The sequence below is a fragment of the Gimesia chilikensis genome (assembly GCF_007744075.1).
GTDB classification, from domain to species: domain Bacteria; phylum Planctomycetota; class Planctomycetia; order Planctomycetales; family Planctomycetaceae; genus Gimesia; species Gimesia chilikensis_A.
The window spans coordinates 1,589,385-1,647,055 of record NZ_CP036266.1; the positions used below are offsets into that span (position 1 = coordinate 1,589,385).

Consider the following 57,671-nt stretch of genomic DNA (forward strand, 5'->3'; position numbering starts at 1 on the left):
ATGGCTGGTTTGCCCAGCTTGCTGGTGGTCAAATGCCGCACGCCGACCAGGCCAATCTCTTCCTGCACCATCCAGACGAAGGTGAGAGGAGGGTGGGGCAGATCCTGTTCGAGGATGGTGATCAGGGCATTGAGAATCACACTGCAGCCCCCGCGGTCGTCAGCTCCCAGAGCAGTGAGCGGGCTCTTTGAATGGATCAGCTTCCCTTTTTTGACCGGTTCCGCTCCGACACAGAGAGGGACTGTGTCCATGTGGGCCATCAGGAGCCGCCGCGGTCCTTTCACCGTACCGGGCAGTTTGACGATCATGTTCCCACATTCACCACCAATGCTGCTCTTCTTATGGGCGGTGTCGAAGGTGATCTGTTTCTCGGGGAGACCGGCGGCGATGAGTCTGCGCTGGATTTCGGCGGCGATCTGGCCTTCCTCTCCACTTTTTCCGGGGATGGCCATCAGCTCGGTGACAAGTTGTAATGCCCTCTTGTCATTGACTTTAGGTGTAGTGTTTTTGGGTTGGCTCATGGGGCTCTCGTCCAGATCGAAGATGAAATGGTCGTCTTCTAAAGCGTCAGAAACGAACCAAAGGATGATGCAAGGTACGTACTCGGCTCTGTTTTTTCAATGCGGAGCCGTCGTCGTTTTCGCGTGCAGAGTGGCTCTGAGAGACTCATATTGCTGTATTTACCGATGAAACTTAGAATCCCGCCTTCTTGATTCGCCGAAATTCCGTAACGGGGCACGGACGCCTCGGACAGAATCTTAGCAGCGGTATTCTGATAATTGAAAATGATTCGTTCACGCCTGCGCTGGCTCAAGCATTTAACGCTGGCACTGCTGACTCTCGTCCTCCTTGCGGTCGGGAGTGAGGTCGCGTTACGTATCGAGGAATACCGGCAGCAGGAGAGTGTCAGCAGTTATGACGCCGACGGTTTTCTGATTCCCTCAGATGTCAGCTATCACCGCATCCGTCCCCTGCAGCAGGTCACGCGGAAGCATCCGGATACCGAAGAGGTCGTCCAGTTTTCGATCAACAGCATGGGATTGCGGGGCAAAGAATATGCGATTCCCAAGCCGACAGGCGTGTACCGGATCCTCTGTCTTGGTGGAGAGACCGTCCTGGCCCCTGAAATGGCAGACGAGGATACGTTCTGCGTCAGGCTGGAACAACTGCTGCAGAAACAGACTCAGCTCAAGGTGGAAGTGATCAATGCAGGCGTGCCTGATGCCTGTCCGCTGATGTCTTATCTGCACCTGCGGCATTCGCTGTCAGGGCTGCAGCCGGATCTGATCCTGTTTAATTTTGATATGTCCGATGTTGCCAACGATCACGCATTACGCCGCTTCACGCAGATCGGTGACACGGGTGTGCCGCTCTGTGCGATGCATCCGCTGTTTGAAGAGATGAATGCTCCCGAGAAGCTGGAAAGCCATTTCCTGGTCTACCGGTATCTGCTGAGATGGTTAGGAGATTACTGGGTTCAGAACCAGCCTGCGGGACTGGATCGTGATATTGATACTCCCCAGGGGACTTTTCTCTGGCTGGAAGATCATCCGCCCGACTGGTCCGTGTATGTGCGTCAGACGCTGGAGCCGATACAGAATATTCAGCAGATCTCACAGGGAACCTACTCTCGGTTCATTCTGGCGACTTATCCCAAGCCCTGGCAGGTTTCCGAGTCTGCGATGAGTGGAAAAAACGCGCGGGCCGCGGTGGGAGTCCGTGACGGGGTGAAGTACGGCAGCCGGTTTCCCTTTGAACTGCTGGAGACGTACTCCAAGCAGTTGAATGTGCCCTATTGTGATACTTCGCCTGTATTTCAGGCGATTCAGAACCCGGATCGTTATTTTCTGGAGAACGTACCCCAGTTTTCGCGTGAGGGGCATGCGTTGTATGCCCGCGAGCTGGCACTTTATATTTTAAAGGAGATCCCCGGCATCTGGTCTGATCCGGTTCCTTCGCCTTCTGAGCAGGCGCCACAACAGGCGCTGGCTCCGCTGCGCTGAGAAAAGCGGTGAGAAAGATGAATAAACGGACTATAACAACTATCGTGATTGTAGAGGCAGTTCCAGAGCCGTCTGATTCATCATCAGGCTATCTGGGGACAAAGAGACAGCGGCAGGTTTGAGGGGCTTCCCTCAACCCGATGCAGAATGGCAAATTCTTTGATTTTCAAAGGGTTTAAGACAAAACTACGACCTACCTTTTACTTATGTGAAGTCCGCTTCACAGGGCAGCAGGTAGCGAAAAATATTCATCGGTCGATGCAATGCGGAAATTTGATCTGCAGAGGTCTCTGAGCCTTTACTGCGGGACCGGTTTTGAAATTGATTGAGGAAAGATTTTCATGAGTTCATACGAGACCGCATGCCGTTACTTCGACCAGGCTTCCCGTCAGGTGGGGCTTTCGCGGAACATGCAGGAGCTGCTCAGGACGCCGGAGCGCGAGGTCAAGGTAGAAGTTGCGATCGAACGCGACAACGGAGAAATTGCCACTTACATCGGTTACCGGGTGCAGCACGACAGCTCCCGCGGGCCCATGAAAGGGGGACTGCGTTTTCACCCCGAAGTGAACGGTGATGAAGTGCTGGCACTGGCGTCCCTGATGACCTGGAAGACCGCGCTGGTCAACATTCCATACGGAGGAGCCAAAGGGGGCATCTCCGTCGATGTGTCCAAGCTGTCCCAGGGAGAACTGGAGCGGGTGACCCGCAAGTTTATCGACAAGATCTACGATGTGATCGGTCCCCTTAAGGATATTCCGGCCCCGGACATGGGAACCAACGCCCAGGTGATGGCCTGGATTATGAACCAGTATGAAAAGTATTGTGGCTTCAACCCGGCCTGTGTGACCGGTAAACCACTGGAACTCCATGGCGCAGATGGACGTGAAGAGGCGACGGGCCGCGGTGTGGCGATGATCACGCGGCAGACGCTGGATCATATGAAAATCGATCTGGCCGGTGCGACGGTGGCGATTCAGGGATTCGGCAACGTAGGGAGTTTTGCCGCACAATTTCTGGATGAGTTCGGAGCCAAGATTGTCGCAGTTTCCGATGCCAGCGGGGGGATTTACTGTGCAGATGGCATCAACATCCCCAAGCTGATGGAGTACTGTAAAGATACCAAAGCCGTGCGCGGGTTTCCGGAGACGGAAGCGATTTCGAACGATGAAGTTCTGGCTTCCAATGTGACCGTGCTGATTCCGGCAGCCCTCGGGGGCGTGCTGACGAAAGAGAACGCCAAAGAGGTCCGGGCGCGGTGCATCATTGAAGCCGCTAACAACCCGACTGACCCGGATGCGGATGAAATTTTCTCGAAAAATGAGATCGTGGTGGTGCCCGATATTCTAGCCAATGCCGGCGGAGTAACCGTCAGTTACTTCGAATGGGTTCAGAACAGACAGCACTTCAGCTGGGAAAAAGCTCGCGTTCGTTCCGAGTTAGACCGTATTATGGATGACAGCTTTGAGCTTGTCTGGAAGATTGCCACTGATAAAAAAGTCTCACTCCGCATTGCCGCCTATATTCTGGGCATAGGTCGTGTGGGGCGGGCCACCGTGATGGGAGGCATCTGATCGCGGTTTTTAAAGGGATCACAGCCATGATCTGGCAGTGATCAAAAGCTAACTTAATTTTACACCAGGCGCTATAGAAGAGGTGATATAAATGGTTTCCACAGAGCAGCTGATCAATGACTGCGTGTTGTTTCAGTCAGTTACGCCGGAGGAAATGGACGAATTGCTCGACCAGGCTGAGACAGAGGATTTTCCGGAAGGGGTCCGCATTCTGGATGAAGGCAATTCGACACGTTATCTCTGGATCATTCAGCGCGGTACCTGCGAGGTTCGCAAGCAGCTTTCCAACGGAGATGAACAGACATTGACCGAGTTGGGGCCCCTGTCCATTTTTGGTGAAATGTCCTTTTTCAAACCGGCTCCGCATTCGGCGAGTGTGGTGGCGACTTCCGATGTGTCCATCGTGCGGATTCCCTGGAACAACTTCGATCAACTGCTGAAAGCGGGAGTCAGCGGGGCGCAGAAAGTCGTTTATAATACCGTGCGAATCATGTCTGACCGTCTGAGGACCATGGATAAATGGTCAGCAGAAATGGTTGAAAGCTGTGGTACCAAGACCAAGAATGCGGAATGGCACGAGTTTCGTTCCAAGCTGTATTCCGACTGGCAATTCTGAACACAGATCTCTCCGGGAACTCAAATTCTTCCGGAGAGTGTTTAAAATAGATAAAATTAGAAGGTTATCAGCGCGAAAAGTGATCCCGCGTTGACACATTTCCGCTGATTGCTGATACTTCGGAATGCGGAACCCGGTTCGTCTGGACTGCGGTGGGCGATACAGAAGCGCACCGCTCGGGTGAAGTCTGTGTCAATATTTTAGAGAATCCACATTCCACAGCTGTTATCTGTTTCAGATTAACCCGGTGGCAGGGGCCGGTGAATCCCTGCTTAGATCGCTTGAAGCTATGAGTAGTACGACCGAATTAGACCTGGCGCAATACACAGAACAACTGGCTCAGCAGGCCCGCGCTGCGTCGCGTAAACTGGTTTCCGCTAATGGGAACCAGAAAAATGCCTGGCTCCGCCGGATGACCGAACTGATTCGGGAACGGACTCCTGATTTACTGGCTGCGAACGAACGCGATATCGAGCAGGCTCCCGAATATGGTTTGTCGGAAGCGTCGATCGACCGTCTGCGATTGACCGCAGCGCGGCTCGAGGGCATCATCACGGCGCTGGAAGAGATCATGGCTTTACCTAATCCGGTTGGCGAAGTGATTGACAGTAACATGCGTCCCAACGGGCTGCTGGTGACCCGGGTGCGGGTGCCTCTGGGCGTGGTGTTCTTCATTTATGAGTCGCGTCCGAACGTGACCATCGATGCGGCCGCATTATGCGTGAAGAGCGGCAACGCGGTGATCTTACGCGGCGGAAAAGAAGCCTTTCACAGCAATATGGCCTTTTATCAGCTACTGCAGGAAGGGCTCCGCGACGTGGGGCTGCCTGAGCAGGCCGTCCAACTGGTGGAGACCACCGATCGCGAAGCGGTGGGGCATTTTCTGAAGTTGAACAAATACATTGATGTGACCATTCCCCGTGGCGGTAAGGGGCTGATCGAGCGTGTGGCCCGTGATGCCACGATGCCTGTGATCAAGCATTTCGACGGGATCTGCCACGTCTACCTCGATAAGACGGCAGATCCGGAACTGTCAAAGCGGATTACAGTCAACAGTAAGTGTCAACGGCCCGGTGTGTGTAATGCCGCCGAGTGCCTGCTGGTGCACGCTGACGTCGCAGAGACGTTATTGCCCGAAGTCGCGAAAGCGCTGCTGGATGCAGGGGTTGAGCTGCGGTGTTGCCCCCGTTCTCTGGAACTGGTGGGAACCGGGGTGCCTGCGACCGAGGAAGATTATGGCACCGAGTACGGGGCGAAGATCCTGTCGGTTAAGGTCGTTGAGGATATGGATGCTGCGATTGAGCACATTCATCAGTACGGTTCGGGACATACCGAATCCATCATTACGACCGAACTGGCGGCAGCAGAGAAGTTCACGACCGAGGTTGATTCTGCGGCTGTGATCGTGAATGCCAGCACGCGTTTCAATGATGGTGGCGAGTTCGGCCTGGGAGCGGAGATCGGCATCAGTACAGACAAATTTCATGCACGGGGCCCCTGTGGGCTCAACGAATTGACGAGTTATAAATACGTGGCCCACGGAGCAGGGCAGATCAGAGAATAGAGGGGAAACAAGTTTTTGCGACCCGGCCGGTGAGCCTCATATCCCGGCGGGCTGTGAATTACAGGGAGGCCAGGGATGGCAGACGTACTCAGTCAAAATGAAGTGGAATCGTTGTTATCGGCGCTGGATCCATCTGCCGGCTCTTCCGGTGGAGGGAGTCGACCGGCGGCCCGGAATACCGATTTCAATTCCCAGATCAGCATCTACGACTTCAAACGCCCGGAACGCGTCAGTAAAGAGCAGATGCGGGCGTTTCGCGCTTTGCATGAAAGCTTCAGCCGGGAGTTCGGGGCGGCACTCAGCGGGATGCTGCGGTCGATTATTGAAGTCAAACTGATCAGCGTGGACCAGCTGACGTATTCTGAATTCGTCTTCAGTCTGGAAAACCCGACCTGCTTCAACCTGCTCGAATCCGAGACTCTGGACGGGCATATTATTCTGGATATCAGCCCTTCGATTATCTTCCCGATCATCGACCGGCTGCTGGGAGGGGATGGCCACACCCACGGTGCCTACCCCAACCGGGCTCTTACCGAAATCGAAATCCGCCTGGTGTCGCGTATTACCGGCCTGGCGATTGAGGGGATCGAATCTGCCTGGAGTAACCTCTGCGACTGGAAGCTGCGGGTTTCCCAGGTGGAAAGCAATCCTCAGCTGGTTCAGATCGTGCCCCCGAACGAAGTGATCGTGCTGATCTCTTTCGAAGTGACGATGGGGGAGACCCGGGGCATTATCAACCTCTGTATTCCCTTCAATACAATTGAGCCGCTGTCGAACAAGCTGACTTCAGATACCTGGTCGGCTTATAAGAAGAAAACGCCTGACATGCGTCAGCAGTTGAATCTGGAAGCGAGTGTCTCCAAGTCCAAGATCGAGATGAAGGTAGAGCTGGATCACAGTCGGCTGACTGCGGGTGAGGTGATGAATCTGGCGGTCGGTGACGTAATCATGTGTAACAAGGGGAGTGCCCAGAGCCTGACGGTGGAAATTGAAGGGGCGCCGGTCTTCACGGCTTATCCGGGTGTTTATAAGGGGCATAAGGCGATCAGCATTGAAAAAATGCTGGCGGTACCCAAAGATATCATCGAGCAGCGGATCAAGCAGGCGGAAGCAGGCCAGGCCTGACGCGGGTGAATACGCTGGCGATGTGGTCGCATGTTTACATTTTCCTGGTTGAGCCACTGCTGAATGACCTGCAGCGGGAGTCATCGCCCGCGAGATTGAAGGATTCCGAGCGTTCACGTCGACTGGAGAACGCGAGTTTTCGGGAAATCGGTTTTTTTCTCTGCAGGAATACGGAATTTACTCCCGTTTCGGTGGAAAACCAGAGGGGAGGCTGATTATACTGCCCGATCAATCTACAGCGCTACCGTTGTGGTTTCTGTTTTTATGAACAGTATTCTTTGCTGTTGACCGGGTGAAATCTGGTCCGGTAAAGAGATATATAGATAGTGTCATTCAGGACTTACGCTTTGAAACTCTGTTGTGTCAGAGAGCCGGCGAAGGCTGAAGTCATTTACGAAGATTGAAGAACAATGCCCAAGCAAAAGACTCACAAAGGATTGAAGAAGCGTTTTAAGATTACCGCTTCAGGAAAAGCCAAGCACCGCAAAGCATTTCGGGGCCACATTCTGAGCAAGAAGAGCCCCAAGCGGAAAATCGGTCTGCGTAGCGATGGCGTCGTGACCGGAACGGAAGCGAAGCTGATCGTGGAAGCCCTGCGTCCCGGTTCTTAAACCGTTCCCGATTCCCCTGACGACGGCACGCGGGGAAACGATCCTGACAGAATCCAGATTACACATTCAGTTGGAAAGTAATAATGCGAGTTAGCAAAGGTTCAGCTCGACGTCGAGCCAAGAAAAGACTGTTTAAAGAAGCCCGTGGTAATTACGGTGGCCGCAGCAAATTGTTGCGTACCGTAAAAGAAACAATCATTCGGTCTCGTGCTTACGCCTACCGTGACCGTCGGGTTCGCAAACGTGAATTCCGCGCTCTGTGGATTACCCGTATTACCGCTGCCTGTCGTGCACGGGGTACGAACTATTCTCAGTTCATTAATGGTCTGTCCAAAGCGGGCATCACGCTGAACCGGAAGTCTCTCAGCGAGCTGGCGATTTCTCAGCCTCAGATCTTCGATGAGATCGTCAAAGCAGCACAGGCAGCTCTGGCAGCATAATCTGCCTTTTCTGCTGAAATAAGCCAAATTCCAGCCGGATCTGTTTTTAACAGGTCCGGCTGTTTGCGTTGGTACCTGGCTGTGGGGAGAGCGAAAATTGCCATACGCAAAACGGGACGGATCTGGTAAATTCAGTCATCGTTCCCGCCTGTGGGCTTAGACAGGCCTGGGTTTCTCGTTTTGATCCGCAGGGAGGCAGGAGAGTATGACTCACTTAAAGCGAGTATCGTACCGACCGCAGCAGCTCCGAAGATTGCTGCTGGCGTGGATGCTGGGCGTGTCGTGCGTCTGTCTCCTGAATGCCTGCACTGGCGTGCGTCGCGTGGTACCTGCCCCGCTGGTGTTTGAAGAGCAGTCGCAGAAGATCCTGGCGATCGCTCCTTTGGGTACGCCGAAAGCCGAGGCGATTCAAAAGCTGACGGACGCCGGCATCAGTGGAGAATTTGCTTCCAGTCCGTCCATCTATTACTGCGATCTGTGGGAGCAGGAGAACGGCAACCGCTGGCACATGAATGTCGCGTTGCTGTTCAATGAGCAGGGCGAGCTGTATAAGACGCGGCCCGCTCAGGCGGATGTCACCTGGCAGAGTGCGGAAGAGGCGGCTGAGAGTGAGCAGGCTGTCGGACAGGCGACGGAACAGGTGCTCCAGTGAGCCTGAGGCTTCAACTGTCGACCGGGTCGGCGGGTTTTTCCAGCAGCTGAATATGGCCCTTGCAGAACTTGCAGGCGGCGACAGAACCCAGGTACTTGCGGGCGATGCGCAGCTCTTCTTTGCAGTGTGGGCACTTCGTGTAGAACGCGGAAGCGACATGGCTGCGGGATTCGTCCGGGAGCTGGATTGTGGACTGACAGAAGTTGCAGCTGACCTGTTTGCCCAGGTACTTTTTGTGGACCCGGAGTTCTTTGCTACAGTCGGGGCACTGGAAGTAGAAGCCGATCGGAAAGGCGTCAATGCGGACAGCGAGTTCCTTGAGCGGGTGAAAGGCGGGGATCTCGACGGTGTCGTGTTCGAGGTCTTCATTCAGCAGCTCACGGCAGGTCTGGCAGTGAACGAGGTTCGCAGGCATGTCCTCCCCACAGCGTGGACAGGGGCCGCCGGGCCAAGCGGGCATGGTCAGTCCTTCTTTATCAAAATTTCAATTAGAGTCACTGACAGATTTGAGATGGCCCGGTATCTCGTCTGGAGAGTCTGTCAAAAGGAAATGGAACGGGCTTCCAGAGAACGCGGAAGCCCGTCATACCGTTGTAGCTGAATTATAACAGAACCCGTGATTGATATGAATCAGTTTTTTCTAATTCTGTATCCATCACGCCTGTGCTTACTTTTGGGCTTCGAGGCAGTAGAGGTTCTTGAAGGTTCGCAGGAACATGCGTCCGTTGGCGACGACCACGGTAGCGTGGCTCTGATCTCCGAGCTTGATTTTTTCGTAAGCTTTGAAGTTGGGAGAGGCGTCGACCATGGCGACTTCGCCATTTTCGTCGATGCAATACAGGACGCCGTTAATGCAGACGGGGGAGCTGCTGTAGTCGCCAGCGATACGTTCGGTCCAGACGTTCTTCTGGGTGGCGAGATCAACACAGCTGATCACGCCGGCATCGCCCCAGAGGTAGAGGTGTCCTTCATAGACAACGGGGGTCGGCACATAAGGCAGCTTGGTGGACCGTTCGTATTTGATGTGGGTTTCCTTGATGTTTCCTGACCCGGTGGGATCGACGCCGTAGAGCAGCTTGCCGCGACCTCCGCCGCCACAGGTGGCGAAAATGAGTCCTTCGCCGTAGACGGGTGAGGAGACGGTTCGCATCGGAAATTCGCCGGTAGTCCAGTTGACTTTACCGTTTTCCGGGTTGAGGCTGCTGATACCGGTGGCCCCACTGACGCAGATCAGCTGTGGTCCGGTGTTGGGGTGTTCGATGATAATTGGAGTGGCGTAAGAGGTTCTCCGGACGGCCCGGTCGGCTTTCCAGACGATTTCTCCGTTGAGCTTGTTGAAGGCAGTGACCGAGCTGGGCCCCTGCTGATCGTTGGTGGCGATGACCAGGTTCTTGTAGATCATGGGAGAGCTACCGTGACCGTGCTGGCTGGTGAAGGAGCCCAGGTCGCGTTCCCAGATCTTGTTGCCTTTGAAGTCGTAGCAGATGAGCATGTAAGATTCTTCGTCGGCGAATTCGACGTAGACGTGCTCGCCGTCAGTGGCCGGCGTGCTGGAGGCCCAACTGCCTTTGCGGTGCTTGTGGCTCTTTTTCAGTTTGGTTTCCCGCTTCCACTTTTCTTCCCCGGTTTTGGGATCGAGGCAGAACAGGTAGCGTGTTTCGCCTTCACCCAGGGCGGCGGTGACGAACAGGTTGTCTCCCCAGATGGAGGGAGAGGAGTGTCCGAGGCCCGGGAGTTCTTTGTGCCAGGCGTAGTCCTTTTCGGTCCAGCTTTGGGGGAAGCCCTTCTCGCTGGAGAGGCCAGATCCGTCAATCCCCCGGAAACGAGGCCAGTTTTCGGCCTGAATGGAGGAAAACGCCAGCAGGCAGAAGCAGAGGGCTGCTGTGAACTTCAGGGCAGGAGAGAACGCACGGGAAGGCAGTAAATCTTTCATGGGAGATTCTCTATATGCGGAATTACAGGCAGGATGTTATTGAGATTTCACAGGATTAGCTTGACGAATTTTATGTTCTGGTGCAAGTTAATTGAATATAATATTTGATAGGGCTATCGTAAGTAAACAGGGCGTACGGGTTTCGGCAATGTTTGCGAAACGCATGCCTGTCAGTTCTTTCATGAGGCATCAGGTGCACGGGCCGGAGGTCTGTGTGTTCTTTCCTGCGTAATTATCTATGCATAATTCTGAAAAACAAAATTCCAAGACTGCCTCAACGGTGGCCTACCTGATCGTGCAGGAAGTGGACGAACGGGGCAAGGTCTACCGTCTGGTGGACCGCCAGGTGACGACCATCGGGCGTGCTCCGACCAATCGAATCGTACTGGACGACGAAGTCTGCAGCCGCAGCCACTGTGAGATCTTCTACAGCGATGGTGGCTGGTACATTCGCGATCTGGGCAGCCGTAACGGCACATTGGTGCAGGGCCTCGCGATTTCGCAGGACCATCGACTGCAGGAAGGGGATGTGGTTGAGATCGGTGACAGCGAGGCGATCTTCACCTTCGATGTCTCGCGATTCTCTGCGCGTCCGACTTCGGACGGTTCGAGTGCGGTGATCGACAGCGAGACGATGGGAGTCGGGCAGCAGTCGAGTTGGGATGAGCTGAATATGCCCGAGATTGTTCAGCGCAAAAGCCACACCCGGTTTCACACGCCGCCCCCCGCGTCACAGATCGATCGAGATCGTGCCAGCCGGGAACTGGGGCGTCTGTATCGACTGGCCCTGGAGATGGGGAATGCCCAGTCCGAACAGGAGCTGTGCCAGATCGTGCTGAACGGCCTGTTTGAAGGAACGAGTGCCGACATTGGTGCGATTCTGAACCTCGATCCGAGTAAAAGCCTGCCCCGCAAGCCGGAAAATCTGAGGGTGATCGCCTTTCAGTCCGTGGATGAGCTGCCTTATCGAAAGCCGTCCGACTACCTTTCCAAGATGGTCTTCGACGAGGGGGATGCGCTGCTGGCGCACAACATCGCCGACGACAGCAAGCTCTCGACACGCGACAGCCTGGGGAAGATTCATGCCCAGAGCGTGATCTGTGCTCCGCTGCGTAACAAGAACGGAGTGTCGGGGCTGATCCACCTCTATTCGACCAACCCGGATAATCCACTGGATTCAGAGGATCTGGAATTCACGCTGGCGCTCGCCGATCAGCTGGCGGTATCACTGCAGAACCTGAGTGAGAAACTGCAGCTCTCAGACGGTCTGGCTCGGATGGAGGGGGAGAACAAGGCACTCCGCGAACAGCTGGAACTGGAGAGCGAGCTGGTGGGGCAGAGCCCGAGCATGGTGGCGTTGAAGGAACAGATTCTCCGCATCGCCCCGACGGATGCGAGCGTATTGATCCGGGGGGAGAGTGGGGTCGGGAAAGAACTGGTGGCCCGGGCGATCCACTTCAACAGTCATCGGAAGAAGCAGCCGTTCGTCTGTATGAACTGTGCGGCGTTAAGTGAGGGGCTGCTGGAGAGCGAACTGTTCGGCCACGAGAAAGGGGCCTTCACCGGTGCGACGAGTCAGAAGCCCGGGAAATTCGAACAGGCGCACCGCGGGTCGCTGTTTCTGGATGAAGTCGGGGAGATGTCCCTGGCGGTCCAGGCGAAGTTTCTGCGCGTGCTGGAAGGACACTCCTTCGAGCGGGTCGGGGGGAGTGCCTCGATTGACGTGGATGTCCGTGTCGTGGCGGCGACGAACCGCGATATGGAGAAGGCGGTTGCCAAGGGGACGTTTCGGCAGGACCTGTATTTCCGGCTGCATGTGGTAGAGGTGAGTGTTGATCCGTTGCGGGTGCGTGCGGATGATATTCTGTTGCTGGCGAACTACTTCCTGAACCGGTTCGTGACTAAAACGGGGCGACCAATACGCGGGTTCACTGACCAGGCCGAGGCTCTGCTGGAATCGTATCACTGGCCGGGCAATGTCCGCGAACTGCAGAATACGATCGAGCGGGCTTTTATCCTGTGTACGAGTGATGTGGTGGATGCGGAGGACATTCAGCTCTCCGCGGTGGGGATGGAGAGTGATCCTCAAAGTGTGCTGCCGGCTGTGCACAGAGGCTTCCGGGAGATCTCTCTGGAAGAGGTGGAGCAGGAACATATCCTGTCGGTGTTAAATAACACCAACTGGAACAAGTCCCGATCCGCTCAGATCCTCGGTATTGAGCGGTCGACTCTGGATCGTAAGTTGAAGCGATATGGTATCAGCCGGCCCTGAGCGGGCTCTGAGGGGCTCTCAGGTGGGATCTGGTGAGCCAGGGCCCGGTTTTGAGTGATCGAAAAAATCAACATCGATCGGCTGCTGATCGGCAGGAATTGCCAGCGTTGGGAGACTTGGGTCTATGGGCGATTCGATTTCAGAGTAGTTTGCAAAAATGTCAAAAATCTTGTTGACATTTTAGCATAAAAACTCAAGAATTGTCCTGTAAACAGGGGATATCAATTGGGTGTCCTCTCTTGCGGCGCCTAGCTGCAACCTTGAACTTTCGGGATGTTTTTTCAACACCAGAACTAGAAGAGTTTCCCGCCTGATAAAAACTTCCCACACCCTTGGAGGGTGTTGCTTTCAATCTCCCAAATAACGCAATGGAAGCGTACGCTACGAGCGATTGAATTTCTCGGTTTGGTAGAGATGACTGAATTTTATTGTTCCACGTAGAGGGTTTGTCTGCTCATATGGTATGGGCTGAAAGCCTGGGCTTATTAATTGTTGTTGGAGAAAGAAGAAGAGAATGTCGGCATTTTTGATGGGTACAGATGACGTTGAGAATCTTTCATACGAACTTGAAGATGATCAGTCACTGGTCAGCTACGAAGATGGTGATTACCAGGATGAGTTCTCGGAAGATGGCTACGAGCCTAATTTTGATGCTCTGTTTGGTGAAGAAGAGTACCGTCAAATGGGCATCAACCCGGACGAAGCTACTCAGGCCAAACCTGGATCAGAACAGAAAGTTCTGATGCTTGCCGCTCGCTATGCTGCTGGCCTGCCTCTCTGGAATCACAGTGATTGCTATGATCACGGACCAGGGGAAAACCTGCTGCAGGGTCTGCTTGCTTAAAGCGATCGATCTGTTCAGTCAACAGATCGTGATATTTACATAGAAAAGGGCCTTCAGAACTTTCTGAAGGCCCTTTCTCTGCGCCTGGAGGTCGCTCCTGAACCTCTGTGGCTGTAATTTCGTTTCGAAAACATCCGGTATAGATTGCCGGGTTTTTGCAGACAGTCTGAGTTCCTGCTTGGAATTGGATCTTTGGTCTGCTATCATCGACTAGTGAACACTGCTTTCGAGATGGAAGTGTCGTGTTCGCATTCCGTGCTCTCCCTTCGCTACGAAACCCGTGGTGAACCTGCCTGAGAGTCTCCTGCTGAAACGTACCTGCCTGAGAAGACTTACCTGTAAACATCCAACCTGATTTTTCATACCGTAGCTGAACCCGGCTTACGTAACCCGCATTTAAATTTGTGCTGTTCACTCATCCAGAGAGGCTGCAGACCACGGTCTGCTCAGGGTCGCTTTCCCGCTTCTGCCCGGGTGATTGATGTTTGTATTTATTGATTTGAACCTGATTCTGGAGTTACCCATGAGCGCTCGCAAACGAGGATTCACTCTGATCGAACTACTGGTGGTGATTGCCATCATCGCTATTTTGATCGCTTTACTGCTGCCCGCCGTCCAACAGGCGCGGGAAGCCGCCCGTCGCAGTACCTGTAAGAACAATCTGAAGCAGATTGGTGTGGCACTGCATAACTACCTGGAAACACATTCCACATTTCCCCCCGGAATTACCCGGGCACAGGGACATCCCTACGGACCGGTTGAAGGCTGGAACACCGGTAAAGTGCTCTGGTCGGCGTTTATTCTGCCTTTCATGGATCAGGGACCTTTGTATAACAAAATCAACTTTCAGGTTGCCGACCCGGGACGGAATGCGGTGAACGCCGAAGCGCGGAACGCAATTCTGCCCGTTTATCGCTGCCCCAGTGATCCGGGCGGAAAGAATCTGACCAACTCCAGTGCCGGCCCGAGCAACTACACGGGATGTGTCGGCAACAGCCCCCTGGGAGCGGTTTCCGGTGGAGGCAGCTCTTACCAGAACAACGGGACTTCGGTGTTCTTCACCGACAGTAAAACGAAGATCCGGGATATCACCGACGGAACTTCGAACACAATGATGGTCTCCGAACTGCTGGTCGGGTCGGAATACCGGAACTACGGTAACGTCAGTGGTGGTGGCCTGCTGGATGACTGCAGCACCACTGCCAGCACCAACCGTTATCGGGGGGAATCCTGGTTCAAAGGGGATGCCTCCATTCGCTGGGCATACCTGACGGTCTTCCCGCCGAATCATGATCTGGCCTGCCGAACCTTCCAGGAATATGCGAATGCACCCGCTGCCAGTAAGCATGTGGGCGGCGTACATATCCTGCTCTGCGATGGCTCTGTCCGTTTTGTCTCCGACAACATCCACCTGGGGACCTGGCAGAACCTGGGGAATAAGTCGGATGACAATGTGCTGGGCGAATTTTAATTCCAGCCGTCTCCGATCATTCTGATCGAATTGAGTTCAACTTCTGCAACCGGCTTTGTGGTTTCAAAGCCGGTTGCTTCATCTGATTACAGTTACAGGAAATCAAAAATGGATGGGATGCGCCCGACCAGTCTCTGTTTTTTTGCGTTGTTGTTGATGTTGGTGCCGGGATGTAGTGGGAGTTCGGAACTGAAGTTCTCCACTGCCTCGGTGGGAGGAAGCGTCAGCTTCCGGGGAAAACCCCTGGAGACGGGTAAAATCCGTTTCATTCCCGATGGGGAAGTTATTGATGGCAAAGTCGCCGGCAAGGCCGTGTTTGCCGACATCAAGGACGGGAAATACTCTATTCCTGCCGAGAAGGGAGTCACGGTCGGTAAGAATCGTGTCGAGATCAAAAGCTATCGTGGGACCGGCAAGAAAATGGTCAGCTCCGCCGGCGATGGCGAAAAAATTGAGGTCGAAGAACAGTTCATTCCTGCGGACTACAATTCGAAGTCCACACTTTCTGCCCAGATTCAGGAAGGGGAGAATACGGTCGACTTCGAGCTGAAATAACGGCACTTTATTGCTGCTGATTTGACCACGCCCTGTCGGCCTGAGAGAATTCAGGCTGGCAGGGCGTTTTTCATTTCCGGGTCACCTCAAGCAACGGGGCATTGTTGATGTCGCATTTCCTCAGAAACATCTGTTTCCTGGCGATCTGTTGTCTGTTGATGCTGCCTGTCCAGGGGGCGGAGCAGGGAAGCGGGGGACGCGTTGAGCAGGCCCGGACGTTTATCGAGCAATTAGACCGGGGGGAAGCATCCCAGGCCGTCCGGGAATTTGATGCGGTGATGGCCAAAGCACTCTCCGCTGAACGGTTGCAGGCCCTCTGGGGGTCTCTGGAGCAGCAGCATGGACCGTTCCAGAAGATTCAAAGCACACGCGTCGAAATCGAAGCGCCTTACGAGATTGTGCTGGTGAGCTGCCAGTTTGAGAAAAATCGAGTGATGGCGCGGGTTGTCTATGCGCAAAACAACCTGATCAGCGGGCTCTTTTTTAAGCCGGATGGGGAGTATCAAAGACCGGGCTATGTTGATCCCCGGAAATTCACCGAAGAACCACTGGTGATCGGTAAAGGGCTCTGGGAACTGCCGGGAACCCTGTCGCTACCGGTCGGGGAGGGACCCTTTCCAGCGGTAATTCTGGTGCATGGTTCCGGTCCCCAGGACCGTAATGAGACGGTTGGCCCTAATCAGCCGTTCAAGGATCTGGCGCAGGGACTCGCTTCGCGGGGGATTGCGGTGCTTCGCTACGACAAGCGGACTTACCACCATCGCCTGAAAATGGCCCTGCTTTCACAGAGGATTACGGTCAGGGAAGAGACAGTGGAGGATGCGGCCCTTGCCGCCCAGCGGCTTGCCGGGGATCCGCGCATCGATCCTCGGCGCATAGTGGTGCTGGGACACAGCCTGGGCGGCTATCTGCTGCCCCGGATCGCAGCGGAGAGCAGGCCGGTTGCTGGTCTGATCAGCCTGGCTGGATCGGTCAGGCCGCTGGAGGATCTGATTCTCGACCAGACCAGGTACCTGGTCCAGCTGGACGGGGAGGTGACCAGTGAGGAGCAGGCGCAGCTTGATGCCCTGGCGGTCCAGGTGGAGCGAGTCAGGTCGATGGAATTGAGCGAGTCGGTTTCGGCTGTGGATTTACCTCTGGGCGTGCCGGCCAGCTACTGGCTGGACCTGCAGGGGTATCAGCCCGCCCAGGCTGCCAGAACGCTCTCACAGCCCCTGTTGATCCTGCAGGGGGAACGGGACTATCAGGTCACTATGGAAGACTTCAGGCTCTGGAAAGAGGCACTGGCTGAACGGAAAGATGTCCGCCTGCGTTCGTATCCCGGGTTGAACCACCTCCTGATGGCAGGAGAGGGTAAGAGCCTCCCTACGGAGTACCTGGTTCCGGGGCATGTCTCTGAAAAGGTGATCCAGGACATTGCGGATTGGGTAAAAACGCTCAGGCCGTTGTGATAGCCAGGTTACAGGGACGGAGCCCGGTGCTCCTGCCTGAGTCTTGTGCAGTTTTTTGGCAGACGCGAATAAAGGTTGCACACGGAATCTTAATTGAGGGGGTAGCGAAGATGTGGAGCGGGTTAAGATTGGGTTCAAAGTTGAATTAACTAAGTGTATGCCGTTGCTTTGGATATGGCTTTTTTATATTACGGTGGGCATACCGTTTGAGCAGTTTTTTTGAGACTGTTCCCGTTTCGGCACATGATTCGCCATTGCTGGTAAATCAGTATGAATCCCAGCCGACCCTCATTTATTTTAGTTGGATAATGGCTATGTCTTTGCAGATCTTACAAAAGCCCCGTCGTGCCTTTGCAGAAGAAACAACAATCCTGGACGGTCTCCGCAAAAGCCTGAAACCTGTCGTTGAACAGTCCGCATCTGTGTCGGCGGCTGCCAGCCAGTGGGAATCATGTCCGGAAGCAGAAGAACTGGAAACAGAGATCGTTTCCGGGACGCATCAGCAAGTTCGTAATATCAAAGTCCGCTGCGATCATGCAGGAATCACCGTTTACGGTGTCAGCTCCAGCTACTACCTGAAACAGCTGGTGACCACAATCGTACAGACCTTCGCCCCTTCGGTTCCTCTGATGAACCGGGTGATGGTTAAAGTGAAATAAGCCCGGGTTCTCTGACGCTGCCTGACTGGACCCCCAGGTAGTCTCTGACCCAATAAAAAAGCGACGTGAAACAGGTTTCACGTCGCTTTTTTTATTTTCAGACGAGCGGTGCTCAGTCTTCCATATCTTCAATTTCCAGAACTTCAAAGTGGAGTTTCCCGGAGGGAACGTCGACTTCCACCTTGTCTCCGACTTTTTTGTTCAGCAGACCCTGAGCCAGTGGGCTGGAGGTCAGGATCTTCATGACTTCGCCCATGTAGTCCTCTTCACCCGGGCCGACGAATTCGTACTTTTCGTCCAGTCCATCGTCGAGGTTTTTTACGGTGACGACGGAGCCATAGGTGACCTGCCCTTTAGGCATGGACGATTTATCAGCAATATAGCAGCTGGCAAGTTTTGATTTCAGCTTGCTGATTTTCAGGTTAGTCATCCCCTGTGCTTCTCGCTGGGCATGGTATTCTGCGTTTTCTTTCAAGTCTCCTTCGGCCCGGGCATCTGCGATTCTCTGAGCGATATCAGGCAGGACTTCGTTTTCGAGATGGCGGATCTCTTCACGCAGTTTATCATAACCTTCTTGTGAGATTGGATGACGGTCCACTATTTTGACTCCCAATTTTCTAACGTCTATTTTTGATTCTACCTATAACAAAAACGGGCGACGCGGAGTGCCACCCGTTTTCGTAAATTCTGATTGAGGAAGCATTATAGCAGAAGACCTGCCTGCAATGCTATGCTATTTCGACCCATTGCTTTTCTTTTGCACTTTGCAGGACCGCGTCGCAGACTTTCTGGGTCTCGAGGGCGGAACGGAAGTCGGGCTGAGTCGGTTTGCCGGTGTCCAGTCCCTGGAAGAAGTCAGCCAGGGCATTGGTGAAGGTGTGCTCGTAACCGATGGTACAGCCGGGAACCCACCATTTATCCATGTAGGGATGCTCGAAGTTGGTGACGTGGATCCGCCGCCAGCCGGTAACGTGGTCTTCGACCTTTTTGCCGGTGGTGGGGTTGGCGTATTCGAAGAACTGCAGAATCTGCGGATCTTCCAGATCGAAGTAGACCGAGCCAGCTTCACCGTTGAGTTCGAACGTGTTGAAGTTCTTGCGTCCGCGGGCATAGCGGGAGCTTTCGAAGGTTCCCATAGAGCCATTCGCAAAGCGGGCGAGGAACATGCAGGCATCGTCGATTTCGACCTTGGTCTTTTCGCCGGTTTCCTGGTGTACGCGTTCCTTGATGAACGTTTCGGTGGCTGCGGAGACCGAAGTGATTGGTCCGTTGAGCCAGATGGCCGAATCGATGGAGTGGGCCAGCAGGTCGCCGGTCACGCCGCTACCAGCGACTTTGGCATCCAGACGCCAGAGTGTCGCACCGCCCTGGGGAACGTCTTCGGCGATGGTCCAGTCCTGCAGGTACTGGGCGCGGTAGTGGAAAGGGCGTCCGATGCGATTTTCGTCCACCAGCTGTTTGGCGAGGGTAATCGAAGGGACACGGCGGTAGTTGAACCAGACCATGTTGGCGACACCCGCCTTTTCAATCGCTTCAGTCATAGCGACGGCTTCGGCGACATTCATGGCCAGCGGTTTTTCGCAGAGGACCATTTTGCCGGCTTCCGCAGCGGCGATAGCGATATCGTGGTGCGAGTTGTTAGGGGTAGTGATGTCGATCAGGTCGATATCGTCTCGTTCAATCAGTTTTCGCCAGTCGGTTTCGTAAGATTCCCAGCCCCAGTTGTCGGCGAAGTCTTTGATTTTGTCTTCGCTGCGGGCACAGCAGGCCTGCAAGACGGGGGTGTGATCGATATCGAAAAACTTGCTGACCTGACGATAAGCGTTGGAGTGGGTACGTCCCATGAATCCGTAGCCGATGAGGCCGACGCGAACTGGTTTGGTCATTGGTGTGACTCCTTGTCGTTTAAAATTAAAAATGCAGGTTTAAGTCAGTTGATCAGCGGTGAGAAATCAGGACCATCCGTGAGCGTTTCTAACGCTGATCATGGCTGCCAGGATGTCGTTCCAGGTCTGTGGGTTCATCATGACTTCGTTGGAGAACATACAGCCGTCCCAGCAGATGTGCTCGAATTTCTTTGTCAGCTCACCCTTGCCGTCACGCAGCCAGTAGCCGGCCCGTTTGGTGATGTCGAGCTTGCCGTTGGGATCGTTGGGCAGACAGTGCCGTCCGGTTTTGTCGTGAGAACCGGTGCCGTGTACGGTGCCGTCGTTCTGGGCGACGTGGAAGTCGATGGTCCAGGGACGCAGGGCATCGGTCAGAGTGGTGTAAGCGGAATCGAAGGTGGCTTCGTCGTTCCAGTCGAAGTCTTCGGGAAGCAGGCGGTCTTCAGGGGCGTTGTAACCCATCAGGTAGAGCAGGGTGTGAGACATGTCTGCCTGGAAACCAACCACATCAGGACGATCGACCATTTCCAGCAACTGGACCATGCGTCTCCAACTGTGCATGCCGCCCCAGCAGATTTCCCCTTCAGCGGCGAGTCGTTCGCCATGATCGGCGGCGATGTCGGCGGCCTGTTTGAAGGTGGCAGCGATTTTCGCCTGGTTACCATCGGGATCGGCGACCCAGTCACCAGGTCCGGCAGCGGAGTCGATACGCACGACGCCGTAAGGACGCACGCCGAGTTCCCGCAGTTTCTTCGCGATGCCGCAGCCTTTACGAACCTGTTCCAGGAACTGACCGCGTTCTTCGTCGCTGCCCATAGCGGATCCACCGCCGGTGGGAGGCCAGACGGGGGCTACGACCGAGCCGATGACCAGATTCCGTGACTGAACTTTCTCAGCCAACTGTTTGAGGTCATCGTCGGTGGAGTCGATGCTGACATGGGGATCAAACAGGAACAGGTCTGTTCCGTCGAATTTGACGCCGTCCACTTCCGCAGCTGCGGTGAGGTCGAGCATGGTATCCAGATCGATGGGGGGCTCGGAATCAGGGCCTTTTCCGACGACACCCGGCCAGGAGGCATTGTGAAGTTTGGGGAGGGTGTTGGCTGCGTTATCACTCATGAGAGGGTCCTTCATGTCTGCAGGAGGTATCAGATCGAAATAAAAACTGCCCGAGAGGTCGGGCAGTTGCGTGTGACGGTTCTGTTTACTTGTGATGGTCGCCGACGTTTGGAGCGTCGGGGCAGGCGTCGGGACCGAAGTAACGGAGCGAGACGAGAGGCTCACTGCCGGTGTTTTCGATGGTAACGCCTTCTTTCGCGGTTTTTTCAGTGACGAAGACTTCGTCTTCCGTCATTTCGCCGAAGCGGATCATGGCGGGCGTCTGCAGTCGCAGGTTGCCGATTTTGCCTTCACCCTGGACGGTGATCCAGCTATAGGCGCCGGTATCCTTGAGGGTGAGTTTTGCGCCCGGATCGACGGTCAGTTCCTTAGCGGTGAAGAGCTGCTCGCCATTGACTTTCCCGTAGACGACCCAGCGATCAATGTAACCTGCGGCGGCGGTATCGCCAATGGTGATCGGCTCGAGGTAGTTGTTCTCTTTGAAGTTCGGATCGACGTTGGCTTCCCAGTCGAGGGCTTCGACGAGATAGGCGTTGTCGTCGTGCTTGTCTTCGGGGAAATCCTTGGTGAGCAGGGAGCGGTGTACGGCGCGACCTTCCACCATTGACTGGTACATGCCGAAGACATCGCTGCCCCACTGTGGTTCGTAGGTCAGGAGGCTTCCGGGAGCGTGCAGGACGCAGGGAGGAATCAGCCAGCCGGTACCTGGTTTGAGGCGATAGGCTTTGGAGAGATCCAGAATGCCGTTGTCGCCTTCGTTCCAGCGATCCAGACAGTCGATGACGTCCTGTTTGGTGGTTCCGGGTTCCAGTCCCATGAACGTGTAGGGGAAGTTATTCCCGATGGCGTTCAGCTGGGGAGGAAAATAGTAGGATTCCGGCTTTCCTTCCTGACCAACTTTGGCAGCCTGTTCGGTATTCTGGTGCATGTGGTGCGGAATCGGACCCATGTTATCGAAGAATTTCGAGTAGACGGGCCAGCGGTTGTACTTGCCCCAGATGGCGTCGCCGATGATTTCGCCGCCCAGTTCGCTGATGGCGTCTTTCAGGGTGAATTTTTCACCGCCGAAGACACAGTAGCTGAGGCCTTCGTCATCCGGTGCCCCTTCGTTGGTAGCGACCGTTGTAGAGCCAAACCAGCGTTCATCGATCCCGCCACGGTGTGTTCCGAGGGCATAATAGTCATTGGGATGCAGTTTGAGACGACGACCAGGCTGCAGGAACGCTCGGGGAACCCAGGTAGGAGACAGTCGAAAAATTCCACCACCTTCAGACAGCGCATCGGCGGCTAGTTTGGCAACGTTAGACATTCTACTCTATTCTAAATCCGTGTTGAGCTAGCATGCGTGTCGGCGCGACCCCTGACGAAGACCTACCGTCCTGGCCATTTGAGAAAGGAACGCCGAGCGCCAGCGAATTGAATTGTCGTCGGTAGAAACTACCAGAATCGATCAATTTATTGTGATGTTTCAGGTACTTTTTGAAAAGGAAACAGAATTGATTTTGCCGCTTAATTTGAAAGAATCGGGGGCATTTGATGTGAGAGAGTTGACTTTGTCAATTCTAAAGAACCATTATAAATCAAGGGCTGCAGAGAACGCTGGTTCGCATCCGACAGTGGTGGAGTTCGATTGATCCTGTCTCGTGTGAAGCCCGTGTTACTGCAAAATCTGGAGAAAGCGGGCGATCCCCGGGGCAGGCAACCTTGTCGTCCCCATATAGCTGCTTAGAATGTACGTTTTGATTTTGTTCAGCGGGGCTCGCTCCGATCTGAACGGTTTTTGAGAACAGACCTGGAACGGGGAACAATGACCAAAGTTGCCATCATGGGAGCCACGGGGTACGCGGCTCTGGAACTGATCAAAATTCTGCTGCGAAATCCCGAAGTCGAGATCGTCGCGCTGACCACACGCTCAGATGAAGCACCGCATATCAGTGAGATTCACCACTCTCTCGAGGGGCGTCTGGATCTGCGTTGTGAGAATCTGTCAGCGGCAGAAATTGCAGAACGGGCCGACTTTGTCTTCTGTGCTCTCCCACACGTGGCCAGTATGGAAGTGATTCCGGATCTGCTTGCCGACGGCTGTCGCGTGGTCGATTTGAGTGCCGACTACCGGTTGAGTGATCCCGCGGTCTACGAGCAGTGGTATCATCATGTGCACATCGATCCGACCCGGCTGGGGAGCACAATTTATGGTCTGCCCGAGCTCGGCGCGGACAAAATTCCCAGTGCCGATCTGATCGCCAATCCCGGCTGTTATACCAGCGCCTCGATTCTGGGACTGGCTCCTCTGATTGCCAACTCCCTGATTGAGCCGACGGGGATTATCATCGATGCGAAAAGTGGCGTCAGCGGTGCGGGGCGGAAACCAAAGCTGGGAACGCTCTACCCGGAATGTAATGAGAGCATCACCGCCTATGGTGTGGGAACGCATCGGCATACACCGGAAATCGAAGAAGTTCTGACGACGCTGGGCGGAACAGACGTGAAAGTGACGTTCACGCCGCACCTGACCCCGATGAACCGGGGAATTCTGGCGACCATGTATCCCCGCCTGAAAGAAGATACGAGCCTGGATCATCTGAAAGAAGTTTACCGTGCCTTCTATGCGGATAAGCCGTTCGTACGCATCATCGACCGTCTGCCCGCGACCCGGGAAGTGGCGGGGACCAATTATTGTGATATTTCGCTGCAGTCCGCGGGGAACCAGCTGATTGTCTTTTCGGCAATCGACAACCTGATTAAAGGGGCTGCAGGTGTGGCGGTACAGAATTTCAATCTGATGGCCGGTTATCCGGAAACGACAGGCTTAATTGTCTGAACCATGATTTCTTTCCGAGGAGAAGCAGTTGACTGCTGACATGATTTTGCCCCAGGGGTTCCGGTCTGCCGGTCTGGCCTGCGGGATTAAGGAAAACAAATCGACCTTCGATTTGTCGCTGTTTGTGTCTGATGAGCCCTGTGTGGGGGCGGGCGTTTATACCACGAACCAGGTTTGTGGGGCTCCCGTGAAGGTATCCCGCGAACGCGTGCCCGGCGATTCGGTGCGGGCGGTGATCATCAACTCGGGAAATGCGAACGCCTGCACGGGCGAACGCGGAATCGAAGATGCCCGCTGGATGACCAGCCAGGTCGCAGAAGGACTCGGACTGGAAAGCGAAGAAGTTCTGGTCTGCTCGACCGGAATCATCGGTCACTTCCTGCCACGAACACCGATTGAGGCGGGGATTCCCAGGGTGATCTCTGAACTGGGTGCGGACGCGGAGTCCTTCCTGAATGCAGCCCGGGGCATGATGACCACGGATACTGTTCCCAAGCAGGCAACCCGTGAATTGTCGATCGGCGAGAGAACCGTACGCGTGAGTGGTGTGGCGAAGGGGGCGGCGATGATTGCTCCCAACATGGCGACGATGCTGTCGGTAATCATGACCGATGCTCCGTTGAATGCCAGCCAGGCTGATGCGCTGCTCAGGGAAGCCGTAGATTACAGTTTCAACTGCGTGTCGGTCGAAGGGCATACGAGTACCAGCGACTCGGTCATTCTGCTGGCCAATGGGGCCTCGGGAGCGGAAGCACTTTCAACAGACGACCTGACACATCTGCAGACGGCGATTATGGAAGTGGCGATGGAACTGGGGCAGGCGATCATCCGCGATGCAGAAGGCGCCGATCATTTCGTCACGATTGAAGTCTCCGGGACGAATACGCAGGCGGAAGCGAAAGAAATTGCCCGCACGATTGCCAATGATGCGCTGGTGAAGACGGCGATTGCCGGTTCGGATCCGAACTGGGGCCGGATTGTTTCCGCGACCGGTCGGACGAGTGTGAAGCTGACCGAGCAGGATATCGTGCTGCATATCAACGGGATGCTGATCTACGATCAGGGAATGCCGGCCGAATTTGATGAAGAGGCGGTCTCCCGCTCGATTCGCGAAAACCGGGACGTTTTGATTCAGCTGCAGCTGCCTTTCGGGGCAGAGTCGATTGTGTTCTGGACCAGTGACCTGACCCAGGAATACGTGCGGCTGAATTCCGAATACACGACCTGATTGACACTGTTCGATCAGATCCAGGCATGAAAAAAGAGCGGGCGTTTCTCGAAAGAAACGCCCGCTCTCTGTTTAAAATCTCAGCACGCTGGCCCGCGAATGCATGCTGAAAGATTTCGCTGACGAATCAGCTTATTTTTCAGTGACTTTGAAACCTTTTTCGAAGGCTTTGTCATTGAAGATCAGTTTGATCTGCTCATCGCCGGAAGCTTTAGCGGCTTTGCCTTTGCATCCACCACAGCAGAATTTGACTTCAGTTCCAGCTACAGTAACGGCCTGAGCAGGATTGACAGGCTTGCCAGCGAAGGGGCATTTGACCTGTTTGGCTTTGCCGGTAGCAACCAGCTGCAGGTTGGCTTTAGCGGCAAACTTCTTGGGGTTTGCTTCGAAAGCTTTTTTGCAGTTGCCACAGCAGAGAGCAACGGTGGTGCCTTTGTAGTCAGCGGTGACGCTGTCTTTGGCGGGCTTACCGGCGACGGGGCAGATTGCTTTAGCATCTGCGGCGAATGCCTGACCTGCAAAAGCGACAACAGCCAGTACGGCGGCGATTGATAATACTTGACGCATGGTTTTCTCCTTAAGGGTAAAAAACAGTTTTGGTTTTTCTTACTTGAAACGTGACGTATCTTGAAGCGGTGTGCGTTCGGGACTCCTGCAGAAAGGCGTGGGGCCGGTCAGGAGCGCACGTCATCATTTACATGATGAAATGCGGGGAACGGCACAGGTTGATCCGGCCGGAAACGGGGCGAACTAGATCAACCAGAGGCAGAAATGCGCGCAATGTTCCTCTGCAGAACAGGGAACTTCGGTAGAATGCAGCTCACGAGATTGAGAAGCGGCCGGGCGTTTCGCCGGGCTCAGGGGAGCTGTCAGGTCAATCAGGTCCCAGTTACAACGGAGCTGCTGTGCCAGCTCAACCGATTTGACCGAAGTCGTGGTTGCAGGCTGGGAGAAGCTGTGCTGACACTGGCAGCCATTCTGCTGGCAGTTTAGCTGCTTCTGCTCCGCAGGGGCCTGTTTTTCTTCCGTTTTCGCAGTTTTACAGCAGCAGGATTTGGGCTGTGGCTGCTCTGACTGCCTGTCGGCTTGAGTGCAACAGCAGCAGGAACTGGACTGAGATGTCTGTTTTTCGCCACATTCGCAACCTGAGACTGGGGCGGCTGGCAGAGCCAGAGAGCCAATCAGGATCAGGACAAACAGGCGGTGAAACATAGAGATTCTCAAACGGTGTTAAATCGGGTAAGTAAATATCAGGTGTGAAACTACATCATTTTATTTTTATGAGTTTTATTTCGCAAGTAGAATTTTTCAATTCTTTTTTTCGCTCTTTTCCTGAGATGGCTTTTCAGCGGCTTTCGCGGGATCGTGTTCTGGTGCAGCGGGGGCGGTTCGGCCTAAAGCGAGCACATCAGCGTCGTAGAGATGGATTTTGGCGTTGTACATTAATATTTCCATCATTTTCTGTTCGTAGTCGACTCGGATGTCCCGAATATTGGATTCCAGCGGTGCTTTCCAGTCGAGCAGCGTCTTGCCGGTCTGTTTGTCCAGTGCTTTGAGATGAATAATGCTGGTGGACCGATTGCCGGTTCGCAGGTAATCGCGCGAGACGAGGAGCGTTATCGGCAGCAGATTCTGTTCGTCGAGGACCAGATGTTTCTTCTCGAAGTCCTCGGTCCAGATCTGTTTTCCAGTCTGGCGATCAAAGACAGTCAGGGAACCATTCGTGGGGACTGAGGGCACGCTGACCGAGATCGTGTTGCGTGCCTGGGAATTACCGACCAGGTAGACGCGGGCCCGATCTGCAACGACGTAAAGGTCATCGTGTTTGCCTAACTGATCCTTGTTGATCGTTCCCAGGTCCTGTACCTGACCGTTTCTGAGGTCGACGATTTTCAGTTCCCCAGCAGGCGTGAGTGCCGCGAGGAAATGTTGGCTGCACATGGCGAATTTGGTTTCGCGGTCGAATTCGCGTGTCCAGGGCAGATGCGACACGCCGGGCTGGAAGGCGAAGATCGAAGTCAGGCGGGCATCGCGAATGGGATGCTTGATGTCGCCGGTAGGAATGATGCCGACAAAGTTGGAGCCCCCCTGGTAAATGGCGTGACTCATCAGGCGAATATTGGCCGGCAGTTCGCGTTCCTGTCCGTCGCTGACGCGGAGGATCTTTTTCACTTCACGATTCCGCGAGACGAGATAGATCTGCCGGTCATCCCCGAGGACCCGGGTATCCTGATCCACGTTTTCATGAGTCCAGCGGATCTGGCCGGTGCGGGTGTCGACAAGAATGATGTTGCGACGACTGTAATAGCAGGTGTAGTCGGCGTTCGCAGCGGCGATCATGCCGACGTTGCGAATCACGATCGATGGATGGTGCCGATGAATCAGCGACGATTCGGTTCCCAGCGGGGCGGGCGTCCGGTTGAACATGCTGCTGTAGTGGCGATTGGTCTGTTCCCGTTCGAGCTTCTGGCTCCAGATCAGCTTCCGGTCGACGAGGTCGTAGAGGTGGAGCATGTCGCGGTGCTGGAGAACCAGGTTGTGGCCCACCAGTTCGCTTTCATTGAAGCTGGACGAACGGGCCTGCTGCATAGACCGCAGGGGCGTTGACCAGATCATTCGCTTGCTGAAGGTTTTAGTCATGGCCAGCCGGTTCTCGCGGGGATCAACGGTCAGGCTGTGTGTGCGGAAGAAGGGGAGGGGCGAGTCGAGTGTGTCGAGCGTCTGTTCGCGGGTTGAAATATAGCGGCCCGAACCGCCGACAATCAGCTTGAGTTTTTCTGGACGCCAGTTGCTGGACTGCGGTCGCCGTTGTTCGTTGTCACGCAGCGTCTGCAAGGTGGCGACCATGAACTGTTCTATGCTCTGATTATTGGGCAGACGGAGTTGAGAATCGAGGCTGGCAAGTTCTTGCAGGTAATGCTGTGCGTCGGCATCGAGTTCGTGTTTCAGGCAGAGTCGAACCATGCCTGCCAGGCCTTCTGCGGTGAGTTCCGGCTGCTTCTCTTGGATCAGGCGAGAGAGCCAGAGTTCTGCGGTGAAGAATTCCTCCGATGCCAGGGCGCCATCGATGAGCTGTCTCAAAACCGGAATCGAGGCGGTATGAAAACCGAACTGACGCAGGAAGCGTTGCTGATCTTCGCTGTCGGCAGTTGCGAGTTCCGCTGCCCGCTGATTCAGATGTTGTGTGAACTGTTCCTGTTCTACTTTGCTGGCCTGACTCCAGAGATCTTCGGCCTGGCCGGCGATCCAGCAGTCAATCTGGACTTCAGTATTTTCATTCTGGAAGAACGTTTCTGCGGGGGCCTGTCCCAGTTCCTTGAGCAGTGAGAGTGTGCGGGAGAATTCGTGCCGGGCCCGGGCGCGTTCGATGAGCAGACGCTGCAGTTCCAGTCGTTCGCTTTCGGAGCTGACCTGCTGCTGCAACTCGGTGACCAGTTCATCGTGTTGCTGGAAGTCGGAGCGAATCAGTGCGGTCAGGCAGTGAACCTGTTGGTCGTGAAATTTTTTCTGATCTGCGGCAGGGATCTGGCTGCGATCGAGCTGCTGCAGACGGGACCAGGCGGCCTGGTAGCGCTGATTCATGATCAGCAGTTCGGCTTCCTTGAAGAGTGCCAGCGGGCTGTTCGGGTTCTGCTGCTTGATCTTTTGGATCTGATTTTCAAAGGTCTGTTTCTGTTCGTAGCTGACGAGGCCGCGGGGGCTCAGAGAAAGAAACTGACCGTGATGCACGATCAGATTTCCCAAAGGCTGGTTAGTGCTGGCATTCGACAGTCGATTGACGACTTTGCCCGAAGCGACGTCGAAGGTCCAGACCTGTCCGCTCTGCAGAGGGACGTGCAGATGCTGGTCGGCAATCACGGCCTGTCCTGAAGGGGCACCCGCCTGTTTGTCGTAGAGTGTCTGCCAGGCGTTTTTACCTGTTTTGAGGTTGATGGCGGTCACACTGTTCATGCCCACCATCAGCACTTTGCCATCCGCGACGCCGGCCAGGGAGACCATAGCTTCTTTGGCCCGTTTGGTCCAGGCCGGCAGACCTGTGATCAGATCGAGGCAGATCAGCGACTGATCATCGGGGGGCGTATAAACGACTTTGCTGTCGATGATAATCGGTGCGGAGGGACTCCAGCGATGATTGAGGGGTTCGAAGCTGGTCTGTTCGAGGCGGTTGAAATGCTGGCCGTTCTCATCTGAAGCGGATGAGGTATACCGGGTCGACCACAGAATGGAGTGGTTCAACTGGCCGATAGCGGTGACCAGACCGATGGTAGTCGGGCAGATCAGGATTCCCTGGTCGACGGCGACCGGTGCGATCCACCAGCGGCGAACCATGTCCAGGGCGATATCCTGTTCGGGATTGCCGATCTGTTGAGACCAGAGTTCTTCACCAGTCTGTGGATTAAGGGCGTAAACTCGAATCTCCCGATCGCGTTCGCCGATGATATAGAGTTCGTTGCCGGAAGGGGTGGGAGCACCGAAGAAGAAGGTTCCCGCGAGGGGCAGGTCGAACGGTTCATCGAATTTGACGCCTCCGACTTTCCAGAGAGGCTGACCGGTTTGCAGGTCGTAGGCGACCAGTTGATTGGATGACCAGAAGTCTTCCTCAAAGTCGCCTCGCCGACGGCGGAAGCGGTTCAGATTCCGCGAAGTGCCGCTGGCGCTGAGGTTCAGTCGCATGCTTTCCAGAATAAACAGCCGCTCGCCATCACTGCTTTGACTGCCCCAGTTGGCGTTGCGGTAGATCAGGCTGGTCAGCGGGTGCGCATCGGGATCGGTCCCATTGTATATAGAGAACGGACGCACGTCCGGTGCGGGATCAAACAGCCGTCGGGCCTCGGGTTCCTGTTGGCCCTTGATCTGTGCTTTGATAAAGGACTCTTCCGGAGAGTTCTCCAGAGCTGTCTGCCAGAGCGGGGCTCCGGTCGCTGCGTCGATGACCTGCACTCCCTTCAGAGTGCGAAAGACGATTTTGCCGTCGATGGCCAGGGGAGGCAGAGCCGGTACAGTGGCATGCTCGGAACTGGCCAGGTCTTCCTGGATCAGGTCGAGCTGAGACTGAATCGAATGGTTGGAAGTCAGTGGGTAAGACCAGCGGGGAATCAGCAGCGGATCGGCCTGTTGGGCGCGGGCGGCATGGCTGGGAGAGCCGAACAGCATGGGCCATTCGGCCAGGGGCTGATTTCCGGTTGAGCCAAGGATCTGTTGTTTTTCGAGCCAGGTCAGCGGTTTTTCGGTGCTGCCTCCGATTTGAATCGGCTGGCTGAGGTCGACAGTCCCGCTGGATGATGCCATCAGTTGCCGGGCCAGTTCCTGGTTACCCGTCTGCTTCAGAATATAGGCGGCTTTCGTTTTCCATTGAGGAGATCGGGTCAGGGGGGGCTGGTATTTCAGAAGTCGTTGCACGTATTGCTCAGCCAGTCCGAACTCTTTGCGTTCCATATGATAGGAGATCAGGTAGTTCATCGCCCGGGCGCCGGCAGCAGTGCTGGAGAAGCGGGTGGCGATTTCGGCGAACTGCTCGGGGGGCGCATTATTCTGCTGTGCGTCGTTGAACATTTTTTCCGCGAGGGCCGCATATTGCCGTTCGAATTTCTGCTGCTCTTCCTCGGGCAGGAGTTCCAGGAGTTCGTAGATCAGTTCCCGGTCGGTGATTAATCCCCGTTCCCCGGCGATGTGGACCGGCAGATTGAGGCTATTTTCCAGCATCAGCTGCAGTTTTTCGCGTGCGGCTTCCCACTGCTCGTCCTGGAGTAACTGCTGTACACTTTTGAAGCGGCGTTCCTGTTCCAGATCCTGCGGGTAACGGTAGTAGTCTGGTGTGCGTTTTTTGTCGGCTTCGTCTACCTGTACTTCGGCAGGCTTTTTCTTGCCAAAGATTCCCTGCAGGATCTGCTTGAGCTGATTCAGGGGGGGATTGGGTTTGGCCTGCTGGGGATCGTTGGGCTGAAAGGGCTGTTCTGCTTTGTCGTCTGCCTGGAGAGCAGGGGCCGATACCAGGATGAGACTGGTAATAATGGAAAAAGCGATTGTCCGGGTGAGACGGATAAAATGCATGCAGACTGCCTTTTGGGATATCGAGCGAAAGCCCCTGGTTCTGAGATGCAGAAGTTACGGGGCAGCTTGAGTTTTCACGCTGATTCCATTCTACAGTCAGATCAGGTTGAGCCAATACGGAATCTCGCCGATTCCAGCATCGGCGGCTGAGTTTTTCTGGTGAATCCGGGGAATCCCGGGGTGGTCTGGTTGATCTCGTGTGGTGTTTTTGTGTATACTTTTGGGCGATCCTGAAGCAGATCGTGATGTCAGGCCGGGCGTTTCCCGTCAATCAATTCCTGAAAATCAGGCTGTCTTGTGACTTTCAACCAAGATAGAGGGGGTGTTCGGTTGCAGATTTGTAAGCGGGAAGTTATTTTTGCACGCTTCAACTATAACGATCTGGTGAGAGACCAGCTGATGTAGTCGGCTGGACCCGCTGATTTTGTCTCCGGGGAGACCGGTTGGAATTGTCCTTTTTGGCCTGTTTTGAGGCCGATTTCGATCTCCGGTTCCACTGCGGAAGCCCTTTGAGACAACGATAATATTACTGTATTCACGATATCGTGTCGGATTTATCGATTCAAAGTCTTTAATGGACGAGTGGTTCGACGAGATGTGTCGAGTCACTCTTCGAGGAATGTTGGGAAATGTCAGACGATTTTGTATTGCAGCGAATCAGTGCCTCCAAACGGGAAAAACTGGGATCCATTGAAAGCCGTCGCATCCGTCGTGCAGGGCGTATTCCTGCTGTCGTGTACGGACATGAGCTGGAACCTGCCCATATCAGTGTCGACGATCACGATCTGCGTGATCTGATCAAAAACCGGGAACGGGTTTTTGAAATCGACGTGGATGGCAAAGTCGAAGAGACGATTCTACGTGATCTGCAGTGGGACACCTTTGGCACCTACATTCTGCATGTCGACCTGGTGCGGATCAACGCATCCGAGCGGGTGACTGTGGAAGTTCCTGTGACCCTGCGTGGTACTTCACCTGGTGCCCTCGATGGTGGCGTGCTGGAACAGCCTCTGCACACACTGGAACTGGACTGTCTGGCCCACAGCATTCCGGACAGCCTGCCTGTGCGAATCAACTCGCTGGAAATTGGCGATGCGATTCACGTCAGCGATATCGAAGTTCCTCGTGGAGCCAAGATTCATAACGAACCAGAACAGGTTGTGGTGCACGTTCTGCCTCCGCAGGGCGTTCCTGAACCCGGAGCTGAAGAAGGCGAAGGTCCTGACGCTCCCGAAGTTATTGGGGAATCCGAATCAGAAGAAGCAACCGAAGAATAGTTGTCCCTGGTTCAATCGCGATCAAGTAATCAGTTGTTAAGAACCTGACGGGTGGCGTTGTGAAAGTGGTCGTAGGACTGGGGAATCCCGGTAGACAATACGAGCGAACACGTCACAATATCGGGTTTGACGTTTTGTCTCAGCTGGCAGACTGGCACGGTGTTGCCGGGTTTAAAAGCCAGTTTGAGGCGCTTGTCGGTGAGTTTTCGCTGGGGGGTGACAAGGTGTTACTCGTTGCCCCGCAGACATTTATGAATTTAAGTGGTCGCAGCGTTGCTGCTGTGACGAAGTTTTACAAACTGCCTGCCAGTGATGTCATGGTGGTTTGTGATGATATGAACCTGCCTCTGGGGCGGCTCCGGTTACGGGGGTCCGGCTCGGCGGGAGGACAAAAAGGTTTACAGGACATTCTCCAGAAACTGGGGACCCAGGATGTGCCACGCCTGCGAATGGGAGTGGGACGACCTCCGGCCGGGTTTGCGGTAGCGGATTATGTTTTAAGTCGATTTCGGGATCACGAATCCGATTCGGTTTCGCAGGCGGTACAAAACGCGGCCCGCGGGGTTGAATGCTGGGTCGAACAGGGCCTGGAAATCGCCATGAATCAGGTGAATGCACCTGAATGAAACACGGACCCTGGTTTTTGTAAAAACCGGTGGTCAAAACAAAATAGAGTCTGATCGTCAATCTGGCCTTGGGGCCAAATTATTCCGGGAGAACAGTCTTGTCTGTAGCAGAGAAAAAAGCGGTTATGGTTAATTACGAAGGTATGTTCCTGCTGGACAGCGGCAAATTTGCTGCAGATCACGAAGGAACCATTGCACACGTTCTGGAAATTCTGTCAAAAGCCGGTGCCGAGGTCGTCGCTCACCGTCCCTGGCAGGATGGAAAGCTGGCTTACGAAATCGAAGGCCACATGAAAGGCCTGCACTACCTGGTGTATTTCACCATGCCTGGTAGCGGAATGGATGTTATCACCCGTTCCTGTCACCTGAGCGACATTGTGATTCGCCAGATGGTCATCAAGCAGCCTCAGACACTGTTTGATGCCATGGTATCTGCCATCGATCCTTCCGCTGCACCAGAAACGGTTAGCGAAGGCGGTGATGATAGCGTCGACTACGATGCTCTCAACGACGATGATGACGACGACAGCGACAACTAAGACGTCTGCATCTGGAGTCTGGAGCTGAAGAGGGCTCCAGGAAAGTTACCCGATTAAGTCATTCAAACTCACGGAGGCCGTTGATGGCCAGTTTCAACAAAGTCATCCTGGTAGGAAATCTGACTCGCGATCCGCAGGTGCGATACACGCCCGGAGGAAGCGCGGTTGCGGAAATTGGTCTGGCAGTGAACCGAAGCTGGTTTGATAAGAATTCCAATTCCCGGAAGGAAGAAACAACGTTTGTGGATGTGACCCTGTGGGGACGCACCGCAGAAGTTGCCAGCGAATATCTGACCAAGGGGCGTTCGGTACTGATCGAAGGGCGTTTGCAGCTCGATCAGTGGGATGACAAAGAATCGGGCCAGAAACGCAGCAAGCTGAAAGTGGTTGGCGAAAACATGACCATGCTCGGCGGACGTGGCGATGGCCCCGGAGGCGGTGGTGGTCCCAGCGGCGGCGGTGGCGGCGGTGGCGGCGGCGGCGGTTATGGCAGCCGTGGCGGTTCCTCGCAGGGTGGTGGTTCATCCAGCCCGGCAGATTCCTTTTACGATTCACCAGGTGGAATGCCCGATGACGACGTGCCTTTCTAAGTGAAGGCCGTTTCAACGGAGCAGCACAACGAGTCAATTTTTATTCAAAACGATAGTAAAAACTGAAAATTACGGAAGTGATTGATAATGGTTCGCAAACAACGTAGCACCTCTGTGGTCGGTAGTTCCAAGTCATCTATCGAGGTTTTGCTGGCAGAAAATGTCGACAACCTCGGTGAGCAGGGTGACATTGTGCGGGTCAAACCCGGCTATGCCCGTAACTTCCTGCTGCCTTACGGCATGGCCACCATTGCCACTGAGCACAACAAGCGGATGGTGACACAGCACCAGAAGAAAGTGGCCGAGCTGGAAAAAGAGCATCTCAAATCGCTCAAGGGTCTGGCAGACAAAGTCAGCAAGCACAGCGTCACCATGGAAGCCAACGCCAACGAAGAAGGTCACCTGTATGGTTCGATCGTGGCTGTTGACATCAGCAAGTCCCTCAAGGAGAGCGGCTTCGAAGTTGATGCCGAAGCGATTCGCCTGGAAGGTCCGCTGAAAGAGCTCGGTATGTATACCGTCAAGCTGCAGCTGCACGAAAAGGTGAAGACCGAAGTCAAAGTCTGGGTCGTACCGACTGCAGAAAAAAGCTAACCCGTTTCGGCAGCAGGGCTGTCGAACTGCGTCATAAAAAACGAAGAGGTCCGGTTATTGCCGGACCTCTTTTGTTGTTATATGATGACGCCTGCAACACGACGTGCATTCACCCGGAGCTGAACGGGGGCTGCGTCGTGTGTTTTCATTTCATTGAGTCAAACGTTCCAGGGGATGGTCATGTCAGTTGCGGGCAAGGGAAATTTTCGCCGTCCAAAGCAGGAGTCTGTGGAGGAGCTGTTCGGTAAAGTGCCACCACAGAACCTGGATGCAGAGAAAGCCGTGCTGGGCAGTATTCTGCTCGACAACGTGGTCATTGACGACCTCGTGCAGATTGTCAAAACCAACCATTTCTACAGCGATAAAAACGCGCGGATCTTTGCTGCGATTCTGCGCTTACACGATGCCGGCGTCCGCGGGATTGACGCGGTGACGGTGGCCGAAGAGCTCGACTCCAAGGGAGAGCTGGACGAGGCCGGCAATGTGATGTACCTGCATGAGATCCTGGAGAGCGTCCCTCACGCGGCGCATGCGGAATATTATGCGAACATCGTGCGAGACAAGTCGGTCCAGCGGGAACTGATTCACTCGTGTACCGAAATCATTCGGGAAAGCTATTCGCCGCAGGGCGACACTCTGGAAGTGTTAAACAAGGCCGAGCAGAGTATCTTCAGTATTCTCGAATCCCAGGGAGAAGGGGATAAGATCGACATCAAGGACATCCTGATGGATGCCTTCGACCGGATCCACGAGCGAACCCAGAAAGAGGGATCGCTGACCGGAACCACGACCGGGTTCGTCGACCTGGACGAGCAGATCAATGGTTTTCAGCCTTCCGAATTGATCGTCCTGGCGGCCCGTCCTTCGATGGGGAAGACCGCGCTGGTCTGTAACTTCGCGGAAGCCGCCGCCGACGAAGGGGGCGTGGCGACGATCATCTTCTCTCTGGAACAGTCAAAGCTGGAACTGGCAGAGCGTCTGTTGTGTATTCGTTCGGGCGTGAATGGTCACTCGCTGCGTGCAGGTGATCTGGAAGAAGACGAGCGGCACCGGTTGCTGGAGGCCTCTTCTCAGATCAGCGAGATGCCTCTGTTTATCGATGATAAGCCGGGGCGGACGATTCAGGAAATCAGTGCGATCTGTCGACGTTTGAAGCGGTTGAGCAACCTGGGGCTGATCATCATCGATTACCTGCAGTTGATTGAACCGGAAGACAAGACGATGCCTCGTGAACAGCAGATTGCGGGGATCACGCGACGTCTGAAGGGGCTGTGTAAGGAATTGAATGTGCCGACGATTGCCCTGGCCCAGTTGAACCGTGGTGTGGAGTTGCGTGAAGACAAGCGTCCGCGTCTGGCCGACCTGCGAGAAAGTGGAGCCATCGAACAGGACGCCGACCTGATCATGTTCCTGCACCGTCCGGATGCTTATGATCCGGAAGACCATCCGGGTCTGGCAGAAGTGGTTGTGGCCAAGCACCGTAGTGGTCCGACCGGGATTGTAAACCTGACGTGGCTCCGTGAGTCGATGCGGTTCGGCAACTACACGAACCTGGATGTCCCTGAAGGGGGCTACATGGGAGATGATGGCGGAGGCGGCGGATTCGGTTAAACGCGCCTGGCTGCCACCGGGAATTCTGAAAACTGAGGAGGAGATGAAATGCGATCGACCTCTGAGTTGAAGTTGCGTGGCGTGGTGAAGTTTCTGGTGCTGTTGCTGATCAGTGTCGCTGCTGTTTCCAGGATGCAGCCCGCTTTCCCGGCAGAGGAGTCTGACACGCAGGCGCTGCCCGGAAAGATTGAGCCGCCGTTTGCCTGGAACCGGACCGATAAGTATGTGCCTCCCGATTTCGAAGCGTTTTTCCCGGATGACAAAGCAGCGGGCGCGCAGCTGGACCAGATGATCGACGGCAAGTTGAAGATCAACAGTATCGATGAGCGTCTGGCTTTGATTCGGCGTGGGCTACGGAACAGTTCGCGACATCGGACCACACTGCTGGGACAGGTGGGAAACCAGTATATCTGGAATCGGAAAGCGCAGGATCCGCGGGCAATCGAACTTATGTATCACGCGAGTGTCAGTGACCTTCCCGGCGTCGCGCACTCTGCACTCTATCACGGCCCAATGGTGGTGTCGGATCGTTCGGCAAATCTGGTGCGGATGCTGATGGAGCAATATCCTCAGATGCCCTGGCATGAGAAACACCGGATTGCCTGGGGGATGCGGACCTATGGCGACAAGGAGCAGACGCGAAAGCTGCTGTCAGGGCTACTGGATGATCACAGTCAGTTGAACGATCTGACGGTGGGAGCGACACTGGAGACCTGGCAGGCGGTGTTTGAGACCGACCCACCTGGGTTAGAGCGGTTTGATGATCTGGGTCTGTGGATCATTGCTTTTCATCGGCCTGATGTTTCTGCGACACATCCCCGGGCTGCGGAGATTTTGCGGAAAATGGTGATGAAACCATTCGGGACTCGGCAGGATGCGGTACTGGCTTTTCTTACCCGGGTCGATGAGGGATATGAGACAGCCATCGTGCTGGTGAAGGGGTTGAAGAACCGTCGACTGCTGGAATATATCATTTCGAAGCGAATGCACCTCGAGTTGGACTGCAATGAGCTGTTCACGGCGTTGGTGTTACAGACGCGACGGCTGAATGAACTGGCTCACTTCCTGCCTGAGGGAAGTCCCCGGAGTTATCTGCCTGACTACACGCGTCCTCCTGTGGGTGCGAATTATGCGTATGCGGCGTCGGAATATGTGGCCCCTGATTATGAAGCCTATTTCGCCGATGATCCGGCAGCAGGCAAACAGCTGGATGATGTCTATGCGAAACGGGATCAGTTGAAAATGACTGATGCGGAACTGCTGGAACTGTTTCGTCAGGGGCTGCGGCATTCGAAGCATTCACCCAATGTCATGATAGGCTGGTTTTCTCAGTCAATGGGTTGGCCCCGCGATCCTCGATTGACGGAGATCTTATATCAGGCACTCGATCCGAAAGGACCGCCGGGAGTGCGCAAAGCAGCACTCTATTATGGCTTTGGACTGGGGACGAAGAAGACGAAGAACGTGCTGCGGGCGTTGTATCACGTCTATATGGCGCCCCCTTTTGATGCCACGACCAATCACAATATGCGTACGCGGATTCTATGGGGCGTGCGGGATCATGAGGATGATAAGTATTACCTGTCGACACTGTTTGTCCAGGCATTACGCGAACATGAGCAGTTGACGGAAGTTGCATTGGAGCAGGCAGTCAGTGCTTACCGTCAGTTGACTGGTGGAGAGCCTCCGAATCTGGATGAATATGCAAAGCGTGGGGTTTATGTTGTGATGTTCGGCAACGAGGCAGCGAGTACCATAGCTGCCTCTAAAGCATACGTGGCCGAGAGACTGGGGGATTCAGAGCGTATACTCGAGGCGAAACATCTGGATGAAGACAGTAACATCAGTGTGATCATGCTGGTGCGCGGGAGCGCAGGGATGGACTGGCTGATTAAAAAGTTGCAGGCTCCGCCAAAGCTGCCGATCTACTTTGCGGGGCTGTTGACGCCGCAACTCATTGAGCAGAGTAAGCCTCTCAAAGGCTTTGAAAAATATCTTCCCGCGGAGGGACCACGGGAAGAGTAGCCTGAAGGCGGTTATTCTTCTTCGTCTTCCGCTGTGGCATCGGGGGCGAAGCCGCGACGCATGGTGTTTTCGGTGACGTTGACCGGGACGAGGAACTGCAGCAGATAGTCGGGGCCGCCAGTCTTGCTGCCGATGCCGGACATCTTGAAGCCGCCGAACGGGTGACGTTCGACCATGGCGCCGGTGATGTTCCGGTTGAGGTAGATGTTGCCGGCTACGATTTCCATGCGTGCCTTGTTCAGGTGAGCGGGGCTGCGACTGAAAACGCCTGCCGTGAGGGCATAAGGTGTATCGTTGGCGATGGTAATCGCTTCGTCAAAGTCGTCTGCCTTGATGACGGCGAGGACGGGGCCGAAGATTTCTTCCTGGGCGATCTGGCAGGTGGAATCGACGTCGGTGAAAATGTGCGGGCCGATGTAGTAGCCTTCGTCTTCCAGGTCGGAGGTGTCACAGGCCAGGGCCAGGGTGGCTTCTTCTTTGCCGATCTCGATGTATTCCAGGATCCGTTGTTGAGCTTCTTCATCGATGACGGGACCGACGACGGTGCCGGGATCTTCTGCGGGGCCTATCTTGAGGGCCTTGGTGGCTTCGACCAGGCGGCTGACGAAGGTGTCGTGAATCGATTCGAGCACGATGACGCGGGAGCAGGCCGAGCATTTCTGGCCGGCGTAGTTGAAGGCGGAGTGGATCACGCCGAGTACCGCTTCATCGAGGTCGGCGTCGTCGTCGACGATGATCGCGTTCTTGCCGCCCATTTCCGCGATGACCCGTTTGACCATCTTCTGGCGGGTATCGGTATCAGAGGCGGTTTCGTTGATCGCCAGGCCGACATCGCGTGAGCCGGTGAAGGTAATCATTTCCACGTCGGGGCTGCCGACGAGTTCGGGGCCGACTTCTTCACCGATGCCGGGCAGGAAGTTAACGACGCCGTCGGGGATGCCTGACTCGTGGATCACGTCCATCAGCTTGGCGGCGACGATTGATGATTGTTCGGCTGGTTTCATGACGACGGTGTTGCCGGTGACCAGGGAGGCGACGGTCATGCCGGTCAGAATCGCGAGTGGGAAGTTCCAGGGGGCGATGACAGCCACGGTGCCGCGGGGACGGTAGAAGTAAACGTTCTCTTCACCGGGTACGTCACAGTGCAGCGGATGAGCCAGGCGGCGCATCTGGTTGGCGTAGTACATGCAGAAGTCGATAGCTTCGACGACATCGCCGTCCGCTTCTTCCCAGGGTTTACCGCATTCAAAGACGATCCAGGCGGCCAGTTCGAAACGACGGCGACGCATGTTGGCGGCGATCAGTTCCAGGTATTCGGCGCGGTACTGGGGTTCGGTACGCGACCAGGCAGGGAAGGCACGCCGGGCGGCATCGATGGCGTCGATGGCGTCGTCCGCGGAGGCGGAGGAGACGGTGCCCAGTGAGTCGGATTTGTGAGAAGGGTTCCGCGAAGTGATCGTGGCTTTGGTGTCGATCGCGCGGCCGTTGATCAGCAGCGGGTATTCTTTACCGAACTGGTCTTCGACTTCTTCCAGGGCCGCCTGCATTTTCGTGCGGGATTCTTCGAGGCTGAAATCGGTGAGCGGTTCATTCTGGAAGCCGTCGTCTTCTGCCGGTTTCTGTTTGGTGGCGGTTTTCGCATGTTCGGACGGGTTCATCATCAGGGTCTCCAGGTTGACGTGCTCGGTAAAGCTTTGTCGAAGGAATGAATCGTTAGAGGTGTTTTCCAGCAGGCGGCGGACGAGGTAAGCCATGCCGGGAATCAGTTCGCCGAACGGCGTGTAAATGCGGACGCGATGCCCCAACTCTGCAAAGACCTGGGCCTGTTCCTTGCCCATGCCATACAGCATCTGGATTTCATAAGCGGAAGGGGGGATGTCCAGTTCGTGGGCCGCGGCGATGGCGTGCGCCAGGCTGCGGAGGTTATGACTGCCAAAGGCAGGTCGGAGCCACTGATGGTTTTCCAGCAGGACCTTGGTCAGTTTTTCAAAGTTGGCGTCCGATTCCCATTTCTGCTGGAACACGGGGATCGGCCAGTTGCGGTAGCCGGAAACGATGGTTTCGTAATCCCAGTAGGCGCCTTTGACTAGGCGGATCCAGATCGGTGTTTTGCGTTTCTTGGTCCACTTGAGCAGGTCCTGCAGATCCTGTTCGGCGGCCGGCTGGTAAGCCTGAATCACGATGCCGACGTTGTCGAAATCGCGGAATTCTTTTTCCATCAGCGTCTGCTTGAAGATTTCCAGCGTCAGCGGCTTGTAGGAGTTCTGCTCCATATCGACGTGCAGGTAGGCGTCGTACTTCATTGCATGTCGGAGCAGTTTCCGCAGGCGGGGCTGGACGACGGCCATCGTGCCGACCGGATCGGTGGGCTTGAACTGGCTGCACAGGGCAGAGAGCTTGATGGAAACGTTGGTGCGGGGCAGGTGTCCCTGGCTGTCCCAGTCGAGCTGAACATTCTCGGACCATTTCCGTACGCGGGGTGCGAGTCCGGAGATCAGATCCAGGTAGGACTGCAGATACGCTTCGGCTTCGACTTCGCTGATGACCGCTTCGCCCAGCAGGTCGAGGGTGAAGGCGAAGTTCTCGCTGCGGAGGCGGTCGACGGTGTAGTGGATTTCTTCGACAGAGGAACCCGCGATGAAGCGGCTGGCCATGCGGCGGGCATTGGAGCGGGCGTTCAGGGCCAGTGCACGCCCGAGGACGGAATTCGGTTGCGAAAGTTCCAGACCGATGCGGGCTGCCCAGGGGAGATGCTTGCGGACATCTTCAAAATATTCCTGCAGGTGCCGAACGATGGATTCGTGCGAGCGGAGCATGGGAAGCACATCGACAAAGCGGAACATCTGCACTTTGACGGATTCGTCGGCCATCGCCCAGGAGAGGATGCGATCGTCCCACCAGCGCTTTTCGAACATGGTCGGCTCGCGCCGTTCCAGGTGCCCCCAGATCTGCTCACCGAGATCCCGGGTGCGCTGTTCGATTTGTTGATTCAGATCAGAAGACGATTTTTTACGTGCCACTATATATAACCTGCCTCTGAGTGCTCGAGGCACTATCTCTGGTAGATGGAATTTGTTTCAGAGACCATTGGCTGATGGTGTTTTTCCGGATTGCGGGTCCAGATTGATGACATCCTGTCAGCAATACTCTTACGTCAACGGTGCCTGCGACGTTGGAGCCGCCGGAACTGTTCACTGCGAAGCAGGTTAACAAATCCGCAAAGGCGTGGTAAGTGTGTCGGGTCGCTCAATCGGAACTTTTCTCCGCTGGCGGGCGGGAATCGGGCTTGTCAGACCGGCCTGAGACTTTATTCTAAAGGAAATTATAAAAATGGGAAATCGGGCGGCTGTTCGTCTTTGGTTGCATTGATGTTAAATGATCTGTGACTGATAATAGATGCTAAGACGAACTGACTCAGCGAGTCGAGTGCGCCTGCGAATTGAGCAAGATCAAGACAATTTGGAGAGGGACCAACCTGCGATGCGTGATTTTGAATACGAAGCACCTGTTTCCCTGGCTGATGCCGTGGGGTTATTGGCCAAAAGCAATGGAAATGCCCGCCCGCTGGCAGGAGGAACCGACCTGATCGACCATGTCCGCACGGGCCGGTTGACGACCGATCTGATTGTCGATTTGAAGAAAATTCCGGAACTGATGGCACTGGAGCTCAACGACAACGGGCTCCGCCTGGGAGCCGCGGTTCCCTGTTATCAGATCTACGGCCACCAGGGGATCGTCGATAACTACTCCGCGATCACTGACAGCAGTCATATTATTGGCGGCATGCAGATTCAGAACCGGGCCAGCGTCGGGGGAAACCTGGCGAATGCCGGTGCTGCCGCGGATTCAACACCCGCGTTAATCGCTCTGGAAGCGACCGTCGTGATTGCCGGTCCTGATGGGACCCGCGAAATTGCGGTCGAAGATTTCTGCACCGGGCCTGGTCAGAATGTGCTGGAACCGGGGGAGATCATTGTGGAACTCCACTTCCCGGCCCGTCCCGCTCACAGCGGTTCACATTACCGGCGGTTCATTCCCCGGAATGAAATGGATATTGCCGTCGTGGGAGTCGGGGCCTCCGTGGTTCTGGATGAGAGTGGCGAAAACTTCGTTTCGGCCCGCATTGGACTGGGGGCTGTCGCTGCCAAACCGTTCCTGTGCCAGGAAGCGTGTGACGCACTGGCAGGTCAGCCGGTGAATGATGAAACCATCAAAAAAGCAGCGGAGGCAGCGAAGTCGGTCGTGCATCCGATTACCGATATGCGGGGCACCGAAGAATTCCGCATTCATGTGACCGGCGTGTTGACCGAACGTGTCATCAAACAGGCGGTGGAACGTGCTCGGGGATGATTCGTTTCTGCGAAGCGAAAACCCTCTCTTACAACTGAATCCCAACTGAAATTTTTAATAAGGACACTTCGATGGCGAAGAAACGGATCGTAACCGCGACTATCAATGGCCGTGAAGAGGAGTTCCTCTGTCAGCCTCGACAGACCTTGCTCGAAGTCTTACGCAATACACTCAACCTGACCGGTGCCAAGGAAGGTTGCTCCAACGGCAACTGTGGTGCCTGCTCGGTCGTGATGGACGGGAAAGCCGTCAATACCTGTATGGTTCTGGCGGTCGAAGCCGAAGGGACCGAGATCGAAACCATCGAAGGGCTCGCACCCGGCGATGGTCTGGATCCGCTGCAGGAAGCCTTTCTGGAAAATGCAGCGCTGCAGTGCGGCATCTGCACCCCGGGCTACATCATGTCTGCCAAAGCGTTCCTGGATAAGAACCCCAACCCGACCGAAGAGGAAATTCGCTTCTCGATGGCGGGCAATCTGTGTCGCTGCACCGGATACGACAAGATCGTGCGTGCGATTCAGCAGGCTGCGGAAGTACGATGTGGACAAGCTGCCTCATGTGAAAAGGAGACGGTCTAATGGCGACAATCGATGAAACCAAAACAGATGCAGGCAGTGGTGATGCTCCCAAGTACAAAGTGATCGGCACGCGTCCGATTCGTCACGACGGAGCCGACAAGGTTACCGGTCGTGCGTTGTACGGCGCGGACATCAAGGTCAAAGGGATGATCTACGGTGCGATTCATCGCAGCCCGCACGCGCATGCCGTGATCAAGTCGGTCGATACATCCAAGGCGGAAGCACTGCCCGGCGTTCGCGCTGTGGCGACGAGTGCCGACATGCCCGAGCCGGGTGATAAAATTGCAGAACTCGGCGAAGGGGCCGTGAATCTGAATCATCTGAGCAGCAACAACCTGGCCCGTACCAAGGTGCTCTACAAGGGACACCCGATTGCCGCGGTTGCTGCAGACAATATTCACATCGCACAGGAAGCAGCCAGCCTGATTGAGGTCGAGTACGAAGTGCTGCCTCCGGTCATGGACGTGCTCAAAGCGATGGAAGACGATGCTCCGGTACTCAACCCGGATGTGCATACCGAAGAAGCCGTTTCGGGTGAAATGGGCGACAAGCCTTCGAACATCGCCAAGCATCTCGTCTATGAAAAAGGGGATATCGCCCAGGGTTTCGCGGATGCGAAATACGTCGTGGAAAAAGAATTCCGTACCGCGACCGTGCACCAGGGTTACATCGAACCTCACGTGGCGACCTCGCTCTGGAACAACGACGGACAGATTACCGTCTGGACATCGACCCAGGGAACGTTCTCTGTTCGTCAGCAGGTTGCTGAACTGCTGGACGTGCCGCTGGCCCGTGTGAAAGTCGTGCCGATGGAAATCGGTGGTGGCTTTGGTGGTAAGATTTCGGTCTACCTCGCACCGGTGGCTGCTGTGCTGTCCCGCAAGTCAGGAGCTCCCGTGCAACTGGTGATGGACCGGGCTGACGTGCTGCAGGCAACCGGGCCGACTCCGGGTTCTTACATTAAAGTCAAAATGGGAGCCGATGCTGACGGCCGCATTACCGCCGCCGAAGCCTGGATGGCTTACGAAGCGGGCGGTTATCCCGGTTCGCCGATCGGGGCCGGCTGTATGTGCGTCTTCTCCTGCTACGATGTGCCTAATGGTCGCGTTGAAGGATACGACGTCTGCGTCAACAAGCCGCGGACGAATGCCTATCGGGCTCCCGGGGCGACCAACGCTGCGTTTGCGACAGAAACGGTCGTCGATGAGTTGTGCGAACAGATCGGAATGGCACCGATTGATTTCCGTCTGCTGAACGCTTCGAAAGAGGGAACCCGACGGATCGATGGCGTGACTTATCCCCGCATCGGTCTGGTGGAAACACTGGAAGCGATCAAAAACAGCGAGCACTTTAACTCAGCCCTGGAAGGGGATAACAAAGGCCGCGGCATTGCCTGTGGTTTCTGGTTCAACGCTGGACTGAAGTCAGCTGTGACTGCGACCGTAAACTCAGATGGTTCGGTTGGTCTGCTCGAAGGTTCGACCGACATCGGCGGTTCGCGTACCGCGATCGCGATGCAGTTTGCCGAAACCCTGGGGATCGCCGCGGAAGACATCAAGCCGGCTGTGGTTGATACCGACAGCGTGGGTTACACCGACGTGACGGGTGGCAGCCGCGTAACTTATGCGACCGGTTGGGCCGCTTATGAAGCGGGGAAAGACCTGCAGCGTCAGATCGTGGCCCGGGCCGCTGAGCTGTGGGAAGTCGATCCTTCTGCTGTCTCTTATGAAGATGGTTGCGTCGTCGGTCCCGATAAGCGAGTGCCGTTCAAAGAGATTGCCATCGAGTTGAGTCTGACTGGCGAACCGCTGGTCGGGCGGGGCGTTTCCAATCACAACGAGCCCGGCGGTGCCTTCGGTGCGCACGTGGTCGATGTGGAAGTCGATCCGGATACGGGTAAAGTCGATATTCTGCGTTACACCGCTGCCCAGGACTGCGGAACGGCGATCCATCCCGCTTATGTCGAAGGACAGATTCAGGGTGGTGCTGTGCAGGGGATTGGCTGGGGGTTGAACGAAGAATACTGGTATGACACGGAAGGCAGCATGCGGAATGCCAACTTCCTCGATTACCGGATTCCCACCTGTTACGACCTGCCCATGATCGAAACGATTATCGTGGAAGTGCCGAACCCCGGTCATCCGTTTGGTGTGCGTGGCGTTGGGGAAGTTCCCATCGTACCGCCGCCGGCCGCGCTGGGAGCCGCGATTCACGAAGCAGTCGACGTGCGGATGTACGAGCTGCCGATGTCGCCGCCACGCGTACTGCACGAACTGTTGCAGAAACAGTCCTGAAGTAAAGGAGGCCCTGATGCCTCGCCTGTTTGTTCCTCCCCTGCTCAGACCGTTCTGTGAGGGGGAGGAAGAAGTGGTTGTCGACGGGAGCACCGTGCTGGAAGCGGTGCAGTCCCTCGATGCTCAATATCCGGGAACGCTGGAGCGGCTCTGTCCTGACGGGAAGCTGCGGCCCGGAATCGCGGTGACCGTCGATCAGAACGTAACTCCCCGGGGGCTATCGCAGAAGGTGTCACCCGAGAGTGAGATTCATTTCCTGCCCGCGATTGGTGGCGGGTGAGAGTGGAGTTTTCCGGCGATGGTTGACTCTTCAGAATTTCCAGATCAATGCCCGGCATGCGGGCTGATTCTGCTCTCTGGTGCGATATTTGATGCGGCCGCTCTGGAGAAAGCATACGGTCCCATTCTGGGACTTCACAAAAATGTTGATCCTGAATCGGCCCTGGCAGGTTACGTCGGTCTCAGCAGCATGTGGAGTTATGATCTATCCCCCGAATTTTATCGATGCCCGCGTTGTAAAATAGACCCGATGGCGGGGAGTTCCTAGTAAGAGATTGACAGGGTGGCCTCGGATGTAATCCGAGGTTGTCGAGAGACAACAGGAGGTTGCGGAGCACTCTTTCTGTTGTGGTGGACGTGCCTCACTTTTGAATGAGAGCGGTTGGAGACATTGCTCTGAACTGATCGCTTTCACTGAGACCTCCTGCTCGCTGCGCTCGGCTCGGATTGCATCCGAGCCCACCCATGCTTCTATTCTTGCCAGATGAATTACTTCTTCAGGGGAAAGCCGATGGCGTTTTCCGGGGCGAGGAAGACGGTGCCGTGGCGCATCTGTTTGGCGGGGAGCTTCATTTCCGGAGTGCGGTTGGTCCAGGTCTGCAGGTCGGGGCTCGTGGCCAGGCAGTAAGAGAAGTGGCTGCCGGGGGCGTCCCAGTAGAGGTACCAGAGTCCGTCGTGCCTGAACAGGGAGGGGCCTTCGCCCATCGTGTTGACAATGGAGGTACCTGCGCCGACGATCGGCGGTCCGAGCGTGGTCTCGTAAGGGCCCTGCATGTGTTTGCTGAAGACGAGCCTTAAGTTTTTGCCTCCCTGGTCGGCGGGCATTTCGTTTTTGATGACCATGATCCAGCGGTCGTCTGTCGGTGTTTTCGTATTCTGATCATCGTGGGCGATAAAAGGATCGATGACGCTGATTTCCGGCTGCGGGCTATAGAAGAGTTTGGGCTTCGTGAAGGTTTTGAAATCGCGGGTGCGGATGGCGTAGGGCCGGTGGTCGTGGCCGTGCTGGTCCCGGCTCTGGTCCTGATCGTTGAGTTCTGTTTCCAGCGTGGTGCTCCAGAGGATCAGGTATTCCTGCTGCTCCGGATCCCAGTGGATTTCAGGAGCCCAGGTGTTTTTTGCGCCGTCGCTTGCCTGCCAGACGACGATTTTGCGGGGCTCGCTCCAGTGCCGCAGGTCTTTCGAAGAGGCATGGCCGATGCTGCGTGACTTCCAGCTGGTGGTCCAGACCATGTGGAACTTACCGTCGTGATAGACGATGGAGGGATCGCGGGTCAGGCTTTCTTCGCCCCACTTCGGGGCGGGCATGACGACCTTGCCGTCGTTGAGCCAGTCGAAGTGCAGGCCATCGGTGCTAAAGGCGAGGTAGACGCCGGTTTCACCGTTTCCCAGGAAGTAGGGGAGCAGGAAGATCTGGTTGGTGTTTTCTGGTTTTTCTGCTGCCGGGAGCGGGGTGAGGAAAGAGCAAAGCAGGAGAAACAGGATGCAGGGCGCTTGCGGTTTCATTATAGTGCCATTCTGAGGGATGCGTTTGATGTCAGGGGCTCAATCCCATGTTAGCGGGGGACTGATCCTGGGGCTACCATCACAAGGGTGATGCGTTGTCCCGGATAGAATCCAGGATCAACTTCTACGAATTAAATGAGAAAAGGAATTAATAGATGGGATTGGATTTATGTTTACAGGCAATTCCTGAGAAGTGCAAATTATTAGATCTGGTCAGTACGGGTAAAATTAAAGTCTATCTATTAGGGTTTATCAATTACCACTATGAGCACGAAGGACACGGAAAAGGTGAGCTGACTCTCAATCCCAATAATGAATGGGAGAATAATGAAGGCAAGTGCTTTATTGAGTCGCTGTATGATCTGGAAAAAACATCGCCGGGTGTTTTAGATCGGAGTATGTATCTGGGGCGTGCCCATTCCTCGTTTTGCAGATTACTCGAGCTTCAGGCAAGAACTGAGGAAGAGGAAAAGATTGCACGAAAATCTGTTTATGGGAATGATTTTCTGCCTGCATATCTGGGGGAACAAGAGGAGCCCAAGCTCAGGTGGAACTCTGCAGAATATTCTGAATTGATCTATCTCTGGCTATCTGAGAGGTCTCCTGCAGAAATTGGAGATCAATATGTGCGGGCTGGATTTGGCAGAGAAACTGTTCGTCTGACGGATGAAGAGTACGAACAACAAAAAATACAAGTTTCACAGTTGTTCAAAGAATTTCAGGATCTTTACAAAGGGGCCGTTGAGAATCAGGAAGCGATGATTGTGAAACTGTCCTGAGTTGGGGGGTGGCCCCGGATGTAATCCGGGGTTGTCGTAGACAACAGGAAACTGTCAGGAGGGGAAGCATCAATTCAGAGCAGAACTGGCGACTGTGATGATCTGGTAGGAATCAGTTTCATTCTTTGAAAGATTTCACTGTCAGTTTCCTGCTCGCTGCGCTCGGCTCGGATTGCATCCGAGCTCACCCGTTTTATGAGGGAGCTGTTTATTACTCTGCAGTGAGCAGTTCGTTGACGGTCTGTACGAGGTCTTCGATGTGGTAGGGTTTGGGGATGAAGCGGTCGACGCCGCGGTCGAGGGCGAGTTCGCGGTATTTGGGTTCGCTGTTGCCGGTGACCATGACGATTTTGGGGGCCCGCTGCTTGTTGTTGATGATGCTGTCGAGGACAGCAAATCCGCTGCGGCGGGGCATGACCAGGTCGAGGAGGACCAGGTCGGGGGCGTCGCGTTCGATTTTCATCAGGCCTTCGTTGCCATCGTGGGCGGTGAGCACCTCATACCCTTCTGCTTCGATGGCCAGCTGTAAAGGCTCTGTAAGACCCTCGTCATCGTCGATGATGAGGACACGTTTTTGAGGAGAAGTGTTCATTAGCCTGGCGTTTAAATCCTGGTGTGGCCCGCGCTGGGGAAGTGTGCAGAAAGTATTATATCACCCCCGCTGGCGAAAATCCAATTATTAAGATCCAACGGACGTGTGGCGCTCCCCAAACCGGTGCCGGTTCGATAAAATGGGCCGGTGCGCGCGTGGCGTGCGCCAGTTTCGGGATGGTCCGAGATCAATATGTCTTTATCTGTTTATTCTTAAATCACGCAATGGGATAGTTTTGTGTCAGCGACGTCGGTAATCGGGTTACAGTGGGGCGATGAAGCCAAGGGCAAAATTGTAGACTTACTCTCCGAGCAGCACGAGATCGTGGTGCGTTACCTGGGGGGCAATAATGCAGGCCACACAGTCAAATTTGACGGCAAGACCTATAAACTCTCCCTGCTGCCGGCAGGGGTGCTGAATCCGAATGTCACCTCCGTCATTACCGGCGGGGTGGTGATCAATCCCAAGGCGTTTCTGCAGGAAGTCGCCTCTATCGTTGAACAGAACGGTCCGATTGATCCCAGCCGGCTGTTGATCAGTGACCGGGCCCACGTGATCTTCCCGTATCATATGCAGGAAGAGAGTATTTTCGAGAAGAGCCGCAAAGAGAACGCGATCGGCACGACCATGCGGGGTATCGGAACCTGCTATCGCGACAAAGCGAGTCGGACCCACGCCATTCGGATGGGCGATCTGATGCGTCCTGACTTTTTCCGGGCCCGTCTGGAAGAAATCGTGGCTTATAAAAGTAAGATTTTCCAGGCCCTCGATCCCGAAGCAGAACCGTTGAACGTCGATGCGATCTTTGAAGAGTATTGCGGTTACGCCGAGACTCTGAAACCGCATGTCGTTGATACCAGTGCTTATCTGTTGAAAGCGGTTGCCGAGCAGAAGAAGATTCTGTTCGAAGGGGCCCAGGGGAGCCTGCTGGATATTGACCATGGGACCTTTCCGTACGTGACTTCTTCCAACAGTTCCGGCTGCGGGATTCACAACGGCAGTGGCGTTTCCGAGCGTTACATCAGCAAGATGATCGGCGTGGTGAAAGCCTATACGACACGCGTGGGCGGTGGTCCGTTCGTGACGGAACTGCACGATGAGATCGGGCAGCGGATTCGCGACGTGGGAAATGAATACGGAACTGTCACCGGACGTCCGCGGCGGTGCGGGTGGTTTGACGCTGTCGCTACCCGTTACGGGGCGAATATCAGTGGCGTCGACTGCATTGCCGTCATGCTGCTGGACGTACTGAGTGGTCTGGATGAGCTCAAGGTCTGCGAAGCTTACGACGTGAACGGCACGCAGGTCACCGACTTCCCGAGCCACATTCTGGATCTGGAGCAGGCCAAGCCCGTGTATCGCTCGATTCCCGGCTGGAAAGAAGATATCACCGGCATCCGCAAGATGGAAGATCTGCCCGAGAATGCGATCGCGTACATCAAGGCGATCGAAGATATCATCGGTAAGCCGGTTGAGATTGTTTCTGTCGGACCCGACCGGGAACAGACGATCCTGCTGAAGTAGGCGACTGGTTTGCGTTCTGTTGAGGAGGGCAACTCACTTTCTGTATGGGAAGTAGGAAGCATTGCCCTGAATTGCAGGCTTAAACTGGACCTCCTGCTCGCTGCGCTCGACTCGGATTACATCCGAGCCCACCCGATGTGTTTCGTATTAAACCTGGTTGGGTGGCCTCGAATGTAATTCGAGGTTGTCGGAGACAACAGGAGGTTGCGGGGCACGCGTTCTATTGTGGTAAGGCGTGCCTCACGTTCTGAATGTTGAGGTGGGCGACTTTTCTCTGGACTGTTTGCGTTCGCTGAGACCTCTTGCTCGCTGCGCTCGGCTCGGATTGCATCCGAGCCCATCTATGAAGAACATCTTGTCAAGTGATTTAATTCTTTGCGCATGGATTCCTTTCTGAGACACAATCAAGCGGTACGCTCAACCATCTATTCGGGATCGACCACTGTTGCAGGCCGTCGCCATTAAACATCCGTACGAAGAACGCCCCATTCACCCTGACGAAGGTCGCAGACATTTCCCCGCCTTCATGGGCCCGGTCGGGGTCGTTCACACATTCCCGATTGATTTTGTCTCTGATGTTATTAATTCAAATCTGTATTACTCGTCAGCCTGTTTCAGGCAGGCTGGTGTGTCGCTGTGAATGGTTCGCCTGATTTCATGATCGCGACCATCATTCCCAGCAGACGCCTGGCGATCGCCACGATGGCTTTTTTAGCCTTCAAGCGTTTTTTCAACCTCTCGTAGATCGTCTTCCAGCGCGGTACCCGATACACCAGTTGCCAGGCGGCCTCCACCAGCGCCCAGCGCAAATAACGGGAACCTGCCTTTTCGATGTGGAGTTCCTTCATCTTCCCGGCACTTTCCCGTTGTCCCGGTGCCAGGCCCGCGTAGGCAACTACCTGCTTCTGAGAGTCGAATCGATCGATGTCTGCAATCTCCGATAACACGACTTCAGTGATCACAAAACCAACGCCCGGGATACTCTGCAGCAGTTCCCGCTGATGCTGTTCACGAATCGGAGCCGTCCCGGCAAAGTCGACCAGTGCCTGGTTGGCTGACTTCAACTGTTGGAGAAAGAAAAGCCATTCTGAGGTCAGTTGATTCATGCAAATCCGATCAGCGGCCGACAGGGGATAGCTGCTGACATACTCTTGTCCCGCTTTTCTGAACAGGTCTGGTCGATCTGCATTGTAGTTGCTCATGATCCGTCGCATGCGATTCTTGACCGAAGTAATCCGGCGTTGAATGGAGCTCCGCTGACGTACCAGGCCGCGGTGATCGCGTTGCCGAGGGGTTGGGCGATACGAGGCTGGTACCATGTCTCTTGACAGAAACTCGGCCAGAACCTGGGCATCGAGACGATCGCTTTTCCGCGTGGACTCAGCGATGACCCGCAATTTACCAGGGTGGGCGAGGATCACTTTATCAGCCAGGGGCTCGATGAGTTTGATCAGCCATTCGTAGCTGGCCGTCGCTTCCACGACCGCGCGAAAGGGCCCCAGTTCCTGGATGACCTCCTTGAAGAAGGCCACGATAGCAGCTTCATTGGCGCACATCAGACGTTTCCGTTTCTCGATTTTACGCGCTTCATTTACGACGCAGACTGTGATACTCTGTTTGTGAAGGTCGATGCCGGCATAAAACATGAGTGGTTCCTTTCTTTTGTGGAAACAAGGTTGTAACAAACTATGTTTACCACGCGTTAAAGAATACCACCACCGGCTCGGCCTTCTTACATAGTTTCACCCGATGTGTTTCGGATTAGATCTGGTCTGTTCTGGTCGGGAACTGGTGCAGGTCCTTGATGTTTACCTTTCCTGGGTTGTGCCTGCGCGTATCATTCCTGTCCCTGTTTTGTTTGTACCGGTGGCCAGGTGGCGTTTCTCAATTCGGATGATATCTACCAAAGACGTTTCAACCGGGGCTAATTTTCTTTTCTGCTGTTGGAGTCCTGAAAACAAGAATAACAGCATACCCTCGGCCACGGTGGATACGTACATAGCTAACGCTGTCGACCTTATGATCACGTAGAAAACTATTAAATAGACGCTACCTGGCGTCTTGCCGCTCAGGGGGGAATTATTTATGGAGGTCCATTGGGAGTTGTTTCGAGTCGAAGGTCGCCAGGCGGGCAGGCACGCGTGTTCTGCTCCTACATCCTGTTTTGATCATAGGTCTGAATCCTGTTTTGATCATGGTCTGATTTTGTCGATCGGCACCGGGAGGTCAAGACAGAATTTTGTCCCGATGTGGCCGGATTTTGTCCTGGTCTGTCCGGGATTTTGTCCACGTGTGACCTGGGTTTGTCCCGATTGGACCAGCTGGAAAGGGGAGAACATTGAGAACTGATGCGCGATTGACAGGTGGAAAGCGGGTGAAAATCGACGGGAATTCAGGTGTTGTTACGTCAGTGGTGGGGGCTGTTCCGGTGCACGATCACCTGTCTCGCGCGCGAGCCAGAGGGGACCAGCATACGCAGCGGCGGGGGCGGATCAAGTTCAGTTTGTGCAGTGAAAAACGGGAAGCGTTATTCGACGACGACCCCTTTTTTCAGAATCAGATTGGCGTACAGGGCGGTTTCGCTGGTGGCGATGATGGCGTAGGCCTGGCGGGCGCGTTCGTAGAACTCGAAGCGTTCGATTTTTTCCAGCTCCGGAGCGCGGTCATCGTGCTGATAAATCAGTTCGCGATAGGTCTGCCAGATGGGGGGCTCGGCTGCCTGATCGTCGACGGGGTTCATCAGGCCGGCGGGCTGATCGACGAACGTATCGAGGGGGAAGAACGGGAGCAGGGCGGAGAGGATTTCAGGGACGCCGTGACCATCGAGGCGGATGATACGCTGGGCGTGGGAGTCGGCGGGGAAGTTGCCGTCGGCGAGGACGATGTCGTCGCCATGTCCCATTTTCATCAGAACGTACATCAGGTCGGGGGAGATGATGGGAGGAATTCCATTGAGCATGCGGTTCACCCTGGCTGTGGTTATGTGACTGGTGTTGTGTGTGCTGGAACTGATTTTGACAACTCAAAAAGCAGAATCAAAGGGGCTCGTGAGAGTGATTACCATTATGCAGAAATTTTACGTCGAAGGCGAGGATGGCTTGCTGGATATGCTGCTGTGATCCCGTTATGATGGCCTGAGTTCAAGCTGTGGGCTCGACAGAGTGAACACCGCTTTTTCTCACCGGTAGCAAGTTTTCAGGAGAAAGTCTGAAAAATCAATGAAAATTCACGAATATCAGGCCAAACAGTTGTTTCGCGAAGTCGGGATTCCCGTACCTGAGGGAATCGTAGCGAAGACCGTCGATGAAGCGGTGGCCGCATTTGAAAAACTGGATCGTCCGCTGGTGGTTGTGAAGTCACAAATCCACGCAGGGGGCCGCGGAAAAGGTCGTTTCAAGGAACATCCGGAGCAGGCTGGTGTGGTACTGGCTCGTTCTGCAGATGAAGTTCGCGAGAACGCGGAACGCATGCTGGGATCGACCCTTGTGACCGTGCAGACCGGGGAAGAAGGCAAGCAGGTCAACACACTGTTCATCGAGCAGGGACTGGACATTGCCAAAGAGCTTTACCTGGGATGCGTGATCGACCGCGAAGCAGGCGGCCCGGTGATGATTCTCTCGACCGAAGGTGGTATGGAGATCGAAGTCGTCGCCGAAGAGTCTCCGGAAAAGATCCTGAGCGAGCCGTTTTCGATTCACACCGGACTGCTCGGTTTCCAGGCCCGCAAGCTGGCATTCAAACTGGGAATGGAAGGCAAAACGGTTCGTCATGCTGAGAAGTTCCTCTGCCAGATGAGCCGTTTTTTCATTGATAACGACTGCAGCATGACCGAAATCAACCCGCTGGTGATCACCGGCGAAGGTGAACTGGTTGCACTGGACGCGAAGGTGACGTTCGACGAGAACGCACTCTTCCGTCACAAGTCATTCGACGAACTGCGGGACCTGACCGAAGAAGATCCTGCGGAAGTACAGGCGGGTGATGCCGGCCTGAGCTACGTCAAGCTGGACGGCAACATCGGCTGTCTGGTGAACGGGGCTGGACTGGCGATGAGCACCATGGACCTGATCAAGCATCATGGTGGTGAGCCGGCTAACTTCCTGGACGTGGGCGGCGGAGCGAACGTCGACCAGGTCACCGAAGCCTTCCGGATCATTCTGGCTGATGACAATGTGAAAGCAGTTCTGGTGAATATTTTCGGCGGGATCATGAAGTGTGATACGATCGTGACCGCGTTACTGGAAGCTTATGAAAAGGTTGGTTTCACGGTACCCCTGGTGGTACGACTGGAAGGGACCAACGTGGATACCGCCCGGAAGATGCTGGCAGAGAGTGGTCGGGATATTATTTCCGCAAACGACCTGACCGACGCCGCTCAGAAGGTTGTGGCCACTTTGAGTACTTAGTACAGGCGGGCGACCTGTCTGTCAGGTCGCCGCTCGTGTGACGTGGTTGTTTTGCAAAAAGCGATCTTAGCCATCTTTTAATAAAACACATTTCCCGCAAGGGTGACAGATTATGAGTATTTTAGTTACTGAAAAGACACGCGTCATTTGCCAGGGGATCACCGGTAAATCCGGGCTGTTTCACAGCCAGCAGTGCCGGGAATATGGCACACCGATGCTGGGGGGCGTGACTCCCGGAAAAGGGGGAACCGAGGTTGATGGTTTCCCGGTATTCAATACCGTGGAAGAAGCAGTCGAGAAGACCGGTGCCAACACCAGCCTGATTTTCGTGCCACCTCCGTTCTGTGGCGAAGCGATCATGGAAGCCGCTGATGCGGGTATCGAACTGATCATCGCGATCACCGAAGGTGTTCCCGTCACCGATATGGTACGGGTGATGGAATACCTGAAAGACAAGCCGAGCCGCCTGATTGGTCCGAACTGCCCGGGTGTGATTACTCCCGGGATCGCCAAGATCGGCATTATGCCCGGTTACATTCATACGCCCGGTTCCGTTGGCCTGATCAGCAAGAGTGGTACGCTGACTTACGAAGCGGCCTGGCAGCTGGGGAATATTGGTCTGGGACAGAGCACCGCGATTGGTATTGGTGGTGACCCGATTATCGGGACGACCTTCATCGATCTCTTGGAGATGTTCCAGAATGATCCTGCGACCGAGTCGATCATGCTGATCGGTGAGATCGGGGGAACCGCTGAAATCGAAGCAGCGGAATACATCAAAGAGCATGTGACCAAGCCGGTTGCCGGTTTCATCGCCGGTAAAACAGCGCCTCCCGGAAAACGGATGGGGCACGCTGGTGCGATTATCAGCGGTGGTAGCGGTACAGCGGATGAGAAGATTGCCGCTCTGGAAGCAGCCGGTGTTGTTGTGGCGGAAAGCCCGGCAGACATGGGTGCTGCGGTCAAGCGGGCGATTGAGAAAGCCTCTTAATCGTCTTTACCAGACAGCCAAAAACAACAGGGCCACCGGATTCAACCGGTGGCCCTGTTGTCGTTATATCAACTTGAACGGAGTGGCGGGCGACTATTTTTCGTCGTCAGCACAGACCCAGGCGCTCAGTGAGGATTCGTAATCGACCAGTTCTTCAGGTTTGAAGTAGATCGGAATTTCACGGGCGGCGGCTTCGGGGCCGTCGCTACCGTGGACGAGGTTCATTTGGCGACTGACGCCGAAGTCACCCCGGATGGTGCCTGGAGCGGATTCGCGACCGTTGGTGGATCCCATCATGGAGCGGACGACGGAAATGGCTTCCGGTCCTTCAGCGGCGATGGCGATAACCGGGCCGGAGGTGATGAATTCTTCGAGCAGCGGGTAGAACGGCTTTTCCACATGTTCTGCGTAATGTTCGGCGGAGAGTTCCTTAGTGACCTGCATGAGTTTGAGGCCGACAATTTTGAGGCCTTTATTTTCGAAGCGGGACAGGATGGTGCCGGCGAGCCGGCGCTGAACCGCATCGGGTTTAATCAGGATCAGGGTGCGTTCGAGAGCCATGTGGAGTTCTTTCTATCAAGTCGATGGTCTGTATGAAACGGAGGGATCGGAATTCCCTCGCTGTACTCACTGAATTTTGTATTGGGAAACTTAACTTATCGGCGGGGGATGCCCGGCGGGTACGGAATTTCCACGCGTGCCGGTTGAATTGAAATGAAAAATGCGATTCATTTCAACCCTGATATAGAGGATAAAATGCGGCGATCAGGAAGAAACCCGTGTTTGACAGATGCTGTCAAAAAACTGTTTGAACAGGTAATGGCTGTCGTGGGGGCCGGCCGATGCTTCAGGGTGATATTGCACGCTGAAGGCAGCATGGGTTTTGTGGCGGAGCCCGGCGACAGTGTCGTCGTTCATGTTGGTGTGGGTGACTTCGACATCGTCCGGCATGGTTTCAGGATCGATGGCAAAACCGTGGTTCTGCGAGGTGATTTCCACCTGTTTCGTGTCATGATTGAGAACCGGCTGATTTGCGCCCCGGTGTCCGAACTTGAGCTTGAAGGTCTTGCAACCGCAGGCGAGTCCGAGCAACTGGTGTCCGAGGCAGATCCCGAAGATGGGAACTTTGCCCATGAGGTTACGAATCGTCTCAATGGCGTAGGTCAATGGTTCCGGGTCTCCGGGGCCGTTGGAGAGGAAGACGCCGTCCGGGTTGAAGGCGAGAACGTCTTCCGCGGTGCAGTTTCCGGGGAGAATCGTTACGCGGCAGCCGAGCTGTTTCAGGTGACGTGGGATGTTCCACTTCATGCCGTAATCGATGGCGACGATGTGGTAATTGCTTTCCGCCTGATCTTCCCCTTCGGCCATGTTGGTGATGGATTTTCCGGAGAGGGAGTGAGTCGAACTGCTGTGGGCCAGCGGATGCAGGCCTTCATCCCATTCGCGGGCTTCTGCAGGCAGAACTTTGCTGACCAGATCCTGGCCGACGAGTTGCGGGCTGCTCTGGGCTTTTTTGACCAGCGATTCATCATCCAGATCGACCGTGGAGAGGACGCCGGTCATGGCGCCGGAGGTTCGGATCTTCCGCACCAGGGCGCGGGTGTCGATTCCCTGCAGTCCGATGACGCCTGCGGCTTTGAGGTATTCATCAAGAGTCTGTGTCGAGCGATAGTTGCTGGGAATTTCGCAGAGCTCACGAACGATGAAGCCCTGCAGAGCGATTCCGCCGGACTCAATATCTTCGGGGGCGATGCCGTAGTTCCCGATCTGCGGATAGGTCATGGTGACGATCTGTCCGCAATAAGAGGGGTCGGTCAGGATTTCCTGGTACCCGGTCATGCTCGTGTTGAACACAACTTCACCGTGGACTTCTCCGTCCGCACCAAAAGCCGTCCCTGTGAATACGCTGCCATCGGCAAGGGCTAACTTCGCTGTTTTCTGCATTGTCTACACTGATCTTAAGGGATTGAAGAAATTCGGGTCAAATCTGATATGTTCTATCAAAGATTGGCGCAAATAAAAAGAGACCGGCGCTGATGGCCGGCCTCTTCGGTCGTTTTTTTCAAATTTGAATTGATTCGAAAGGGAATCAGCTCAGGTCCTGGGTGAGGACGAAATTATCGATGCGGATAATGTTCTCATTCGGATCATTAAAACTGTTGAACAGTTCAGCCATGATCGCGTGAAAATGGGTCCGGCAGATCGAATAGAAGTTGTGTTTGCCGTCGCGGCGTGCTT

Annotated in this window: 50 protein-coding genes (2 of these 50 cut by a window edge); 32 read left to right on the forward strand and 18 right to left on the reverse strand. The window is 55.0% G+C overall.

The features are described 5' to 3' along the window. Positions 1 to 521: the start of a M20/M25/M40 family metallo-hydrolase gene (locus HG66A1_RS06120; RefSeq protein ID WP_145181321.1), read on the reverse strand. The gene continues 685 nt to the left of window position 1, outside the view; the window shows 521 of its 1,206 coding nt (coding positions 1–521); the start codon lies at positions 519 to 521; its stop codon lies off the left edge, out of view. A 264-nt stretch (positions 522 to 785) separates the two neighbouring features. Between HG66A1_RS06120 and HG66A1_RS06125 the strand changes: the two genes are divergently transcribed. The 8 genes from HG66A1_RS06125 (at position 786) to HG66A1_RS06160 (ending at position 8,582) form a co-directional block, all read left to right on the forward strand. Beyond that, positions 786 to 2,003: an SGNH/GDSL hydrolase family protein gene (locus tag HG66A1_RS06125; protein WP_145181322.1), complete on the forward strand. Its 1,218-nt coding sequence runs from the start codon at positions 786 to 788 to the stop codon at positions 2,001 to 2,003. Between the two features lie 341 nt (positions 2,004 to 2,344). Continuing rightward, positions 2,345 to 3,574 (forward strand): Glu/Leu/Phe/Val family dehydrogenase, encoded by a 1,230-nt coding sequence (locus HG66A1_RS06130; protein ID WP_145181323.1) that lies wholly within the window; start codon positions 2,345 to 2,347, stop codon positions 3,572 to 3,574. A 91-nt stretch (positions 3,575 to 3,665) separates the two neighbouring features. Then, the gene (locus HG66A1_RS06135) at positions 3,666 to 4,190 is read left to right on the forward strand and encodes a Crp/Fnr family transcriptional regulator (RefSeq protein WP_145181324.1); all 525 of its coding nucleotides are present in this window, start codon (positions 3,666 to 3,668) and stop codon (positions 4,188 to 4,190) included. Positions 4,191 to 4,479: 289 nt separating this feature from the next. Further along, the gene (locus HG66A1_RS06140) at positions 4,480 to 5,754 is read left to right on the forward strand and encodes a glutamate-5-semialdehyde dehydrogenase (RefSeq protein ID WP_145181325.1); all 1,275 of its coding nucleotides are present in this window, start codon (positions 4,480 to 4,482) and stop codon (positions 5,752 to 5,754) included. A 75-nt stretch (positions 5,755 to 5,829) separates the two neighbouring features. Next, on the forward strand, positions 5,830 to 6,879 hold the full coding sequence (fliM, locus tag HG66A1_RS06145) for a flagellar motor switch protein FliM (RefSeq protein WP_145181326.1): 1,050 nt from the start codon (positions 5,830 to 5,832) through the stop codon (positions 6,877 to 6,879). A 410-nt stretch (positions 6,880 to 7,289) separates the two neighbouring features. Further along, positions 7,290 to 7,490, forward strand: coding sequence for a 50S ribosomal protein L35 (gene rpmI, locus HG66A1_RS06150; RefSeq protein ID WP_145037587.1), 201 nt, complete (start codon positions 7,290 to 7,292; stop codon positions 7,488 to 7,490). Between the two features lie 83 nt (positions 7,491 to 7,573). Continuing rightward, positions 7,574 to 7,930, forward strand: coding sequence for a 50S ribosomal protein L20 (rplT, locus tag HG66A1_RS06155; RefSeq protein WP_145037588.1), 357 nt, complete (start codon positions 7,574 to 7,576; stop codon positions 7,928 to 7,930). A gap of 205 nt (positions 7,931 to 8,135) precedes the next feature. Further along, entirely contained in the window at positions 8,136 to 8,582 is a 447-nt protein-coding gene (locus HG66A1_RS06160; protein WP_145181327.1) for a hypothetical protein, read from the forward strand. Positions 8,583 to 8,592: 10 nt separating this feature from the next. On the opposite strand, the gene HG66A1_RS06165 is transcribed toward HG66A1_RS06160, so the two are convergent. Both HG66A1_RS06165 and HG66A1_RS06170 read right to left on the reverse strand, forming a co-directional pair. Next, positions 8,593 to 9,042, reverse strand: coding sequence for a hypothetical protein (locus HG66A1_RS06165; protein ID WP_145181328.1), 450 nt, complete (start codon positions 9,040 to 9,042; stop codon positions 8,593 to 8,595). Positions 9,043 to 9,249: 207 nt separating this feature from the next. After that, positions 9,250 to 10,515 (reverse strand): PQQ-binding-like beta-propeller repeat protein, encoded by a 1,266-nt coding sequence (locus tag HG66A1_RS06170; protein WP_145181329.1) that lies wholly within the window; start codon positions 10,513 to 10,515, stop codon positions 9,250 to 9,252. Between the two features lie 238 nt (positions 10,516 to 10,753). Here HG66A1_RS06170 and HG66A1_RS06175 point away from each other — a divergent pair, with 238 nt between their 5' ends. From HG66A1_RS06175 to HG66A1_RS06200, 6 genes are all read left to right on the forward strand, one after another. Further along, on the forward strand, positions 10,754 to 12,787 hold the full coding sequence (locus HG66A1_RS06175) for a sigma 54-interacting transcriptional regulator (protein ID WP_145181330.1): 2,034 nt from the start codon (positions 10,754 to 10,756) through the stop codon (positions 12,785 to 12,787). Between the two features lie 514 nt (positions 12,788 to 13,301). Further along, on the forward strand, positions 13,302 to 13,631 hold the full coding sequence (locus tag HG66A1_RS06180) for a hypothetical protein (RefSeq protein ID WP_145181331.1): 330 nt from the start codon (positions 13,302 to 13,304) through the stop codon (positions 13,629 to 13,631). Between the two features lie 523 nt (positions 13,632 to 14,154). Then, positions 14,155 to 15,102 (forward strand): DUF1559 domain-containing protein, encoded by a 948-nt coding sequence (locus HG66A1_RS06185; protein WP_145181332.1) that lies wholly within the window; start codon positions 14,155 to 14,157, stop codon positions 15,100 to 15,102. Positions 15,103 to 15,210: 108 nt separating this feature from the next. Next, on the forward strand, positions 15,211 to 15,657 hold the full coding sequence (locus tag HG66A1_RS06190; protein ID WP_145181333.1) for a hypothetical protein: 447 nt from the start codon (positions 15,211 to 15,213) through the stop codon (positions 15,655 to 15,657). Positions 15,658 to 15,764: 107 nt separating this feature from the next. After that, on the forward strand, positions 15,765 to 17,108 hold the full coding sequence (locus tag HG66A1_RS06195) for an alpha/beta fold hydrolase (RefSeq protein ID WP_145181334.1): 1,344 nt from the start codon (positions 15,765 to 15,767) through the stop codon (positions 17,106 to 17,108). Positions 17,109 to 17,422: 314 nt separating this feature from the next. Further along, positions 17,423 to 17,767 carry a hypothetical protein gene (locus HG66A1_RS06200; RefSeq protein ID WP_145181335.1) on the forward strand — a complete coding sequence of 115 codons (345 nt, stop codon included), beginning with the start codon at positions 17,423 to 17,425 and terminating at the stop codon, positions 17,765 to 17,767. A gap of 112 nt (positions 17,768 to 17,879) precedes the next feature. On the opposite strand, the gene greA is transcribed toward HG66A1_RS06200, so the two are convergent. From greA to HG66A1_RS06220, 4 genes are all read right to left on the reverse strand, one after another. Then, complete coding sequence (gene greA, locus HG66A1_RS06205) at positions 17,880 to 18,368, reverse strand: transcription elongation factor GreA (protein ID WP_187782036.1); 489 nt, start codon at positions 18,366 to 18,368, stop codon at positions 17,880 to 17,882. Positions 18,369 to 18,495: 127 nt separating this feature from the next. Next, positions 18,496 to 19,653, reverse strand: coding sequence for a Gfo/Idh/MocA family protein (locus HG66A1_RS06210; protein ID WP_145181336.1), 1,158 nt, complete (start codon positions 19,651 to 19,653; stop codon positions 18,496 to 18,498). A 66-nt stretch (positions 19,654 to 19,719) separates the two neighbouring features. Next, a complete protein-coding gene (locus HG66A1_RS06215) occupies positions 19,720 to 20,772 on the reverse strand; it encodes a sugar phosphate isomerase/epimerase family protein (RefSeq protein WP_145181337.1) in 1,053 nt (350 codons plus the stop codon). Positions 20,773 to 20,857: 85 nt separating this feature from the next. After that, entirely contained in the window at positions 20,858 to 22,081 is a 1,224-nt protein-coding gene (locus HG66A1_RS06220) for a hypothetical protein (RefSeq protein WP_145181338.1), read from the reverse strand. A gap of 498 nt (positions 22,082 to 22,579) precedes the next feature. Between HG66A1_RS06220 and argC the strand changes: the two genes are divergently transcribed. Together argC and argJ are read left to right on the forward strand one after the other, a co-directional pair. Next, positions 22,580 to 23,593 (forward strand): N-acetyl-gamma-glutamyl-phosphate reductase, encoded by a 1,014-nt coding sequence (gene argC, locus HG66A1_RS06225; protein ID WP_145181339.1) that lies wholly within the window; start codon positions 22,580 to 22,582, stop codon positions 23,591 to 23,593. A gap of 28 nt (positions 23,594 to 23,621) precedes the next feature. Continuing rightward, on the forward strand, positions 23,622 to 24,821 hold the full coding sequence (gene argJ / locus HG66A1_RS06230; protein ID WP_232106765.1) for a bifunctional glutamate N-acetyltransferase/amino-acid acetyltransferase ArgJ: 1,200 nt from the start codon (positions 23,622 to 23,624) through the stop codon (positions 24,819 to 24,821). Between the two features lie 132 nt (positions 24,822 to 24,953). Here argJ and HG66A1_RS06235 read toward each other — a convergent pair whose 3' ends face one another. The 3 genes from HG66A1_RS06235 to HG66A1_RS06245 form a co-directional block, all read right to left on the reverse strand. After that, complete coding sequence (locus HG66A1_RS06235; protein ID WP_145037618.1) at positions 24,954 to 25,388, reverse strand: hypothetical protein; 435 nt, start codon at positions 25,386 to 25,388, stop codon at positions 24,954 to 24,956. A gap of 183 nt (positions 25,389 to 25,571) precedes the next feature. Further along, a complete protein-coding gene (locus HG66A1_RS06240; RefSeq protein ID WP_145181340.1) occupies positions 25,572 to 26,033 on the reverse strand; it encodes a hypothetical protein in 462 nt (153 codons plus the stop codon). Between the two features lie 96 nt (positions 26,034 to 26,129). Further along, on the reverse strand, positions 26,130 to 30,872 hold the full coding sequence (locus tag HG66A1_RS06245; protein ID WP_145181341.1) for a PQQ-binding-like beta-propeller repeat protein: 4,743 nt from the start codon (positions 30,870 to 30,872) through the stop codon (positions 26,130 to 26,132). Between the two features lie 629 nt (positions 30,873 to 31,501). Here HG66A1_RS06245 and HG66A1_RS06250 point away from each other — a divergent pair. From HG66A1_RS06250 to HG66A1_RS06280, 7 genes are all read left to right on the forward strand, one after another. Continuing rightward, the gene (locus HG66A1_RS06250) at positions 31,502 to 32,149 is read left to right on the forward strand and encodes a 50S ribosomal protein L25 (protein WP_145181342.1); all 648 of its coding nucleotides are present in this window, start codon (positions 31,502 to 31,504) and stop codon (positions 32,147 to 32,149) included. Between the two features lie 59 nt (positions 32,150 to 32,208). Next, positions 32,209 to 32,775: an aminoacyl-tRNA hydrolase gene (gene pth, locus HG66A1_RS06255; RefSeq protein WP_145037626.1), complete on the forward strand. Its 567-nt coding sequence runs from the start codon at positions 32,209 to 32,211 to the stop codon at positions 32,773 to 32,775. Between the two features lie 125 nt (positions 32,776 to 32,900). Further along, positions 32,901 to 33,314: a 30S ribosomal protein S6 gene (gene rpsF / locus HG66A1_RS06260; protein ID WP_145181343.1), complete on the forward strand. Its 414-nt coding sequence runs from the start codon at positions 32,901 to 32,903 to the stop codon at positions 33,312 to 33,314. A gap of 83 nt (positions 33,315 to 33,397) precedes the next feature. Next, positions 33,398 to 33,904 carry a single-stranded DNA-binding protein gene (gene ssb, locus HG66A1_RS06265; protein ID WP_145181344.1) on the forward strand — a complete coding sequence of 169 codons (507 nt, stop codon included), beginning with the start codon at positions 33,398 to 33,400 and terminating at the stop codon, positions 33,902 to 33,904. Positions 33,905 to 33,991: 87 nt separating this feature from the next. Next, positions 33,992 to 34,498, forward strand: coding sequence for a 50S ribosomal protein L9 (rplI, locus tag HG66A1_RS06270; protein WP_145037632.1), 507 nt, complete (start codon positions 33,992 to 33,994; stop codon positions 34,496 to 34,498). Positions 34,499 to 34,678: 180 nt separating this feature from the next. After that, positions 34,679 to 36,109, forward strand: a complete 1,431-nt coding sequence (dnaB, locus tag HG66A1_RS06275) for a replicative DNA helicase (RefSeq protein WP_145181345.1) — start codon at positions 34,679 to 34,681, stop codon at positions 36,107 to 36,109. A gap of 48 nt (positions 36,110 to 36,157) precedes the next feature. Continuing rightward, positions 36,158 to 38,134 carry a hypothetical protein gene (locus tag HG66A1_RS06280; protein ID WP_145181346.1) on the forward strand — a complete coding sequence of 659 codons (1,977 nt, stop codon included), beginning with the start codon at positions 36,158 to 36,160 and terminating at the stop codon, positions 38,132 to 38,134. An 11-nt stretch (positions 38,135 to 38,145) separates the two neighbouring features. On the opposite strand, the gene pruA is transcribed toward HG66A1_RS06280, so the two are convergent. Continuing rightward, positions 38,146 to 41,154 (reverse strand): L-glutamate gamma-semialdehyde dehydrogenase, encoded by a 3,009-nt coding sequence (gene pruA, locus HG66A1_RS06285; RefSeq protein WP_145181347.1) that lies wholly within the window; start codon positions 41,152 to 41,154, stop codon positions 38,146 to 38,148. Positions 41,155 to 41,614: 460 nt separating this feature from the next. Between pruA and HG66A1_RS06290 the strand changes: the two genes are divergently transcribed. The 5 genes from HG66A1_RS06290 to HG66A1_RS06310 all read left to right on the forward strand — a co-directional run bounded on the left by HG66A1_RS06290 (position 41,615) and on the right by HG66A1_RS06310 (position 45,903). After that, positions 41,615 to 42,484, forward strand: a complete 870-nt coding sequence (locus HG66A1_RS06290) for an FAD binding domain-containing protein (RefSeq protein ID WP_145181348.1) — start codon at positions 41,615 to 41,617, stop codon at positions 42,482 to 42,484. 71 nt (positions 42,485 to 42,555) lie between these two features. Then, positions 42,556 to 43,062 carry a (2Fe-2S)-binding protein gene (locus HG66A1_RS06295; RefSeq protein WP_145181349.1) on the forward strand — a complete coding sequence of 169 codons (507 nt, stop codon included), beginning with the start codon at positions 42,556 to 42,558 and terminating at the stop codon, positions 43,060 to 43,062. Continuing rightward, a complete protein-coding gene (locus HG66A1_RS06300) occupies positions 43,062 to 45,356 on the forward strand; it encodes a xanthine dehydrogenase family protein molybdopterin-binding subunit (protein ID WP_145181350.1) in 2,295 nt (764 codons plus the stop codon). Before HG66A1_RS06295 ends, HG66A1_RS06300 begins: the two co-directional genes overlap by 1 nt. Positions 45,357 to 45,372: 16 nt before the next feature. Continuing rightward, positions 45,373 to 45,636 carry a MoaD/ThiS family protein gene (locus tag HG66A1_RS06305; protein ID WP_145181351.1) on the forward strand — a complete coding sequence of 88 codons (264 nt, stop codon included), beginning with the start codon at positions 45,373 to 45,375 and terminating at the stop codon, positions 45,634 to 45,636. Positions 45,637 to 45,654: 18 nt separating this feature from the next. After that, on the forward strand, positions 45,655 to 45,903 hold the full coding sequence (locus tag HG66A1_RS06310) for a hypothetical protein (RefSeq protein ID WP_145181352.1): 249 nt from the start codon (positions 45,655 to 45,657) through the stop codon (positions 45,901 to 45,903). A 221-nt stretch (positions 45,904 to 46,124) separates the two neighbouring features. Here the strand turns inward: HG66A1_RS06310 and HG66A1_RS06315 are convergent, their stop codons facing one another. Further along, the gene (locus HG66A1_RS06315) at positions 46,125 to 47,141 is read right to left on the reverse strand and encodes a glycoside hydrolase family 43 protein (RefSeq protein ID WP_145181353.1); all 1,017 of its coding nucleotides are present in this window, start codon (positions 47,139 to 47,141) and stop codon (positions 46,125 to 46,127) included. A gap of 155 nt (positions 47,142 to 47,296) precedes the next feature. On the opposite strand from HG66A1_RS06315, the gene HG66A1_RS06320 reads away from it, so the two are divergent. Continuing rightward, positions 47,297 to 47,920 carry a hypothetical protein gene (locus HG66A1_RS06320; protein WP_145181354.1) on the forward strand — a complete coding sequence of 208 codons (624 nt, stop codon included), beginning with the start codon at positions 47,297 to 47,299 and terminating at the stop codon, positions 47,918 to 47,920. Positions 47,921 to 48,131: 211 nt separating this feature from the next. Here HG66A1_RS06320 and HG66A1_RS06325 read toward each other — a convergent pair whose 3' ends face one another. Further along, entirely contained in the window at positions 48,132 to 48,512 is a 381-nt protein-coding gene (locus HG66A1_RS06325; RefSeq protein ID WP_145181355.1) for a response regulator transcription factor, read from the reverse strand. A gap of 237 nt (positions 48,513 to 48,749) precedes the next feature. On the opposite strand from HG66A1_RS06325, the gene HG66A1_RS06330 reads away from it, so the two are divergent. Next, entirely contained in the window at positions 48,750 to 50,036 is a 1,287-nt protein-coding gene (locus HG66A1_RS06330) for an adenylosuccinate synthase (RefSeq protein WP_145181356.1), read from the forward strand. Between the two features lie 614 nt (positions 50,037 to 50,650). Here the strand turns inward: HG66A1_RS06330 and HG66A1_RS06335 are convergent. After that, positions 50,651 to 51,682: an IS110 family transposase gene (locus HG66A1_RS06335; protein WP_145181141.1), complete on the reverse strand. Its 1,032-nt coding sequence runs from the start codon at positions 51,680 to 51,682 to the stop codon at positions 50,651 to 50,653. Between the two features lie 881 nt (positions 51,683 to 52,563). After that, positions 52,564 to 52,995, reverse strand: coding sequence for an RbsD/FucU family protein (locus HG66A1_RS06340; protein ID WP_145181357.1), 432 nt, complete (start codon positions 52,993 to 52,995; stop codon positions 52,564 to 52,566). Positions 52,996 to 53,254: 259 nt separating this feature from the next. Between HG66A1_RS06340 and sucC the strand changes: the two genes are divergently transcribed. Continuing rightward, positions 53,255 to 54,442 (forward strand): ADP-forming succinate--CoA ligase subunit beta, encoded by a 1,188-nt coding sequence (gene sucC / locus HG66A1_RS06345; RefSeq protein ID WP_145181358.1) that lies wholly within the window; start codon positions 53,255 to 53,257, stop codon positions 54,440 to 54,442. Positions 54,443 to 54,554: 112 nt separating this feature from the next. Then, on the forward strand, positions 54,555 to 55,433 hold the full coding sequence (sucD, locus tag HG66A1_RS06350; RefSeq protein ID WP_145037661.1) for a succinate--CoA ligase subunit alpha: 879 nt from the start codon (positions 54,555 to 54,557) through the stop codon (positions 55,431 to 55,433). A gap of 93 nt (positions 55,434 to 55,526) precedes the next feature. On the opposite strand, the gene ndk is transcribed toward sucD, so the two are convergent. The 3 genes from ndk to HG66A1_RS06365 form a co-directional block, all read right to left on the reverse strand. Continuing rightward, positions 55,527 to 55,994 carry a nucleoside-diphosphate kinase gene (gene ndk, locus HG66A1_RS06355; protein WP_145037663.1) on the reverse strand — a complete coding sequence of 156 codons (468 nt, stop codon included), beginning with the start codon at positions 55,992 to 55,994 and terminating at the stop codon, positions 55,527 to 55,529. A gap of 204 nt (positions 55,995 to 56,198) precedes the next feature. Beyond that, positions 56,199 to 57,377 carry a glutamine-hydrolyzing carbamoyl-phosphate synthase small subunit gene (carA, locus tag HG66A1_RS06360; RefSeq protein WP_145181359.1) on the reverse strand — a complete coding sequence of 393 codons (1,179 nt, stop codon included), beginning with the start codon at positions 57,375 to 57,377 and terminating at the stop codon, positions 56,199 to 56,201. A 145-nt stretch (positions 57,378 to 57,522) separates the two neighbouring features. Further along, on the reverse strand, positions 57,523 to 57,671 hold the 3' end of the coding sequence (locus HG66A1_RS06365; protein ID WP_145037667.1) for an ArsR/SmtB family transcription factor. Its footprint extends 247 nt past the window's final position; only the last 149 of its 396 coding nucleotides appear in the window; the start codon falls outside the window, past its right edge; its stop codon occupies positions 57,523 to 57,525.

Bases quoted from the DNA above. Each gene is read 5' to 3' on its own strand.
- HG66A1_RS06200 (WP_145181335.1), top strand. From the start codon at position 17,423: ATGTCTTTGCAGATCTTACAAAAGCCCCGTCGTGCCTTTGCAGAAGAA.
- HG66A1_RS06125 (WP_145181322.1), top strand. From the start codon at position 786: ATGATTCGTTCACGCCTGCGCTGGCTCAAGCATTTAACGCTGGCACTG.
- HG66A1_RS06180 (WP_145181331.1), top strand. From the start codon at position 13,302: ATGTCGGCATTTTTGATGGGTACAGATGACGTTGAGAATCTTTCATAC.
- HG66A1_RS06245 (WP_145181341.1), bottom strand. From the start codon at position 30,872: ATGCATTTTATCCGTCTCACCCGGACAATCGCTTTTTCCATTATTACC.
- HG66A1_RS06240 (WP_145181340.1), bottom strand. From the start codon at position 26,033: ATGTTTCACCGCCTGTTTGTCCTGATCCTGATTGGCTCTCTGGCTCTG.
- sucD (WP_145037661.1), top strand. From the start codon at position 54,555: ATGAGTATTTTAGTTACTGAAAAGACACGCGTCATTTGCCAGGGGATC.
- ndk (WP_145037663.1), bottom strand. From the start codon at position 55,994: ATGGCTCTCGAACGCACCCTGATCCTGATTAAACCCGATGCGGTTCAG.
- HG66A1_RS06190 (WP_145181333.1), top strand. From the start codon at position 15,211: ATGGATGGGATGCGCCCGACCAGTCTCTGTTTTTTTGCGTTGTTGTTG.
- HG66A1_RS06135 (WP_145181324.1), top strand. From the start codon at position 3,666: ATGGTTTCCACAGAGCAGCTGATCAATGACTGCGTGTTGTTTCAGTCA.
- sucC (WP_145181358.1), top strand. From the start codon at position 53,255: ATGAAAATTCACGAATATCAGGCCAAACAGTTGTTTCGCGAAGTCGGG.
- rplI (WP_145037632.1), top strand. From the start codon at position 33,992: ATGGTTCGCAAACAACGTAGCACCTCTGTGGTCGGTAGTTCCAAGTCA.
- HG66A1_RS06320 (WP_145181354.1), top strand. From the start codon at position 47,297: ATGGGATTGGATTTATGTTTACAGGCAATTCCTGAGAAGTGCAAATTA.
- HG66A1_RS06185 (WP_145181332.1), top strand. From the start codon at position 14,155: ATGAGCGCTCGCAAACGAGGATTCACTCTGATCGAACTACTGGTGGTG.
- carA (WP_145181359.1), bottom strand. From the start codon at position 57,377: ATGCAGAAAACAGCGAAGTTAGCCCTTGCCGATGGCAGCGTATTCACA.
- HG66A1_RS06215 (WP_145181337.1), bottom strand. From the start codon at position 20,772: ATGAGTGATAACGCAGCCAACACCCTCCCCAAACTTCACAATGCCTCC.
- HG66A1_RS06310 (WP_145181352.1), top strand. From the start codon at position 45,655: ATGGTTGACTCTTCAGAATTTCCAGATCAATGCCCGGCATGCGGGCTG.
- rplT (WP_145037588.1), top strand. From the start codon at position 7,574: ATGCGAGTTAGCAAAGGTTCAGCTCGACGTCGAGCCAAGAAAAGACTG.
- HG66A1_RS06235 (WP_145037618.1), bottom strand. From the start codon at position 25,388: ATGCGTCAAGTATTATCAATCGCCGCCGTACTGGCTGTTGTCGCTTTT.
- HG66A1_RS06195 (WP_145181334.1), top strand. From the start codon at position 15,765: ATGTCGCATTTCCTCAGAAACATCTGTTTCCTGGCGATCTGTTGTCTG.
- rpmI (WP_145037587.1), top strand. From the start codon at position 7,290: ATGCCCAAGCAAAAGACTCACAAAGGATTGAAGAAGCGTTTTAAGATT.
- dnaB (WP_145181345.1), top strand. From the start codon at position 34,679: ATGTCAGTTGCGGGCAAGGGAAATTTTCGCCGTCCAAAGCAGGAGTCT.
- rpsF (WP_145181343.1), top strand. From the start codon at position 32,901: ATGGTTAATTACGAAGGTATGTTCCTGCTGGACAGCGGCAAATTTGCT.
- HG66A1_RS06280 (WP_145181346.1), top strand. From the start codon at position 36,158: ATGCGATCGACCTCTGAGTTGAAGTTGCGTGGCGTGGTGAAGTTTCTG.
- HG66A1_RS06220 (WP_145181338.1), bottom strand. From the start codon at position 22,081: ATGTCTAACGTTGCCAAACTAGCCGCCGATGCGCTGTCTGAAGGTGGT.
- HG66A1_RS06295 (WP_145181349.1), top strand. From the start codon at position 42,556: ATGGCGAAGAAACGGATCGTAACCGCGACTATCAATGGCCGTGAAGAG.
- HG66A1_RS06130 (WP_145181323.1), top strand. From the start codon at position 2,345: ATGAGTTCATACGAGACCGCATGCCGTTACTTCGACCAGGCTTCCCGT.
- HG66A1_RS06300 (WP_145181350.1), top strand. From the start codon at position 43,062: ATGGCGACAATCGATGAAACCAAAACAGATGCAGGCAGTGGTGATGCT.
- HG66A1_RS06315 (WP_145181353.1), bottom strand. From the start codon at position 47,141: ATGAAACCGCAAGCGCCCTGCATCCTGTTTCTCCTGCTTTGCTCTTTC.
- HG66A1_RS06165 (WP_145181328.1), bottom strand. From the start codon at position 9,042: ATGCCCGCTTGGCCCGGCGGCCCCTGTCCACGCTGTGGGGAGGACATG.
- fliM (WP_145181326.1), top strand. From the start codon at position 5,830: ATGGCAGACGTACTCAGTCAAAATGAAGTGGAATCGTTGTTATCGGCG.
- HG66A1_RS06335 (WP_145181141.1), bottom strand. From the start codon at position 51,682: ATGTTTTATGCCGGCATCGACCTTCACAAACAGAGTATCACAGTCTGC.
- HG66A1_RS06325 (WP_145181355.1), bottom strand. From the start codon at position 48,512: ATGAACACTTCTCCTCAAAAACGTGTCCTCATCATCGACGATGACGAG.
- HG66A1_RS06160 (WP_145181327.1), top strand. From the start codon at position 8,136: ATGACTCACTTAAAGCGAGTATCGTACCGACCGCAGCAGCTCCGAAGA.
- HG66A1_RS06175 (WP_145181330.1), top strand. From the start codon at position 10,754: ATGCATAATTCTGAAAAACAAAATTCCAAGACTGCCTCAACGGTGGCC.
- ssb (WP_145181344.1), top strand. From the start codon at position 33,398: ATGGCCAGTTTCAACAAAGTCATCCTGGTAGGAAATCTGACTCGCGAT.
- HG66A1_RS06140 (WP_145181325.1), top strand. From the start codon at position 4,480: ATGAGTAGTACGACCGAATTAGACCTGGCGCAATACACAGAACAACTG.
- HG66A1_RS06290 (WP_145181348.1), top strand. From the start codon at position 41,615: ATGCGTGATTTTGAATACGAAGCACCTGTTTCCCTGGCTGATGCCGTG.
- HG66A1_RS06210 (WP_145181336.1), bottom strand. From the start codon at position 19,653: ATGACCAAACCAGTTCGCGTCGGCCTCATCGGCTACGGATTCATGGGA.
- argC (WP_145181339.1), top strand. From the start codon at position 22,580: ATGACCAAAGTTGCCATCATGGGAGCCACGGGGTACGCGGCTCTGGAA.
- HG66A1_RS06340 (WP_145181357.1), bottom strand. From the start codon at position 52,995: ATGCTCAATGGAATTCCTCCCATCATCTCCCCCGACCTGATGTACGTT.
- HG66A1_RS06170 (WP_145181329.1), bottom strand. From the start codon at position 10,515: ATGAAAGATTTACTGCCTTCCCGTGCGTTCTCTCCTGCCCTGAAGTTC.
- HG66A1_RS06305 (WP_145181351.1), top strand. From the start codon at position 45,373: ATGCCTCGCCTGTTTGTTCCTCCCCTGCTCAGACCGTTCTGTGAGGGG.
- HG66A1_RS06250 (WP_145181342.1), top strand. From the start codon at position 31,502: ATGTCAGACGATTTTGTATTGCAGCGAATCAGTGCCTCCAAACGGGAA.